A 57,671-nucleotide genomic window follows, 5' to 3' on the forward strand; every position below is an offset into this window, starting at 1 on the left:
TTCATTAATTTATGAATCCATGAGAAAATTAGGAAAATTAAAGCTGAACAATTTCAGTGAAATGAGTGAACAGGAAATGAAGTTTGTGGTAGGTGGACAATTCGATCCAAGTGCTAAAAAAAAGTGTGAGGAGAGTTTATATGCATGTGATGGAGTGTGTCCTCCTAAATATGGAACTTCATATGGAACATCAACGTTGATCTCTCAAACTTGTACACCCCAAAAAGATTTTATGACAAAAAAAATTGTAGCGTGCTTCTGCTCTTAATGTAGTAGCATTTTGCATATTCTCATTTAAATTAGAGCCGTATTTCTTTTAGAAAAGAAAGATACGGCTTTGTAAAACATAATTGCATGTATAAAATGAAATCAATTTTTGTCATATTACTGTTTGCCGTATTTTCGGTGAAATGTTATGCAGATAACTCTGAAAATGTTGTTGATACTACTAAATATATATTTATTCTGGACGATAAAGTTATTACTGCAAAATATATGTTTGACCATTGGAATGAAATAGAATGGGTTACTACTGCTGATACAGTGCGTGAAGCTGTATTTACAACAGCGGGAGAATATAGAACCCCATTTTACATGTTTCGCACTCGTAAAGAGGAGGGAGGAAACGAATGAAAAGAATAATAATTTTAACGATGTTTCTTTTCCCTTTTATCTTGGTATGCTCACAGGGAAAATACCATATAAACGGAATCCTAAATAATGACTATAATGGAAAATATGTCAAATTGTTCCAATTTCAAGGAGATACTTTGATCACTTCTATTGACTCTGCAAAAGTTCAAAAGGGTAAATTCACTTTTAAGGGTAAAGCTAATGTTGACGAGTTTGCCATTGTTACTATAGGGAAATATCCATACATAAAATCAGTGGAAGTTGTTCTGGAAGAGGGAGATATACGTGTATATATGGATACTGCTTTTGTTGCATCCGGAACACCTCTTAATGATTTGCGCAATTCATTGAATAGTGAAGTAACACGGCTTTGTAGAGTATGGTATGACTTAATGATAAAAAGTGATACGATAGACATTGAAAGAGATAAAGCGCACGACGATTATCAGAAATTCATATATAATGCGACGGTAGAAAATAGATTGAATTTAGTGGGGCGAAGATTTATTGCAGATAATAAATCAGCGATTTGGCCACTTGAAAACCTAGTTAAACTCTATGAACAATTAGAAGCCTTACAAAAAAATAATTCTTTGGTAACACAAGCTGATATCAAGAAGTTTAAGGAACTTTTGGATAAACAGACTGCATCTACGAAGAAACAAGGGAATATGGTTAATACTCAATATCTTGATTTTATATTACAAGACACGCTTGCTGTGAAAAGGTCAATATCTGAATATGTAGGAAAATCACGTTTGCTTTTTATTGATTTCTGGGCATCTTGGTGTGGTCCCTGCCGTGCAGATATACCTCATCTTAAAAAGGTGTACGAAAAGTATAAGGATAAGTTAAATGTTTTGGCAATTTCATTTGATGGTAATAAAACGGCATGGAAAAGTGCGTTGAAGAAACTGAAAATGCCTTGGGAACAGCTTATAGAAGTGAATGGCACCAATTCGGATTTAGCGAAAGCTTATCAAATATATGGTATACCTTATGGTATACTATTAGATTCAGAAGGAACGATTATAGCAGTTGGACTCCATGCTCAAAGTTTAGAGGAATTTTTGTTAAAAGAAGGCTTGAAATAAATATGAAGTCTAATATATTTACTGTCTTTTTAGATAATGCCAAACTTAAATATACAGGCTTTTCTTATAAATATTACGAAGAACATCCCTATAAATATAGTATGTTGGGATTATCCATGATGTTGAATGATTATGGAATTGCTAATAAAGGTGTTCGTACCCAGACAAAGGATGAGGCTGTTAAAGAATTAGTGCCTCCTTATATCGCTCATATAAATCATGATTTTGTAAATGTTTACGGAAAGACAGACGAGAAAATATTCTATATATGGCGAGGAGTGGATATAAAATCAACCTATAATGAATTTGTCAAAGTATGGGATGGTATTGCATTGATTGCAGAACCTGACGAGACTTCCGGAGAACCTAATTATGGAGAGAATAAGAGGAAAGATTTATGGCATACAGGGGTACAAATAGTGTTGGGATATTCTGTCATGATGCTATGTTTATTGTTTTATTGGCAGAATGTATCCTATAGTGTAGGCGCTAATTTACTTTTTTTGCTGAATATTGTTGGAATATATATAGGACATTTGCTTGCAAAGAAACAATTGGACTTTAATAGCAGGTATGCTGATAAATTATGTTCTCTGTTTAGTAAGAGTGACTGTAATAATGTTTTGGATTCTAAGGCTGCAAGGCTATGGGGACTAATTAGTTGGAGTGAAATTGGCTTAGGCTATTTTATCTCGAATATGTTTATATTGCTTTTTACTCCTCAATATGTAGTACATGTAGCTTTGTTGAATTTGTGTACTATACCTTATGCCTTTTGGAGTATCTGGTTTCAAAAAATGAAAGTAAAGCAATGGTGTCCTCTTTGTTTGTTAGTTCAGGCATTGTTTTTAGGGATACTAATTGTGGATGTTGTCTGTGGATATATATTCATACCGGTAATCCGCTTGAATGAAATAGTATATGTTGCGGCTATTTATGTGATACCTTTTATGTGCATCCATCTGGCTATGTCTGCTATTTCTGATTTTAATAAAAAAAGAGGTGCTAAATATGAACTGGAAAGTTTGAAAATGCAAGAAGAGGTTTTTGCTACTTTGTTAAAAAAGCAAGCGAAGTTTCCGGTAAGTAAATCTACATCGCAAATTATATTTGGTAATCCTAATGCAGATTTACTTATTAGTGTATTTAGTAATCCTCATTGTGAACCTTGTGGGAGAATGCACAAACGATTACGAGAATTACAAAAAAAATGAAGGACAAGGTTTGCATTCAATATATTTTCAGTTCGTTTGGTGAGGATTTGAATCCAAGTAATAAATTTCTGATAAGTGCTTACCAAAATAATACAATAGAAAATTCGGAAGAAATTTATGACTTATGGTTTAATGGCGGGAAGTATAATACAACTGATTTTTTTAATAAATATCAATATGATATTAATGCGCCTGCTGTAGATCGAGAGTTTAGGTTGCACGAGGAATGGAAAAAAGAGACAAAACTTATGGCAACCCCAACCATCCTAATCAGTGGTTACGAATTACCTGATGTGTATAAAATAGAAGATTTGATCTTCTTTAAAGATTTGCGTATTGAAATGTAATTTATAATTGTTGATTTTAAAAAGAGAAGTTATGAAAAAGTTAGGAAAACTAAAGCTGAATAATTTCAGTGAAATGAGTGAACAAGAGATGAAGTAGAAAACGGATATAGCTTATGAGAACATTCTTTTTTATCGCATTGTGTTGCCTTTCAAGTCTCTGCTATGCCGCTATTCCTACTGATTCAACTGAAACTAAGAAGATTGAAAATCCTGATGGATATACTTATATTGTAGATAATAAAATAGTCAGTAGGCAATATGTGATAGACCATCTTGAAGATATTGAAGCTGTTGCAAGGTATGAATCAGTAAGGGATGCTATTCTTCGCTCCGGTGGAAAATATAGAGTTCCGACAGTCGTTTGTCGTACAAGAAAGGCGGAGGATAAATGAAACAGTTGTTAGTCTTATTTCTTTCCTTTATAAGCGCGTTTGCTTCTTCGCAAGAATCTCCGGAAAAAGGAATGTATTGTATAGAAGGAAATATAACTGATAGATATAATAATGAATATATTAAATTATTTCATTTGCAAGGTGATACTTTACTTCTTTCCGTAGATTCGGTGAAGGTAGAAAATGGCAAGTTTCATTTTGATGGTGCTGAGAACCTTAAAGACTTTGCGGTACTTACAATCGGTAATGATAGTTTGGATATTCTGTCCCTTGAATTAGTTTTAGAGCGTGGTACTATTGAAGTCGTTATGGATACCACTTCAGTTGCTCATAGTACTTATAATGATTTATATAATTCCTTGGTGCAGGCGTATAGGAAAGTGGCACATTTGGCTTGGACTACTCAAGATGAGGGGAATTATGTTTTGTCAACACGGTATTTTGAACAAGCAGATTCTCTTTTGTATGAGATGATGAAAGATAATTGTTTGAATGTTGCCGGACAGAAGCTTATTCTTGAATATAAATCAGAAATTTCTAACTATGATTTAATTGTAAGTGTCCATGATTATATTGAGAAGCGGTATAAACACAACCCATGGTTGACTGATCAGGATTTGTTCCGGGCAAAAAGAGCGAAAGACGAAGATGAGCGAAGAAGACACATGCAGCAGGAAAAATTCATAGATATCGAATTAATAACCCCTGAGGGAGAACGAAAGTGGTTATCTGAATATGTCGGACATTCCAAATTTCTTTTTATTGATTTCTGGGCTTCATGGTGCGGTCCGTGCATAGCGGATATTCCTAAGATAAAGCGGACATACGAGAAATATAAAGATAAGGGCTTGGAGATATTGAGTATATCTATGGATACAAGTAATGAGAGTTGGAATCTTGCAATGGATAAGGCGGATATGCCATGGAAGCAATTTGTATTACCGGCTAATTCTAAAGCCACAGAATTGTATGCCTTTAAAGGAATTCCCCATGGTATTCTAATAGATCAGGATGGGAAGATAGTGCAAAGTTCAGTGATGGGATTCCTCTTGGATGTAATTCTGGAAGCATTGCTAAAAGTGAAGTAAAATTAGTATGTAAGAATGAGAAAAGCTTTTCCACATTACTCCCAATTGGATGCAATGGATTGTGGTCCCTCTTGTTTGCGGATGATAGCTCAGTATTATGGCCGTAAATATTCATTGCAGACCTTACGTGAAAGATGTTATATTACGCGTATGGGTGTTTCTATGTTGGGAATTAGTGATGCGGCGGAAAGTATAGGCTTTCGTACTTTAGGTGTAAAGACTGATTTTGAACAATTAAGCAGGGAGACTCCCCTTCCCTGCATTTTACATTGGAATCAGAATCATTTTGTGGTTTGTTATGGCATAAAAAGAACTCAGAAGGGCGAATATAAAATTAAAATCTCTGATCCGGCCAGAGATAAGATGGTAATCAGTGAAGATGTTTTTTTAAAACATTGGCTTAGTACTAAAGTGGATGGAAAAAATATCGGAACTGTACTTTTGTTGACTCCTTCGCCGGAATTCTATCAGCATGAAGATGACTATCAACAGGGTAAAAAGAATCTCTATTATTATGTGAAATATCTAATACCTTATAAATCACAGATTGCACAATTGATAATTGGAATGTTACTTGGAAGCCTCTTTCAACTGATATTTCCTTTTCTTACTCAGGCAATGGTAGATCAAGGTATTGGAAATGCTAATTTGAGCTTTGTAACCCTGACGCTCATAGCGCAACTTATACTGTCTGTAACTCAACTTGGCGTAAATTTTATTCGAAGTTGGATAACTCTCCATGTAAATACTCGTATTAATATAACGCTTATCTCCGATTTTTTGTCGAAATTAATGAAGCTACCCATACGCTATTTCGATACAAAAAACATCGGCGATATAATGCAACGTATTGGCGACCACGGAAGGATTGAATCTTTTCTGACTGGTTCAACTTTGTCTACTCTATTCTCATTTGCAAACTTTTTTATCTTTGCATTTATTTTGGCATATTATAACTTACCTATATTAGGTGTATTTATTTTAGGTAATTCACTTTATATTGCGTGGATTATGCTCTTCCTTCGTTATCGTAGGATTCTGGATAGTAATCGTTTTGCACAAGCTGCTGCAGAACAGGGGAATCTGTATCATATGATAACGGGTATGCAAGATATAAAACTGAATAATTGTGAAAGGCAACAGCGTTGGAAATGGGAAAGGATACAGGTTAAATTGTTTAGAATCAGCATGAAGGGGGTAGCATTAGGGCAGTATCAACAAGTAGGCTCGCTTTTTTTTAACCAAATAACTTCTTTGCTTATTTCTTTTTTAGCGGCGAAAGCTGTTATTGATGGGGATATCACATTAGGAATGATGATGTCAATCAGTTATATTATTGGTCAGCTTTCTGCTCCTATTGGCGAAGTCATAGGTTTTACCCAATCTCTGCAAGATGCCAAAATAAGTCTTGAACGTTTAAATGAGGTGCATAATAAGGAAGACGAGGAGTTCAATATCACCGAAAAAATAAACCAATTACCGGATAATAAGAGTATAAAACTGGAAAATGTCAGTTTCACATATGATGGAGCAGATAGAGATTATGTGTTGGATAATGTGACTCTTGAAATTCCTCAAAACAAAGTTACGGCAATTGTTGGTGCTAGTGGTAGTGGAAAAACAACCATTATAAAACTTTTGTTAGGTTTCTATTCGCCACTGAAAGGAAATATAAAAATACAGGATATTTCCCTTGATGACATAAATCCGCATCTTTGGCGTGCACGTTTGGGAGCCGTTCTGCAAGATAGTTTTATCTTTTCAGATACTATTGCCAATAATATAGCAATTGGAGAAGAAAGTATTGACAAGAAGAGGCTGCTACAAGCTGTGGAAATTGCTAATATTAGAGAATTTATAGAATCACTTCCGCTTAAATATAATACTAAAATAGGTATGGAAGGAAATGGAATTAGTCAGGGGCAAAAGCAACGTTTGTTAATTGCCCGTGCGGTTTATAAGAATCCGGAATATCTTTTCTTTGATGAGGCTACTAATTCTTTGGACGCCAATAATGAACGTGTGATTCTTGATAATTTAATGAATTTCTATGTCGGAAAGACGGTGGTTGTAGTTGCACATAGACTTAGTACTGTGCAAAATGCAGATCATATAATAGTTCTTAACAAAGGAAAAATAGTAGAACAAGGTACACACAAACAACTCATCAGTTTGAAGGGGAGCTACTATACTTTGATAAAAAATCAATTAGAATTAGGTGTGTAATGTCTGAAGATACTGATAATATAGAATTAAGAAGTGAAGAAGTACAGGATATTCTTGGAGAGGTGCCTGCCTGGATTTTGCGTCGCGGCATTATTTTAACCGCTATAATTGTGGTTGTTATCCTATCAGGCAGTGCATTTTTTAAATATCCAGATGTTATTACATCTTCAGTAGTTTTAACGAGCACAAATCCTGCAATAAGTATAGTTGCGAAATCCTCTGGAAGAATACAACATTTATATATTAATGATAATCAGCATATCGATGAGGGAAGCTATTTGGCTGTTATTGAAAATAGTGCAAAACCTCATGACGTATTGTATTTGAAAAAGTATCTTTTGTCAATCAATTCATTGGATACTATTAATTTTTTGCCTACTAAAGGGTTGGAAGTTGGTAACTTACAGGCTCTTTATTCCTCGTTTTATCTTACTCTTTCAGAATATATACGATTTAAAAGGGAACAATATTATTTTCTAAAAATTAAATGGGTGCAAGAAAAAATAGAGCAATATAAAGTATCATATCAAGATATACTACGTCAGAAGATACTTGTCGAAGAGCAATTTGAAATAGGACAAAAACAATATAGAAGGGATTCCACTTTGTTTGTACAGAGATTGTTGTCAGAAGAAAATTTAGAGAATAGTTATAATAATTATCTACAAAGAAAACTGTCTTTAGAAAATATATATGCAACTTTAAACAATATGCAATTGCAAACAATGCAGATGTGTGAGTCTTTGTCAGATATGGAATTTCAATATTCAGAAAAGAAAAATAATTTAGAGACCCAAGTGAATAACTACATCACACAGTTAATCACTGAAATTCAAAATTGGGAATTAAGTTATGTTATAATGGCACCCATATCTGGAAAAATCACTTTTACACAATATTGGAGTATAAATCAGAACATTACTTCCGGAGAGCCAATCTTCAATATTGTACCAGATGAAAAAGGCTTTTTAATGGGGAAGGCGCTACTGCCTGCAGAACGTTCCGGTAAAGTGAAAATAGGACAAACTGTAAATATTGGTTTTGATAATTTTCCTAACACTGAATTTGGAATTGTTAAAGGGATGGTGAAAAATATTTCTTTAGTACCGTCAGAAATAGAAAAGAAAAAAATATATATAGTTGAGATTCTATTACCCAAAGGACTTATTACATCTTATAATAAGGAATTACCATATTTATTGGAAATGGAAGGAAAAGCAGAAATAATAACGGATGATTTGTCTCTTTTAGAGAGATTTCTCTTACCGATAAAAAAAGTATTAAAAGAAAATTTATGAGCCAAAAACCGGAAATATTGAATCGAATTATTTATCATTTAATATTGAATGCTAGTTTTACTAGAAATTTAGGACTGTTAGATGGAAAAATGGGAATCTGTATCTTTTTCTATCTTTATGCGAGACAGACGGGTAGCAAGTTATATGAAGAATTGGGAGGATATCTTCTGGATGAGATTTATAAAGAGATTGCTCAATCGGCTTCAATCGGTTTTGCTAGGGGACTGTGTGGAATTGCCTGGGGAATTGAATATCTGATACAAAATGATTTTGTGAAGGCTGATAGGGATGAAGTTTTGGGGGAACTTGATTTAAAAATTTTAGAGAAGGATGTTACTCGTATTAAGGATTTTTCATTGGAAGATGGACTGAAAGGAATTGCTTATTATGTAATGAGTAGATATTATAAAAGAATAAATTCCCATGAACTCATAAGCAAAGAATATATCAATAGTTTGATTTGCGCATTGAAGCAGAATAAAGGAGATGAAGAAGCAGGGATGCTGGTAAATAAGTTGTCTAAAATATGGGATGGAGAAGTTATAGATGATCGGGACACAATATTAGAGATAATAGTAGATAAAACGACTTATACTTCAAAAACATTGTTCAATACTCATAGAGAAATAGGTATTCGCAAAAATGGATATACAGGCATTGCACTCAAATTGATATTAGAGAATCATGAAAAGTAAAATATATATATTAGAGAAGGCCAGTAGAGCAATGGCTTATGGAATCGGAACTTATGTGAAGCAGCTGGTGGATTGCTTGTTGTCTTTTAAAATGGACTTTTGTGTGATACATCTTTATGCTGATTGTTTGGAAACGACGATTATAGAGAAAGGTGGATATCAACAAATATCAATACCTACACCTTATAGTAATATTGCTGCATGCTTACAATATTATTCGCGTAATGTAGCTTACTTACTCAAAACACTTATAACAGAGGACAGCGATACCAGAATTATTTTCCATTTGAATTTTCTGCCTGATAATAATCTTGTAAAATATTTGAAGCACCTTTTTAAATGCCATATTGTATTGACTGTACACTATACTAACTGGAGTTTCAGTCTGTTAGGCGATTTTGTTTTATTGAAGCGCATAATGGATAAAAAGAGAAGTAAACTTACTCAGTTGGAGAAACAAATAGTAGATGAAATAAAGGAGTATAAGATGATGATGAAGCGGTGTGATCTGATTATTTGTGTTGCGCAACATACATTAAAAGCATTACAGGAGTTAAATTGTATTGGTACTTCTAAGGCTTGTGTAATCAACAATGGAATAGCGGATTGTTATCTTAAAAGAGGGAAAGAGAAGACTTTACGGCAAAAATATCATATAGAGGATGATGAGCAAGTCATTATATTTGCTGGGAGGCTTGATGAAATAAAAGGAGTTCCTTTTCTTATTAAAGCTTTTGAACGTGTATTGGTTGATTATCCTAAAAGTCGGTTGATTATTGCAGGGGATGGTGATTTTAATGAATGCCTCAGGGGAACAAAAAAATGTTGGTCAAGAATCACATTCACGGGGAGAATTGATAAAAAGCAGTTATATGGACTTTATACAATTGCTAATGTTGGCGTAGTTTGTTCTATTCATGAGGAATTCGGATTGGTGGCTATTGAAATGATGATGCATGCTTTACCATTGGTTGTTACTGATACCAGTGGACTTAGCGAACTTGTTATTGATGGTGTTTCCGGTCTAAAGTCTCCGATAAGGCGTATTAAAAGAAAACGTAGTCCGGATGTTAAAGTGCTTTCAGAGCAAATTATAAAGCTACTGGATTCTAAGACGCTTGCACTACAATTAGGGAGAAAGGCCAGAAAACGTTTTTTAGAAAATTATGCTCTTGAAGTGTTTAAAAAGAAAATGATGTCAGTATATGAAGCATTACTGAACTAAATTCTCTGAAATAAGATTGTAATAATTGCTTTATGATGATATTCAAGGAAAGTCCTTCAGAAAGATCGCTTGCATTGCCGCTTTGGATTTGAGTATCTGAGGTAACAATAAGAAGATTCCGTTCTTTCAGCCTCTTCCGAAATTCCCTGTTCATCGGTATTCCGGCTGAAACAACTTTTTCCTTTTCACCACTTCACTTCTACGTGTCGCGTGGTATGGGTGGTAGATAGAGTCCGCATGCAGCCTTACGCTCATCCTATTACTTAATGTGTTTAATATCCTTGGTTATTGTGTCAAAGGTGCTTATTTGTAAGTGAACTACTCCAGTTGTTTAATCGAACTACTCCAGTTGTTCACATGAACTACTAGAGTCATTCAATCGAACAACTCCATTCGTTCACTTATGAGGTTGCGCTTCGGACAAATACTGATTGTACTTCCCTGATACTGGTTGACTTGTTTGTTTCTAATGACTGCTACAGGTTGACTTGAAAGTTTACTAACCCTAGCAGCGTTTGACCTTCTTCTTCATTATTCCTATCTCGGGTTGACTAAGTTTTCTCTTTTCCCTGTCACCGGTTGACTATACCTTTTGAAAGAAGAAAAAATAGAGGGATTGGGCAGGACTGAAAAGGAAACATACGGAATACGGAAATGTGTATGAAGTGGCGAAAAGAGAAAAGTAGTTTCAGCCGGAAACCCGATGAATAACGGGATTCGGAGAGGCTGAAAGAACTGCAAGCTGAAAAGCCGGTTTGTTAATTCTCTATATTGTAAAGTTTCAGCTTATTGTATAATGTTTTACGATCTATGCCCAGCAGTTGTGCCGCCCGGCTTTTATTATTTCCCGTTTGCCGCAGTGCTTCGATAATCTGATGCTTTTCTGTCTCTTCATTACGCAATGGCAAACCTACATGGGGATGAGCGACTTGCTGCAATTCGGTTAGTTCTTTCAGCGTGATAAGTTGGTCTTGTGCCAATAGGGTGGCGCGTCGTACCACATTCTTCATCTGTCGCAGATTTCCCGGCCAGTGATATTCCAGCAATGCTCTGGATGCTGCATCATCGAATCCGATTAACTGTTTGTCCAGTTCCCGGTTGGCTTGGTCGAGGAAGAAGTTGGCAAAGAGAAGGATGTCTTCCCTCCGGTCCTTGAGTTCGGGCATGCGCAGGGTGAATTCATTGATACGGTGGAACAGATCCTGACGGAAAGTTCCTTTCTCAATGGCTTGTTCCAAATCTTCATTTGTTGCGGAAACCAAACGAACATCTACAGTGATTTCTTTATTGGAACCTACCGGACGTATTTTTCGTTCCTGCAAGGCACGTAGTAGTTGTATCTGGACTTCGTAGCTGAGATTACCTATTTCATCGAGGAAGATGGTTCCTCCGTTGGCTGCAACAAAGGCTCCTGTTTTGTCTGTCAATGCTCCGGTGAATGAACCTTTCACGTGTCCGAAGAACTCCGATGCGGCAAGTTCTTTAGGGATGGAGCCACAGTCGATGGCGACGAAGGGCTGTCCGGCACGCTTGCTGAGTTGATGGATACGGTGGGCTACATACTCTTTACCCGTTCCGCTGGCACCATTGATCAATACCGACATTGTGGTGGGGGCAACCAGTCTTACATAATTATAAAGTTGCTTGGCAGCATCACTTTCTCCTTCCAGATAGTCGGAAGACGGAGCGCCGCCTGCATTTTTCTGATGGGTACTTTCTCCTTTTCCGGAACTGATGGTTTGTTTGGGGGAAGCAGCGGGTTGTTTCACAGCCTCACTGATTTTCTTCAGAAGCTCGTCCGGATTTACAGGCTTGGCAACGTAGTCGCTGGCACCTAATTTCATGGCTTGCACCGCCGATTGTATATCAGCATAGCTTGTCATCATGATGAGCGGAACGGACAGGCCTTGTTCTCCCAACCACTTCAACAGATCGATGCCGTCCTTGTCGGGCAGACGCAGGTCGGACAAAATCAAGTCGGCACCCTCTGTTTCCAAATGTTTCTGGGCGCGGGCGATACTGCTGACGGAAGCTACCTGAAAGCCTTTTTTGCCTAACCAGGTCTTCAGCATCATACCGTAAGTAATGTCGTCTTCAACGATGAGTATAGATTTCATTGCCTTATCTTTTGTCTCTTTTAAGACACAAAGGTAAACCGATTTGTCTGAAAATCGTATATTTGCAAACTTAATTTAAATAAAAAGCGTTATGAAGAGAAATTTCATCGTATTATTAACCATACTGATTTGCAGCGTTACAGCCTGCCAATCGGGACAAAAGAAAGATAGAAACATGGATCAGGAAACTAAATTGAAGATTGAAACAACTGCGGGTGACATTATCGTGAAACTGTATAATGAGACACCGCAACATCGTGATAACTTCATCAAACTGGTGGAAGAGGGTACATACGAAGGTACATTGTTCCACCGTGTCATCAAGGATTTTATGATACAGGCAGGCGACCCTGAGTCAAAGAATGCTCCGAAAGGAAAGATGCTGGGTGCAGGTGATGTAGGTTATACTATTCCGGCTGAGTTTGTTTATCCGAAGTATTTCCATAAGAAAGGTGCATTGTCGGCTGCGCGTCAGGGTGACAATGTGAATCCGAAGAAGGAATCATCGGGTTGCCAGTTCTACATTGTGACGGGTAAAGTGTATAATGATACTACGTTGCTGGGGATGGAGAACCAGATGAACCAGAATCGTCTGACTACTGTGTTCAATGCTTTGGCACAGAAGCACATGAAGGAAATCTATAAGATGCGTAAGGAAAATGACCAGGATGGTCTGATGAACTTGCAGGATAGCTTGTTTGCACAGGCTGAGGCGGAAGTTGCCAAGCAACCGGAATTCCACTTCACACCGGAGCAGGTGAAGGCTTATACTACGGTAGGTGGTACTCCGCACTTGGATGGTGAATATACTGTGTTCGGCGAAGTGATCGAAGGCATGGATATAGTAGATAAAATACAGCAGGTAAAAACGGATCGTAGCGACCGCCCGGAAGAGGATGTGAAGATTAAAAAGGTGGTAGTATTGGACTAACTGTTGGTGAAATTAGTTCAAAGCGGAAAAGAAATGAGCCAAATGGTCAAGTAATACTACCTCAATTCTCCTCCTCTTGGGAGGAGGAGTACCCGAAGGGGGAGGTGGTAGGTGAGCAAAGAATTCCTTAGGTATATGGTTCATAGGTATTTCTTGCTTTACCTACCACCCCGCCCTTCGGGCACCCCTCCTCCAACTGGAGGAGGGGAATTGAGATACTCTATTTACTCAATATCGAGATACTCTATTTACTTAAATATTGGAATGATCATTCAGCTCATAACCCTACAGAAAGAAATTCCTTTCTCCGATAAGTTACAATCTCTATTTTATGAAAATCAATAAACATATTCTCCCTAATGGTCTGCGACTGGTGCATTACCAGGATCTCAGTACTCAGATGGTAGCACTGAACATCGTCTATGATGTAGGTGCCCGGGACGAAGATCCCGAACATACCGGCTTTGCCCATCTGTTTGAACATCTGATGTTTGGCGGTTCTGTGAATATACCCGACTATGATGCTCCTTTGCAGTCGGCAGGTGGCGAAAACAATGCCTGGACGAACAATGACATTACGAACTATTACCTCGCCGTTCCCAAGTCGAATGTAGAGATTGGCTTCTGGCTGGAGTCCGACCGTATGATGGAACTGGCATTCAGTGAACAAAGCCTTGAAGTGCAGCGCGGTGTGGTCATGGAGGAGTTCAAACAGCGTTGTCTGAACCAGCCTTACGGAGATGTGGGGCATCTTATCCGTCCGTTGGCTTACGAGGTGCATCCGTATCGCTGGCCTACCATCGGGAAGGATTTATCGCACATCGAACACGCTACACTGGAGGAAGTGAAATCATTCTTCTACCGTTTTTATGCACCTAATAATGCCGTGCTTGCCGTTACCGGAAATATATCGTGGGAAGAAGCTGTTCGATTGACAGAAAAATGGTTCGGTCCGATTCCCCGCAGGAATGTGCCTGTGCGACAATTGCCGCAGGAACCCGTACAAACAGCGGAACGCAGGCAGGTGGTGAAACGTCCTGTTCCCCTGGATGCGCTGTTTATGGCTTATCACATGTGTAGTCGCGAGCATCCTGACTATTATGCTTTTGACATCCTTTCAGATATCCTTAGTAACGGACGTTCCAGTCGCTTGAACCGTCGGTTGGTGCAGGAACAGAAATTGTTCTCCGGCATAGATGCTTATATTTCGGGAACGCGTGATGCGGGATTGCTGCATATTAGCGGAAAACCGTCAGCCGGAGTGTCACTGGAACAGGCTGAGGCCGCTGTACGCAAAGAGTTGCAGGAGTTGCAGCAAGTGGCGATAGAAGAACAGGAACTGGAGAAAGTAAAGAATAAGTTTGAATCCACCCAGATATTCGGGAATATCAATTACCTGAATGTAGCTACAAATCTGGCATGGTTCGAATTGACCGGACAGGCGGAGGATATAGACCATGAGGTAGAACGGTATCGTACAGTGACGGCAGAGCAGTTGAAGGCAGTTGCACAAGAGACTTTCCGTGAGGAAAACTCGGTGGTGTTATATTATGAGAAAGATAAATGAATAGATTAATCGCTACATACAAGGGGCACTATAAAGCCCTCTTTTACTTAGGACTTCCCATTGTTATCGGCCAGATGGGGGTCATTGTTCTCGGATTTGCCGATACTCTGATGGTGGGACATCACAGTACGGTCGAGTTGGCTGCAGCTTCTTTCACCAACAATCTTTTTACACTTTGCATTATTTTCAGTACCGGATTCTCTTATGGGCTGACGCCTGTGGTGGGCGAGTTCTATGGTAACCGTCGTTTCATGGAGGCCGGACAAGCTTTGCGTTCAAGTCTGCTTGCCAATGTGTTGGTAGCACTGTTGCTGACGCTTATCATGACTGTCGTCTATTTCTGTGTGGAATACATGGGACAACCCGAGGAACTGATTCCCTTGATAAAACCTTATTTTCTGGTTCTACTTGCATCCCTGGTATTTGTCATGCTGTTCAATGGCTTTAAGCAATTTACGGATGGCATTACTCAAACGCAGACTGCCATGTGGGTGCTTCTTGGTGGAAATGCGCTGAATATTGTCGGCAATTATGTGCTGATTTACGGAAAGTTCGGTTTCCCGGAATGGGGATTGCTCGGTGCGGGTATCAGTACCCTGTTCTCACGCATCGTCATGGTTATTGCTTTTGCATGGATTGTTTTTCGTAGTCGGAGGTTCCTGAGATATAAAGTAGGGTTCTTCCGCTTGGGATGGTCGAAACAGATGTTCAGGAAATTGAATGGACTTGGGTGGCCTGTCGGTTTGCAGATGGGCATGGAGACGGCTTCATTCAGCCTCAGCACGATTATGGTCGGTTGGCTGGGAACCATTGCTTTGGCATCGCATCAGATTATGCTTACTATTTCTCAGTTTACCTTTATGATGTTCTATGGAATGGGGGCGGCGATTGCCGTTCGTGTCAGTAACTTCAAGGGCCAGAACGATATGGTGAATGTCCGCCGTTCGGCATATGCCGGTTATCACCTGATCATGGCAATGGCGGTGGTGCTTCTGAGTATTGTGTTTCTGTTGCGCAATCAGGTCGGGGGCTGGTTTACGGATAGCGTGGAGGTTTCTGCCATGGTATCTTCTCTGTTCCTGCCATTCCTGGTTTATCAGTTTGGTGACGGACTGCAAATCAGCTTTGCCAATGCCCTGCGTGGTATTGCAGACGTAAAACCGATGATGTTCATTGCATTTATTTCTTATTTTGTTATATCTTTGCCTGTAGGATACTTATGCGGTTTCGTGCTGGGCTGGGGTACGGTCGGTGTATGGATGGCCTTCCCGTTCGGACTGACTAGTGCGGGTATTATGCTTTGGTTGCGTTTCCGCTATAAAACGAAAGATAAATGAATAATGTCTCCAAGAAGAAGATAGCTGCCGGTTATGCTGTCCTGCTGGCAGTCCTGCTTTATTCCCTGTTCTTCGTGCACCGGGAAATGGAGAATCTTATGAGTTCGGATAATAGTGATATTCTGCGTACGGACAGTCTGATAGGGCTTTTGAGGGAAAAGGATGCTAATACCGTCCGCCTGCTGCGCACACTGAGCGAAGCCAATGACAGCATGATTTCCGCCCGCGAGGTGGAACAGATTATTGCCGAACAGGATACTATTATTACCCAGCAACGTGTACAACGCCGGGTTATTGCCCGCCGCGATACGGTTGTGACACAACCTAAGAAGAAAGGCTTCTTCCGCCGTTTGGGAGAAGTCTTCGTCCCACCACGCAAAGATTCTGCTGTGCAGGTGCAAACAACCCTTGAAGTTGCTACGGATACTGTACTCGATGCTTATAATCCGGTTGATTCCCTGCATGCGAAGCTGCGCACTGTTGCCCGACAGAAGAAGGCTACCAATAGTGTGATGCAGCGTCGTAAGCGAACTTTGCAACGTCTTGATCATGCACTGAGTGCTCGTATTGATAGTCTTTTGAAAGGATATGAACAGGAAACCCTGATGCGTGCCCGCGAAGAAGCTGAGTATCAGAAAGCTGTCCGGCATCGTTCTGCAACGATTATTTCGGGTATTGCTGCCGGGGCTGTTGTGCTGTCCGTTATCTTTCTTGTCATGATCTGGAGGGATGTCACCCGTAGTAACCGTTATCGGCATCAATTGGAAGAAGCCAATCGTTTTGCCGAAGAGTTGCTTGCCTCCCGCGAAAAGTTGATGCTTGCTATTACCCACGATTTCAAGGCTCCCTTGGGTTCCATCATGGGATATGCCGACTTGCTTTCCCGGCTCACCGTTGACGGGAGGCAACGCTTCTATCTCGACAACATGAAAACTTCTTCGGAACACCTGCTGAAGCTCGTTACCGATTTGCTCGACTTTCATCGCCTCGACTTGAATAAAGCTGAGATAAATCGTGTTACTTTCCATCCTGCACGCTTGCTGGAAGAAATCTATGTCAGCTTCGAACCACTGACTTCTGCCAAAGGATTGTCTTTGAAGTGTGAGATAGATCCGGAACTGAAAGGAGCTTTTATCAGTGATCCATTGCGCTTACGCCAGATTGTCAATAACCTGCTCTCTAATGCAGTGAAGTTTACTTCGGAGGGTGGCATTACGCTGACTGCCTCTTTTGTGCCGAAAGGCGATTCCGTTTTTCCCGGTAACCATTTGAAACTCTCTGTTATCGATACGGGAAAGGGTATGGAGCCTGGTGACCGTGAGCGTATTTTCCAGGAATTCACCCGTCTGCCCGGAGCACAGGGAGAGGAGGGCTTCGGACTGGGACTGTCCATTGTTCGTATGCTGGTACAACTGCTGGAGGGACGTATTGAGGTGGACAGCGTGCTCGGAAAGGGGAGCACATTCACGTTACGGGTACCTTTGTATCCGGTGGCATTGGATAATGATACTTCCGCCTTGAATGAACAATCAAGTGAGGACTCACAAACTCAGATACCCGCATTGCATATTCTCTTGATTGATGATGACCGCATTCAGCTTACTCTCACTGCCGCCATGCTTGCACAGAGTGGTATTACTTCCGTAACCTGCCTGCAACTGGATGAACTTTTGGAAGCCCTCCGTACTGATACTTTCGATGTGCTGCTGACCGATGTGCAAATGCCTGCCATGAATGGTTTCGATTTGCTGAGACTGCTGCGTGCTTCGAATATCCCGCAAGCCAAGACTATTCCGGTGATTGCCGTTACCGCCCGTAGTGATATGAAGCGTGAGGAGTTTCTGCAACATGGTTTTGCCGGAAGTCTGCATAAGCCGTTTACGGTGAATGAATTGCTTGCAGAGATTGGTGTGCTGCAAGCGGATATTGCTACTGTTGATGCCGCCCCTTCTTCTACCTTGAATTTTTCCGCCCTTACCGCTTTTTCCGGTGATGATCCGGACGCGGCAAAATCCATACTGGAAAGTTTCGTCACAGAAACACGCCTGAATGTTGATCGCTTGCGACAGGCATTGGAAACAGAAGACACAGATGGCATTGCCGCTATGGGCCACAAGATGCTTCCTTTGTTTACTTTGTTGGGAGCCAATGATCTTGTTACTTTATTGAAAGAGCTTGAAGCCTCACGTGGAGTACCTTTTGATGAAAATATAAAAGAGAAATCGCTTGCTGCCCTAAGATTGATAGGAGATATACTTGAACAAGCCTTCCTTTTTATTTCGTCTGCTTAAACATCCCTTTCCTCTGCTTGGCCGGTAGCTTAAAGTACTGCCTCAGAAAAAGTTTATGTTTATATATGGTTGTTGCCACTTCCATTATCTGATCCCGTAACTTCAGGATGGGTTCCCTATATCTTTCCGGTGCGGTGTGGATACTATTGATTGCGCTATCTGCCCGGTTTATCAATTCCTCGGGGACATCTACCATCGCCTGAATTTCCGCATCCGGTTTCAGGGGCTCAAACGCCTTATTCCGGTAACGGACGAATTCATTGATGGCATCCGTAGCTTTTCCCTGTAAATCCATTGCCATATTGTAAGCATTCAGAATCTTCTGGTAGCCGGCGATGCGGATGTTGTTACTCGTAAGTTCCAGCATATAATAGACCAAATCATTGCTTCGTCCGTTCGATAACATGCGCTGTCTGACACTTACCAGCCTTTCCAGTGTATCCTGCCGTGCATATAGCGCCAATGTATCCGCCCAATAGAACACCGGTACGGAGTGTTGTTCATCTACAACTCCTGTATCAAACTCTTCATAGCTCAGTGGACGTTCGCGGAACTGGAACATCGGATCGAAAGGCATGTGTGTTTTCAGCAATGTATCCGGCAACAGCTTGCAGAAACGATGATTCGGGGAAGGAATGAACTGGTAGTTTTCCACAAATCCCGCGCCCCATGTAGGGTCGAACATATACCATTTCCCGCTTACTTTGGCTGCGCACCATTCATGTGGGTCGGGCAATAAGGCACCGTCTCTGCGGTTATAGCCATCAATAGCATAAGCGTCCATTCCCGCTTCCTTCACCAGTGCTTTAAAAAGCAATGCGTAATCCTGACAGATACCTTTGCGTTCGGATAGTATCTTTTGTATTTCTTTCGTTTCGTTTGCTTCCTCGCTGCGCGAGGTATAAGTTATGTACACATTGTATTTAATATTGCTTGAAACCCAGGTATAGATGGCGCGTGCCAGTTGGTCGTCTGTGCTGAGATACTGTTTCAGGTAAGCCACAAGAGAAGAAACGCTCCTTCCGGCAGCTTCGGGTGCTGCAAGTGCCACGGAATCGGGAAACGTAAGGCGTTCAGGCATTATGCTGTCAGGAGATGCTTTTGATACAGCTGAAGTTGAAAAAGCCTTATCCTGCGTGGCGGCATTACGCCATGCGGAAGACAATTTGCAGAAAGGAAAAAGGAGGCAGAGGACGAATAGCCATACCGTGAGCCTGTTTGTTGATTGCCGGAACATACTTGTCATATCTATTTGATAGAAGCAAAGGTAAGGGATTTATTGATAAACGGCAAGGGTAAATGTTGAAAAATATATGCAAAGGGGTATTTTGTGCTCTATTTATAACGGTATAGAAATGAGGTAAATGATAATTTAATGAAGAATGATGAATGATGAATGAAGAATTTGGCTGCGCTATGCAAGCATGCCGCAAGGTAATTCTTCATTCTTCATTCTTAGTTCTTCATTTCGCTAAATTATCATTTAGTTCATAACCATACAAAAATGAATAAATGTCTGAAAAGGATCAATCTATTAAAAACAGCTTTATTTCTTAATGATTAAATAGTACAAAAGAGAGTGCTTCACTTGCTTTGAAACCTTCCGAAAACCTGTGTTAGGGAAAGTCGTTACCTTTGCCAGCCTCAGTCGTTACCTTTGGGTGCCTCAGTCGTTACCTTTCCTACCCCAAAGTCGTTACCTTTCCTTACCCCCCCTCTCAGAAGGTGCTGTAGAGGTGATTTGGGGCGTTGATGCTCCGGCTTTGGGTAAAAGGATGCAGAGATGAAAAAATGCGACATTTACATGTCGATTAGGGTAACCGCAATAAAAGTTTCATATCTGCTCAGTAATGAATCAATAGATACGCGGACGATGCGTACCCATTTGATTCAAACCCGCTTCTTTTCCCTCATGAATCTATTCCAACTACTGATTCGCATAGCGAACCCCCACTGTATAGAGTGCCGGATAGTGGAATAAATAGCCTTTTTATCTTTTGCATCAACTAAATGTCGTTAGAATTTGTTTACTTTGTAACGATTTAAACACTGACTATCGATTGACGTCCTAATGAGAAGAAAATGGTTAAAATGGGTAGTGTGGATACTACTGACCCCTATCCTATTATTTGCAATACTGATGGTATTGCTTTATATCCCTCCCGTACAGAACCTGATACGGAAGCAAGCTACTGCCATCGCATCTGAGGCAACAGGTATGGATATATCTGTGGAACGCATCGACCTCCGCTTTCCGCTGAACCTTTTGGTACGTGGTGTGCAGGTCATTCAAACTCCTGATACTCTGCTGGCCCTGGAAAGCCTGAACGTGCGCGTGCAGGCATGGCCGTTGATACGCGGACAAGTAGAAGTGGACGAGGTAACCGTGAACGGAGTTTTCCTGAACTCTGCCGATCTGATAGAGGGTATCCGCATACGTGGTGTACTGGGACGTTTCTTCCTTGAAAGCCATGGCATGGACCTGAAGAAAGAGGATGCCGTCATCAATCGTGTGGAATTGAGTGATACCCACATGCTCGTTGTGATGAACGATACTACCACTGCCGAACCGGACACCGCGACTACCGCCCTTAATTGGAAAGTAGCCCTGCACAAGTTGGCACTGAAAAACGTTTCCGTTGATTTGCAAATGCCGCTGGATTCCATGCGTCTTGCTGCCCGTCTGGACGATGCGGAGGTAGATGATGCGGTTGCTGACCTGGGCGGACAGATGTACGGTCTGAAGAAATTTGAATTGAGCGGTACTACGGTGAACTATGACACGGGCAGCCAATTGCTCAGTGCCATTAATAGCCTGATAGATACCGGTAGTCTTGCAGTTACTGATAGCACCGGTGTGAAACCTGCTTCCGGATTTGATGCTTCGCACATCGCCTTGCGGGATATTCGTATTGGGGTGGACTCCGTGCTTTATCATGGACGGAATATCAATGCCGTTATCCGGGAATTCTCCATGAACGAGCGTTCCGGTCTGAGCGTCACTTCACTGACGGGACGGGTATATGCTGATTCCACAGTCATTCAGGTGCCTTCCTTAAAATTGCTTACCCCACACAGTGAAATGGATTTCACGGCCCAGACTTATTGGGAACTGGTGGAAATTCCCACTTCCGGACGACTCTCCGCCCGTTTCAATGCCCGCATCGGCAAGCAGGATGTGATGCTCTTTGCAGGTGATTTGCCTGATACATTCAAGGATGCATATCCTTTCCGCCCCCTTACTATCCGTGCCGGTACGGAAGGTAACTTCAAGCAGATGCAGATTTCCCGCTTCAACATCGATCTGCCGGGTGCTTTCACCTTAAATGGAGGAGGCGAGATTTGGAATCTTACCGACAGTCTGACGCGCAACGGAAGCATTGACTTCGATATCCGGACACAAAATCTGAATTTCCTTACCGGACTGACAGGCGTCACCCCGGATGGCTCCATAGTAGTGCCGGATAGTATGCATTTGGCAGCACGTCTTGGCATGGATGGACCTAAGTATGACGCTACGCTTAAGCTGAAAGAACGTGAAGGGCTATTGAGCTTGTTGGCGCACTATAACACTGCCACTGAAGCCTATCAGGCAGACCTTCATGTGGATGCCCTGCAAGTACACCACTTCCTACCTAAAGATTCTATCTATACCCTTTCGGCTAAGGTTGCCGCTAAAGGAAAAGGATTCGATCCCGCCAACCACCGTACCGTGGCGGCTGTACAAGCTTCTCTCGGCGAATTACAATACGGGCACAGGAATATTTCCGGTATTGACCTGACAGCCGGATTGAAATCCGCTCTTGCCACTGTACGCATGACGAGCGACAATGCCCTGCTGAAGATGCGGGCGGATGCCGATATGCGTCTTGACCGTAAATACCTGGATGGCAAGGTGGCTATGAATGTGGAGAATGTCGGTTTACATGAGTTAGGAATCTCTCCCAAGCCATTGAAGCATCCTTTCGCTTTCACTCTCGGTGCCGAAGCACGCCATGACTCTATCAAGATGAGCATGAATGCAGGCGATCTCGACTTCCAGTTCCGTGCCCGCAGCACATTGAAGAAATTGCTGGAACAAGGTACTGCCTTTTCTACGCTTCTTACCAGGCAGATAGAATTGAGGCAACTCGATCATGCAGAATTACGGAAAGCGCTGCCCTCAGCCGGTATGCAACTGAAAGCCGGCAAACAGAACCCTGTCGGCTATTTCCTGGCAACTAAGGATATTTCTTTTGATGATTTTGTGTTGCGTTTCGGCACTACCCCCCGGCGAGGTATCAATGGGCGTACTGCTATACATGGTTTGCGTATGGACTCCCTGCAACTGGATACTATTTTCTTCGCTATCAGCCAGGATACTGCACGTATGAAGTTGCAGGGTGGTGTCATTAATGGTCCGAAGAACCCGCAGTTTGTCTTCCGCAGTACGCTGACGGGTGAAATCCGTAATGAAGATGCCGAACTGACTTTGAATTATGTGGATGCGAAGGGAGATACCGGACTCGATCTGGGTATCAATGCCCGTCCTTTGATAGAGGGCCGGGGTAGGGGTAATGGTATTGCTTTCCGCTTGACACCTGCCGAGCCTATTATCGCTTTCCAGAAGTTCCGCTTTGTGGATAACAGCGACTGGATTTACTTGCATAAGAATATGCGCGTTTATGCCAATGTGGATATGGACAGCGACGATGGACTTTGCTTCCGCATGCAGTCCGACCGTTCCGACACCGTTTCCTTGCAGAATATCAATTTGGAACTCATACGTTTCCGCCTGGATAAACTGAGCGGTATTCTGCCATATATGCCCCGCATCACGGGACTTTTCTCGGCAGAAGCCAACTATATACAGACCGCAACCTCATTGCAAGTTTCCGCTGAGGCCGGCGTGGAAAAACTGACTTACGAACGCCAGCCGGTAGGTAACATCGGATTGGGTGCCACCTGGCTTCCGGGTGATAAAGGTACGCACTATCTGAATGCCTACTTCCGTTCGGGAGATCAGGAGGTAATGACCGCTGATGCCGTCTTGACCCAGAAGAACGGGCGCGATTCGGTTGAAGTCAACACTACTTTTGAGCATTTCCCACTCTCGCTTGCCAATGCTTTCATGCCCGATCAGGTAGTTGCCTTTACCGGTGACATCGACGGCGGACTCTATATCAGCGGTGCCATGGAGAAGCCTAAACTGAGCGGTGACCTCTCACTGGACAGTGTATCCGTCTATGCCCGTCAGGCAGGTGCACGTTACTGGTTTGACAATCGTCCGTTGAAGATAGAGAATAATCAACTTATCTTTAATAAGTTTGCCATATACACCACCAGCCGGAATCCCTTTACGATAGACGGGAACGTAGACTTCCGCAATATGGAAAACCCGACGGCGAAGTTGAACCTGCGTGCACAGAACTACACTTTGCTTGATGCTCCCCGTACCAAGGAAAGTATGATTTACGGCAAAATCTTCGTAGATTTGAATGCCACTGTACGTGGTCCGCTGGATGGACTGACCATGCGTGGAAACATGAATCTGCTGGGTAACACAGATGTGACCTATGTGTTGACTGACTCTCCTCTGACTGTAGAAGACCGTTTGGGTGAACTTGTCACGTTCACTTCCTTTACGGATACTACTTCGGTACAGGCAGCTGAGGTCCCCACCATGTCGCTCGGCGGTATGGACATGTTGATGTCTGTGCACATCGATGATGCCGTACGTTTGCGTGCTGATCTTAGCCCCGACCGCAGTAGCCGTGTGGAGCTGGAAGGTGGAGGTGACCTGAATTTGCAATATACTCCGCAAGGCGATCTCACATTGTCCGGTCGCTATACGTTGATAGGTGGTATGATGAAATATGCCCTGCCCGTTATCCCGTTGAAAGAGTTCCAGTTTGTCAATGGAAGTTATGTGGACTGGACGGGTAATCCGATGAACCCTTCACTCAACCTGACTGCTACGGAACGTGTCCGCGCTTCTGTATCCGATGGCGATGACGGCGGTTCGCGCATGGTGAACTTCGACGTTTCCATCAGCATCAAGAACCGTTTGGAGAACCCTGATTTGTGCTTTAATCTGAGTGCTCCCGATGATGCCACCGTACAGGGTGAACTGGCAGGAATGAGTGCCGATGAACGAAGCAAACAAGCCATTACCATGCTTGCCACAGGTATGTATCTTTATAACAGCGGAAAAGGTGGTGGTTTAACTATGGGGTCCGCACTGAACAGCGTGCTGCAAAGTCAGATTAATGCGCTGACTGGAAATCTGAAGAACGCTTCTCTCAGTGTCGGCATTGAAGACCGTACCGCTGCTGAAACGGGTGATAAACAGACGGACTATAGTTTCCGCTACTCTCAGCGTTTCTTCAATGATCGTATACAGATTGTAATCGGTGGAAAAGTATCCAGTGGCGCTAATGCAACGAATGACGTAGAATCATTCATCGATAATATTTCTTTGGAATATCGTTTGGATAATAGTGGTACACGCTATGTCCGCGTGTTCCATAACAAAAACTATGAAAGTGTGCTCGATGGTGAGATAACCGAGACAGGTGTCGGCCTTGTGCTTCGCCGTAAGATGGACCGCCTGAGTGAGCTGTTCATATTCAAGAGAAAGAAGAAAGTAGAACCTGTGAGCGAATAGTGTAAAAGAAATAAGAATTAAAATGAAGAAACTCGTATACATCCTCCTTGCAACCCTGCTTCTGGCAGCCTGCTCCACTACTAAGCACCTGCCCGAAGGCGAAGTGCTCTATATCGGTCAGAAGCCTATGCTTGTAGAGAACCGCTCTGATACCAAGGTAGGCGAGACTGCTATGGAAGAAGTGGAAGCCGCCCTTGCCAAAGCTCCCAATAACTCCCTGCTCGGTAGTTCCGAATACCGCATCCCTTTCCCATTCGGACTGTGGGTGTACAATGGTTTTGCGAAGTACAAAAAAGGTTTTGGTAAGTGGATATTCAATCGCTTTGCCGCTACTCCCGTGCTCATATCTTCCGTTAATCCGGACATCCGGCAGAAAGTAGCGACGAATATCCTGCACGATTATGGGTACTTCAATGGCACGGTAAGTTATCAAACTTTTGTTAATCCTAGGGACAGTCTGAAAGCTAAATTGCAATACACGGTCGATATGCGTAACCCGTACTTCATTGATACCGTATATTATCGGGGATTCAATAGTACGACGATGCAGATTATCAACCTTGGCCGCCGTCGCTCCCTGATCAGTCCGGGTGAACAGTTCAATGTTACTGATCTTGATGGTGAGCGTACCCGCATCAGCGGTTTGCTGCGTAATATGGGGTATTACTATTTTCGCCCTGACTACCTGACTTACCAAGCCGATACAACTCTCGTTCCCGGTGGGCACGTCAGCCTGCGCATGATCCCTGTTCCCGGTATGCCGAAGGACGCCGAACGCCCTTTCTTTGTAGGTAAAACTAATTTCTACCTCCACGGCCCGCAAGGACAAACGCCCAATGACAGTCTTTACTACAAGACTTTCTGGATACACTATTACGATAAACTGAAGATACGTCCCAATATGCTCCACCGTTGGCTGAACTACCAAGGTTACCAACGGAAACGCCAGGAACTGGACAAGGGAGGTATGCGCCGTCGTCCGGAAAAGCTATATAGCCAATACCGGCAAACCCGTATCCAGGAGCGTCTGGCAAGTGTGGGCATCTTCCGTTATCTGGAGATGCAGTACACACCCCGCGATACGGCACTCGTTTCCGATACGCTGGATGTGAATATCCGTGCCATGTTGGATAAACCGTATGATGCCGAATTGGACTTTAATGTCACCATGAAGAGCAATAACCAGACCGGTCCCGGTGCCGCCTTCACCGTAACGAAGAACAACGTCTTCGGTGGTGGTGAAACCTGGAATGTGAAAGTGAACGGCTCTTATGAATGGCAGACGGGTAAGAACAGCAGCTCACTGATGAATAGCTACGAGTTAGGCTTATCTTCTGCACTTACCTTCCCACGTATCGTCTTCCCCCGGATGGGTACCAAGGAATATGACTTCCCGGCTTCCACCACCTTCCGTGTCTACATAGACCAGATGAACCGTGCCAAGTACTACAAACTGCTTGCTTTCGGTGGAAACGTCACGTATGACTTTCAGCCTGTGCCTACCCGGAAACATAGTATCACGCCCTTCCAACTGACATTTAATGTGCTGCGCAATCCGACTGCGGCTTTTGAGGAAATACAGGCTCAGAACCCGGCCCTTTATATCAGCCTCCGTAATCAGTTTATTCCCAAGATGGAATATACCTACACCTATGATAACGCTTCTCTTCGCAATGTACGTAATCCCATCTGGTGGCAAACGACGGTCGGCTCTGCCGGTAATCTGACCTCTTTGATTTACAAGGCATTCGGACAGTCTTTCAGCAAGGAAGACAAGAAATTGCTGGGAGTGCCTTTCGCACAATTCCTGAAGCTGAATTCGGAGTTCCGCTATCACTACAGGATAGACAAGAACCAGATGATTGCTTCCCGTATTGCAGGAGGAGTAATCTGGTCCTACGGAAATGCAACGACTGCGCCTTATACCGAACAGTTCTATATTGGTGGTGCCAACAGTATCCGTGCCTATTCTGCCCGCAGCATCGGTCCCGGTGGCTATCCACCCGATAAAGAGAAAAAATATTCCTATATCAACCACGTGGGCGATATCCGTATGGAAGCAAACGTGGAATACCGCTTCCGTATTCTCGGCGACCTGCACGGAGCTATCTTCCTCGATGCAGGTAATGTCTGGCTGATGCGTAAGGATGAAACCCGTCCCGATGGACAGCTGACGTTGAAGAATTTCCCGAAACAGGTTGCTTTGGGTACAGGTGCCGGTCTGCGTTACGACCTGGACTTCCTTGTATTCCGTTTCGACTGGGGAGTGGCACTGCATGATCCGTATGATACAGGTAAGAAGGGATATTATAATATTCCGAAGTTTAAAGATGGCATGGCATGGCATTTTGCTATCGGTTATCCGTTCTAATGGCGGGTTTTGTACGATAGAGCTAAAATATGAACCAATTGTCTACCTTTCTTGACTTTATTTTTTGTAATTTTGCCCCGTAATCAAAACAAGGATACACTAACCTTTTTAAATAATAACTAAGTATGAAACCAACTTTATTCTTATTGGCAGCCGGAATGGGCAGCCGTTACGGTGGCTTAAAGCAATTGGACGGACTGGGTCCGAATGGCGAAACTATTATGGACTATTCAATTTATGACGCCATTAACGCCGGATTTGGTAAGCTCGTTTTCGTAATCCGTAAGGATTTTGAGAAAGACTTCCGTGATAAAATTATTTCCAAATACGAAGGTCATATCCCGTGCGAATTGGTGTTCCAGTCTATCGACGATCTGCCCGAAGGCTTCACTTGCCCCGAAGGTCGTACGAAACCCTGGGGAACCAACCACGCCGTAATGATGGGCGCTGATGTAATTCAGGAACCGTTTGCCGTTATCAACTGCGACGACTTCTATGGTCGCGATTCTTTCCAGGTAATGGGTAAATTCCTTTCTGCACTGCCCGAAGATTCAAAGAATGTATATTCAATGGTAGGTTTCCGCATTGGTAATACACTGAGCGATAGCGGTACTGTATCTCGCGGTCTTTGCGGTACGGATGCCAACAATCTGCTGACTTCTGTTGTAGAACGCACTAAGATACAACGTATGGACGGAGAAGTGAAATACATTGACGATAATGGCGAATGGACGGCTACTCCCGAAACTACTCCGGTAAGTATGAATTTCTGGGGCTTTACTCCCGATTACTTCGCATACAGCTGCGATTTCTTCAAGAGCTTCCTGAGCGATCCGAAGAATATGGAGAACCTGAAGAGTGAATTCTTCATTCCGTTGATGGTAGATAAATTGATTCAGGACGGTGTCGCTACATGCGAGGTCCTCGATACTACAAGCAAATGGTTTGGCGTGACTTATCCTGAGGATCGTCAAAGTGTTGTAGATAAAATCCAGGCTTTAGTGGATGCGGGTGAATATCCTGCCAAACTATTTTAAGTCTGGAGAACTTTGCGAAAGCAAATTTAAAATTAGGAATGAAAGGGAGTCATCGTGAGATGGTTCCCTTTTTTAATTTCATGGCAATGCGTCTTTCTGACCGAAGATAGAGACCGGACGGCTGAAGCATATAGTCTTATCACCTGTTTGATGCTTTGATATGATCCGGTTCATTACGAGGGGTGATGCAAAAGGTGGCATCTTTTACATGAGGGGTATAAGTGATGAAGGCGAGATGAATGCAAGATGGATGCTTAAAGTTGTATAGTTGCTTCGCAAGCCTCGGCTACTGCCTGATGGTGTGTGATGAAGATGAATGTTTTTGTGCCAATGGAACGGCTTACCTTTTTTCCTATTTCATCAATGACAGCAGAGACGGATTGCATCTGGCTTATAGTTACGATGGCCTGAACTGGACTGCCCTGAACGGTGGCAAGTCTTACCTGCCCCCTGCCGTGGGGAAAGATAAACTGATGCGTGATCCGAGTATCTGCCAGGCACCCATTATTTCCGATTGCATATCCTGCGGGGAGATGCGGGGTTGTGGGAATGGAAAATATATGAGTAAGGCAATGGTGATGCCTCTCCATCAATATTTATAAGTTAACATAATGCGCCCTTCCGAAGTATTGGAAAATACATTGGCGTGATACCTGTATTTAGTATCGCGGGTGTAGTTCATAAACGTGCCGGTGAGGTATAGTTGCTTCCGCAATTTCAGGTCCAGCCGGAGGCCGACTGCATGGAGAATGGCCCTCGAACGGTCGCCCTGTGCATTGAGCGTCTTCGGTTCCACTTCATCCCAGTTGATGTCTTGGGGATACCCTTTCCAGGTGAACATGTGGTAGACTTCGTAGATGGTGGATATAGCAAGACGGTCCTTGTAGGTAAAGTTAAAGTTGAGCTTGCTACTGTAGCCGCTGGCCAGGTTGTAGATGCGTTCGTCCACTTGATAATAGTCGCTGAGGGCACCTCCCAGAAGGATGGCGTTGAGGTAGGCGTAACCATCTATTCCCCAGTTCCGTTTGAGGTTTCTTTTGTAGATGAGGCCGCCGCCCACGGAAGCGGGTGTACAGAATTTATAAGGTACTTTTGCCGATACTGCCGATATCGTGTCCGAATCGTAGTAATCGAAGTGCTGGTACAGCCCAAGGCTGAGGTAGTGCTTTTCATTGTTCACCAACTCTTTGGCTACCAGTCGGCCAACGATGTTTATCTGTCCCAGGACTGGTTGATCTTTCTGCCAGTTCAGGTTCGCCTGGATGGAGAAATAGTCGTAGGGTCTGGTATCTTCCGCATCGAAGCGGTCACCGTATTCGACGTTGATTTCGGAGGCCAGGCCCACACCTTTGTCCAGAATCTCGTCTTTCAGTTCCAGGGTACGTATGCCCAGAGACACATCCACGCTTACATCGGGTACACCGAATTGCTTGCCCGAAGTGGAACGCCGCTTCCAGGCATCTCCGTTGATAATACGGGTCAAGCCGCGCATGGGGGACACCAGGAATCCGGCAAACTCCAGTCCGAAGCGTGACCAACCGGTTTTCCGGTCGTCGAGGATGAGGTCGGAAACCCTGTAAGTCACTTCACCCAGGGCCATACCGCCAATGGGGGTGGCAATGATGTCGTTGGTAGAGGGATATTCGTTCTCCATAAACATCTCCCACATGAAGCTGCCGCCGAAAGCGAAGAGCCCGGACTGCCAGAAATTGTATCCGTTGGATCGGGCTGAGTTGAAGTACAGACTGCCGTGGTAGGGGTGCATGAACATATTGGTGCCCATGGCGTCATTGTCCCACACGAAGCCATGCTTGAGGTTGTCCTTGATAGTACGCCCGTTGATGTAGGCAAAGTCAGCCTTACGGATATAGCGGTCGAAGGCCCAGACTCCCATATTGATGCAGAAGACCATGGTGCCCGCCTGAAGCCCTCTTTTGTGGGAGTAATAGTCTATATCGAGCGAGTCGGCAGGTCGGGGAGTGGCTAAACGGTGGCGAATGGCGAGTTGCGGATAAGCCACATTAACGGCTATCAGGAAAGTGAGCAGAGTCAGCAGTAACTTTTTCATGACGCAAACTTAGGGATTTTTATTAAATGCACGTAGTTGTATTTTTCGTAAAAAGTCTCTATAACTTCTTAATTAACTCGTTTGCAGCATAAAAGGTTCACAAAAGGGAGGGGTTTGGTATGCGTTCGTCCGTTCCATCCGCGTTGTCCGCGTACCAATTATTCTCCGGATGAATCGAAAATTATGGCTTGTGCTGCATGGATTTGGGGGAGTTTCTTTATCTTTGTCGCAACTGTTACAGTGAAAATGCTAGCAACTCTAAATTCTTACTAAGAATATGCTGAAGGAGAAACAGCTTTATATTATCAGTGGTTGTAATGGTGCCGGCAAAACAACGGCATCTTATACTGTTTTGCCCGAGGTGTTGCAATGTAAGGAATTTGTGAACGCTGATGAGATTGCCCGTGGCTTGTCTCCCTTCAATCCTGAGGGAGTGGCGATTGATGCGGGGCGTCTGATGCTGAGGCGTATTGAAGAACTGATGCGGGAAGGAGAGAATTTCTCGATTGAAACAACGCTTGCTACACGTTCTTATGCCCGGCTTGTGCGGCAGGCGCAGAAGAAAGGGTATCGGGTTAGCCTTATTTACTTTTGGCTGAATTCACCGGAACTGGCAATCAATCGTGTACGTCAGCGTGTCAGTGAAGGCGGCCATGGTATACCGGAAGAAGTTATACGCCGGCGCTATCAGGCTGGGATAAATAATCTGTTCGACATCTATATGTCCTGTGTAGACTATTGGCTGTTGGCGGATAATAGTCGGGAGAACCGCGTTATTGTTGCTGAAGGTGGTCCTACTCTTTCGACACGGATGTATGAGGTAGAACTCTTTAAAACCATAGAAAGTTATGTCAAACGATGAGTGGAAGGAATTAAGCGAGAAATTGCACTATGGGTTGGCACTGGCCGAGCAACGCATGCTTGAGAAAAAGGCACAGCGGAACGAAACTGTGATAGTGGGTACACCTGATGGTGAAATAAAAGCCATTCCTGCCCGCCGTCTGCTTCGTAAGGCAAAGCAGCGTAAGATGAAATAAATATCTTCACTTGCTGGGAATGCAGAAACAATCGTTCTTCTTCTGTAACCCCGTTACTTTGAACACTTGGGTATCCCCACCCGCGACTATACCCTCACCTCCGAAGAATTTGCCTATCTGATACATCCTGATGACCGCCAATCTGTGATTGAAGTCCAGTCCACCTACGTAGGTCAGTTGAAAGATACTCCTTTTCGGATTGTTGGCATCTGCATGAGTACTCAGAAGTATAAGGATACCGAGGACCGTCTGAACGAAGCTCTGCGTAAAGCCCGGCACAGTGATAAACTGAAAAGTATCTTCCTTGCCAATATGAGCCACGAAATACGCACCTCGCTCAATGCTATCGTAGGTTTTTCCTCCTTGCTAGCCTATGGGGAATCAGAGCTGACCAAAGATGATATCATCGAATTTACCTCTCTGATTGAAAAGAACAGCCAGCTGTTGATGGTTCTGATCTCCGACATCCTGGACCTCTCCAAAATAGAGTCGAACACCATGGAGTTTAGTTTTTGCAGTGTTTCCCTCCATCGGGTATTGAATGAGATAGGCAGTCCGTCCGTTTTATCCGCGTACCTATTTTACTCATAACCCATCAGAAAGTAATGAATTCCGCCAGCGAGTTACAATAATATAGGCTTACGATGTCATATCCCGCTGGAAATCGTTACCTTTGCAGTCCTGAACGATAAATTCATTGACACTATGATATCAGTAGAAGGACTGAAGGTAGAATTTAATGCAACCCCTCTGTTCGAAGACGTCTCTTACGTAATCAACAAAAAAGACCGCATCGCCCTGGTGGGCAAGAATGGTGCGGGTAAGTCTACCATGCTCAAGATATTGGCCGGACTACAGCAGCCCACTTCCGGTGTCGTTGCCATTCCCCGCGAATGTACTATCGGTTACCTGCCACAGGTGATGATTCTCAGTGATAAGCGTACCGTGATGCAAGAGGCGGAACTGGCTTTCGAACACATCTTCGAGATGCAAGCGGACATCGAACGCATGAACCAGCAACTTGCCGAACGCACCGATTATGACAGCGAAGAATACCATAAACTCATCGACCGTTTCACTCACGAGAACGAACGTTTCCTGATGATGGGCGGCACCAACTTCCGTGCTGAAATAGAACGAACCTTGCAAGGTTTGGGTTTCAGCCGCGAAGACTTCGACCGCTCCACCAGTGAGTTTTCCGGTGGTTGGCGTATGCGTATCGAGCTTGCCAAACTCCTGCTTCGACGTCCCGATGTGCTGTTGCTCGACGAGCCTACCAACCACCTGGATATTGAGAGTATCCAATGGCTTGAAAACTTCCTTTCCACACGTGCCAATGCCGTGGTATTGGTGAGTCACGACCGTGCATTTCTCAATAACGTCACCACACGTACCATTGAAATTACTTGTGGACAGATTTACGACTACAAAGTGAAGTATGACGAATTCGTCGTACTGCGGAAGGAACGTCGTGAACAGCAACTCCGTGCCTATGAGAATCAGCAGAAACAGATAGAAGATACCGAAGCCTTCATCGAGCGCTTCCGCTATAAAGCCACGAAGGCTGTGCAGGTACAGAGCCGCATCAAACAACTGGAAAAGATAGAACGCATCGAAGTAGACGAGGAAGACAACTCGGCATTGCGCCTGAAGTTTGCTTGCAGCAGCCGTAGCGGAAGTTACCCTGTCGTCTGTGAGGATGTCCGGAAGGCCTATGGCGACCATGTCATCTTCCACGATGTCAACCTGACCATAAACCGTGGTGAGAAAGTGGCGTTCGTAGGTAAGAACGGTGAAGGTAAATCCACTCTGGTAAAGTGTATCATGGGAGAAATCACCGACTATACCGGTAAACTCACCCTCGGTCATAATGTACAGATCGGTTACTTCGCCCAGAACCAGGCACAACTTCTGGATGAAAGTTTGACGGTATTCGATACCATCGACCGTGTAGCCGTAGGCGATATCCGCCTGAAGATACGCGATATTCTCGGTGCCTTCATGTTCGGCGGCGAAGCTTCTGATAAGAAGGTGAAAGTGCTGTCCGGTGGAGAGCGTACTCGCCTCGCAATGATCAAGCTCTTGCTGGAACCCGTGAACTTCTTGATACTGGACGAACCGACTAACCACCTCGATATGCGTTCGAAGGATGTACTGAAAGATGCCATCCGCGAATTTGACGGTACAGTCATTTTAGTAAGCCACGACCGTGATTTCCTGGACGGACTTGCGACTAAAGTATATGAGTTCGGTGGTGGAATTGTGAAAGAACACCTCGGTGGCATCTACGACTTCCTGCAAAAGAAGCAGATAGAAAGCCTGAACGAATTACAGAAAGCACCCGCACTTTCTACCTCACCCTCCGGTGGAAAAGAGAATACGGATACCGCCACTCAATCTTCCGGTGCTAAGCTTTCTTATGAAGAGCAGAAGGAACTGAACAAGAAGCTCAAAAAACTGGAACGTCGCGTTGCCGACTGTGAATCGGAGATAGAGCAGACCGAGTCTGCCATCGCCATTCTCGAAGCCCGGATGGCAACTCCTGAGGGAGCTTCGGATATGGCCCTTTACGAGCAGCACCAGAAACTGAAGCAACAACTCGACTCTGTGATGGAAGAGTGGGATGCCGTCTCTACCGAACTGGAAGAAGTACGGAAAGAACAATAAAACTTAAGTACTGTATCATAATTAAATGATAATTTAGCGGTGAGAATGAATAGGCAGAACTATCTCAATTCTCCTCCTCCCGGGAGGAGGAGTACCCGTAGGGGGAGGTGGTAGGTAAAATAATAAATACCTATTAATAAGAATATTAAGGTATTCTTTCCTACCTACCACCCCGCCCTTTGGGCACCCCTCCTCCGAGGAGGAGGGGAATTTAGATAGTCCGAGTATTTCACCGATAAATTCCCATTTATAGTACGAAACAATTTTGAATATCTACTTATAACATTATTTTATATCTTATGAAAGTAACTCATTATTTACCTTTAGCCGCAGCTTGCCTTATGATGGTGGGATGTGGTACGGGCAAGCAGAAAGCTGAAATGACAGCCGGTATCCAGCTTGCCAATCTTGACACAACTGCCCTTCCGGGGAGTAGTTTCTATCAGTACGCCTGTGGCGGTTGGATTGAAAGCCATCCACTTTCACCTGAGTATTCACAGTACGGTTCTTTTACAGAACTTGCCGAGAATAATCGTAAGCAGATACAAGGTCTGATTGAAGAACTGGCTGCCACTCAGCACGAAGCAGGTAGTGTAGCGCAAAAGGTAGGCGACCTCTACAAGATTGTTATGGACAGCGTGAAGCTGAACAAGGAAGGGGTTGCTCCTATCAAAGCCGATCTGGAACAGATTGCTTCCCTGAAAGATAAAGAAGCTGTTTATGCTTTGCTCGCCGATCTGCGCAAACAGGGCATCGGTGCTTACCTCGGCCTCTATGTGGCTGCCGATGAAATGAACAGTAACGAGAATGCCGTGCAGCTTTATCAAAGCGGCTTGAGCATGGGCGAACGCGATTACTATCTGGCTACTGATCCTTCTACTACCGCTATCCGTGATGCCTTCCGTACTCATGTACAGAAAATGTATCAGTTGGCCGGCTTCGATGAAGCTACAGCCAAGAAAGGTATGGAAGTGGTTATGGACGTGGAAACCCGTCTTGCTAAAGCTTTCCGTTCTCGTACCGAACTGCGTGACCCGCATGCCAACTACAATAAGATGAGCATGGAAGAGGTGAAGAAGAATTATCCTACTTTCAACTGGGACGCTTACCTTTCAGGTCTTGGACTGACAGATGTGAAGGAAATCATTGTCGGCCAGCCTGCTTCGGTAGCTGAAGCTGCCAATATCCTGAACACCTTACCTGTTGATCAGCAAGCTCTTTACCTGCAATGGAAACTGATTGATTCTGCTGCCGGTTATTTGAATGACGAGATGGCTCAACAGAACTTCGACTTCTACGAACGTACCATGTCCGGAACGCAGGAAATGCAACCCCGCTGGAAGACTGCCGTTTCTGTAGTAAGCTCCGCACTGGGTGAAGCCGTAGGACAGATGTATGTAGAGAAATACTTCCCTGCCGCTGCCAAGGAACGTATGGTATCTTTGGTGAAGAACCTTCAGACCAGCTTGGGCGAACGCATCAACAACCTTGCCTGGATGAGCGACGAAACCAAGCTGAAAGCACAGGAGAAACTGGCTACTTTCCACGTGAAGATCGGTTATCCTGATAAGTGGAAAGACTACTCTACGTTGGAAATCAAAGACGACTCTTACTGGAACAACTTCAAGCGTGCCAGCCTGTGGAACTATGCTGAAATGATTGCCAAAGCCGGCAAACCGGTAGACAAGGATGAGTGGTTGATGACTCCGCAGACCGTAAACGCTTATTACAACCCGACAACGAACGAAATCTGTTTTCCTGCCGGTATCCTGCAATATCCGTTCTTCGATATGAATGCTGACGATGCCTTCAATTACGGTGCAATCGGTGTTGTAATCGGTCATGAGATGACACACGGCTTCGACGACCAAGGTCGCCAGTACGACAAAGACGGTAATCTGAAAGACTGGTGGACGGAAGAAGATGCTAGGAACTTCGAGAAACGTGCCGATGTAATGGTTGCTTTCTTTGACAGCATAGAAGTTGCACCGGGGGTACATGCCAACGGTCGTATGACACTGGGTGAGAACATTGCCGACCACGGAGGTTTGCAAGTATCTTACCAGGCATTCAAGAAGGCTACCGCTGCCGCTCCGCTGGAAGTAAAAGACGGTTTCACTCCCGAACAACGCTTCTTCTTGGCTTATGCCAATGTTTGGGCTAACAATACCCGTCCCGAAGCCATCCTGCAATTGACGAAGATCGATGTACACTCTCTGGGTAAATGGCGTGTAGACGCTGCATTGCCACACATTGCTGCATGGTATGAGGCATTCGGCATTACAGAAAAAGATCCGATGTTCGTACCGGTGGCAGAACGCATCTCTATCTGGTAAGTCTTGCCATCGTTTTGGCACAGTTGTGCCAAGGCGATGGCATAGCCTTGCCAAGGCGATGGCAAAACTGTGCCACAGCTGTGGCACAGCTCTGGCATAATGGGGCGGTATTCTCTCCGTTTAGCAAAAAAGAAAGATAAAGGCAGTAAATCCTAAACAGGATTGCTGCCTTTTTTAATTATACCTAATTTATTGTGTTTGAGTATGTGTGCAAATAAACATTTTTAGTACCTTTGCGCATCAAATACTTATATACGCAATTCCATGTCTGAAACAAAAAGAATTAAAACCGCTTTAGTATCGGTTTATCATAAGGAAGGTTTGGACGAAATCATCACCAAACTGCATGAAGAAGGAGTTGAGTTTCTGTCAACAGGCGGAACTCGTCAGTTTATAGAATCACTGGGTTATCCCTGTAAAGCAGTGGAAGACTTGACCACGTATCCCTCTATCCTGGGTGGACGTGTGAAGACCCTGCATCCGAAAGTGTTCGGTGGTATTCTCTGCCGTCGCGGACTGGAACAGGATATGCAACAGATAGAAAAATATGAAATTCCCGAAATAGACCTCGTTATCGTCGATTTGTATCCGTTTGAAGCTACCGTAGCTTCCGGTGCCGACGAGCCGACTATCATCGAGAAAATAGATATAGGCGGTATCTCACTGATCCGTGCTGCTGCCAAGAATTACAATGACGTGGTTATCATTGCTTCTCAGGCACAATACCAGCCGTTCCGCGATATGCTGATGGAACATGGAGCTACCACTTCGCTGGAAGAACGCCGTTGGTTTGCCAAAGAGGCGTTTTCCGTTTCTTCCCATTACGATTCAGCCATCTTCAACTACTTCGATGGCGAAGAAGGTTCCGCATTCCGTTGCTCTGCCAATAATCAGAAGACTTTGCGCTATGGCGAGAACCCGCATCAGAAGGGTTACTTCTACGGAAATCTGGAAGCTATGTTCGACCAGATTCACGGAAAGGAAATCTCTTACAACAACCTGCTCGATATCAATGCAGCTGTTGACCTGATCGATGAATTTGAGGAGACTACGTTTGCCGTATTGAAGCATAACAATGCTTGCGGCCTGGCTTCACGCCCCACGGTGCTCGAAGCATGGAACGATGCATTGGCCGGTGACCCGGTTTCCGCTTTCGGTGGTGTGCTCATCACAAACGGAGTGATCGATAAGGACGCTGCTGAGGAAATCAATAAAATCTTTTTCGAGGTAATTATCGCTCCTGATTACGATGTAGACGCATTGGAAATCCTGGGACAGAAGAAAAACCGTATTATTCTGGTTCGCAAGCCTGCCGCACTGCCTAAGAAGCAGTTCCGTTCTCTCTTGAATGGTGTGTTGGTACAGGACCGCGACCTGAATACCGAGAAGCCTGAAGATTTGAAAACTGCAACCACGAAAGCACCTACCGCACAGGAAATAGAAGACATGCTCTTTGCTAACAAGATTGTGAAGAATAGTAAGTCCAACGCTATCGTACTGGCTAAAGGCAAGCAATTGCTGGCAAGCGGTGTGGGACAGACTTCACGTGTGGATGCTTTGAAGCAGGCCATCGAAAAAGCCAAGAATTTCGGCTTCGACCTGAAAGGTGCCGTGATGGCATCCGACGCTTTCTTCCCCTTCCCCGACTGTGTGGAGATTGCCGGAAATGAAGGTGTGACCGCAGTTATTCAGCCGGGTGGTTCCATCAAGGATCAGCTTTCGTTCGACTATTGCAACGAACATGGTATCGCGATGGTGACCACAGGAATTCGTCATTTCAAACACTAAGGATATTTACGATTTGGTGATTTACTATTTACGATTTGCCATGCGGCATCGTCATGATAAATCGTCAGATCAATAGTAAATAGTGAATTCTTAAATAGTAAATAGTAAATAGTAAAATAGTAAATACACAGATGGGATTATTCTCTTTTACGCAAGAAATAGCGATGGACCTTGGTACCGCCAATACCATTATTACAACCAATGGTAAGATTGTGGTGGATGAGCCTTCGGTGGTAGCTCTCGACCGTCGCACCGATAAGATGATTGCCGTGGGTGATAAGGCGAAGATGATGCACGAAAAGACCCACGAAAATATACGTACCATCCGTCCGCTTCGCGACGGTGTAATTGCCGATTTCTATGCTTGTGAGCAGATGATACGCGGTTTGATAAAGATGGTGAATAATCGCAACCGTCTGTTCTCTCCTTCGCTCCGTATGGTTATCGGTGTCCCCTCGGGTAGTACTGAAGTGGAGCTGCGTGCCGTGCGCGACTCTGCGGAGCATGCCGGCGGACGTGACGTCTACCTGATTTTCGAACCTATGGCTGCCGCTATTGGTATCGGTATCGATGTGGAAGCTCCGGAAGGAAACATGATTGTAGATATAGGTGGTGGTTCTACGGAAATTGCCGTTATCTCTTTGGGTGGTATCGTAGCCAACAATTCCATACGCATAGCGGGCGATGACTTTACTGCAGACATTCAGGAGTATATGAGCCGCCAGCACAATGTGAAAGTCAGCGAGCGTATGGCCGAACGTATTAAGATCAATGCGGGTGCCGCCCTGACCGAACTTGGTGAAGACGCCCCCGAAGATTATATCGTTCACGGACCGAACCGTATCACGGCTCTGCCTATGGAAGTGCCTGTATGCTATCAGGAAGTGGCGCACTGTTTGGAGAAATCAATCTCGAAGATTGAAACCGCTATCTTGAATGCGCTGGAAAATACACCTCCCGAACTGTATGCCGATATTGTGCACAATGGTATTTATCTGGCAGGTGGTGGTGCATTGCTCCGCGGACTCGATAAGCGTTTGACTGATAAGATTAATATTCCGTTCCATATTGCTGAGGATCCCCTGCATGCTGTTGCCAAAGGTACGGGTGTGGCGCTGAAGAATGTGGATCGTTTCTCATTCCTGATGAGATGATAAAGCCATATGCGAAATTTACTGAACTTTCTTATTAAATACAACTACTGGTTCCTCTTTCTACTGTTAGAGGCAGCCAGTTTTGTTTTATTGTTTCGTTTCAACTACTATCAGCAGAGTGTGTTCTTCACATCTGCCAACAGTGTGGCGGGGAAAGTTTACGATGTTTCGGGAACTATTACTTCTTATTTCCATCTGAAATCTGTCAATGAAGACTTGCTCGACCGTAATATGTGGTTGGAGCAGCGGGTGGCTTTCCTGGAGAAAACGCTGAAAAATAAAGGAATGGACTCTGTTCGGTTGTATAGCCTGGAACGGCTCGAACCGGACGAATACCATATTTTCAAAGCGAATGTCATCAAGAATAGTCTGAACCGGGTGGATAATTATATCACCCTTGATGAAGGAACCTCTGCGGGTATCCGTCCGGAAATGGGAGTGGTAGATGCCAACGGAGTAGTGGGCATTGTCTATAAGACTTCTCCACATTACTCTACCGTTATCCCATTGCTGAACAGTAAATCGAGCATCAGTTGCAAGATTGTGGGCAGTGAATATTTCGGTTACTTGAAGTGGGAATATGGAGACTCTCGTTATGCTTATCTGAAAGATTTACCTCGCCACGCAGAGTTTAACCTGGGTGATACGGTGGTGACAAGTGGATATTCTACAGTATTTCCTGCAGGCATCATGGTGGGAACGGTGGATGATATGTCTGATTCTCACGACGGTCTCTCTTATCTGTTGAAGATAAAACTGGCTACGGACTTCGGAAAGGTGAGCAACGTGCGGGTAATTGCCCGTACCGGACAAGAAGAGCAGAAAGCGCTGGAGAAGGAAGAGGAGAAGTGATGGGAGTGATAAGGTGATAGAGTGATAGGAGTGATAAATGATAGGGGGGGGACCTCAATCGTAAATCGTAAATTATAAAATCGTAAATCAAATTGGTCATCAATTATCTGCATAAAATAGGTTGGTTTATCGGTTTGGTACTATTGCAGGTACTGATACTGAATAATGTGCATATTGCCGGATATGCCACTCCTTTTCTATATATTTATCTCATACTGAAATTCGAGTCGGAAACGCCACGGAATACTTTGATGCTGTGGGCGTTTTTTCTGGGACTGACGGTGGATATCTTTTCGGATACGCCGGGTATGAATGCTGCGGCTACGGTGGCACTGGCTTTTCTGCGTCCTACATTCCTACGCCTGTTTGTGCCGAGGGATGCGTTTGAGAATATAGTTCCTTCGATCAAGTCGATGGGAATTGTACCTTTCCTGAAGTATTTGGTTGTTAGCGTTTTTATTCATCATGCAATATTACTTACCATAGAATTCTTTTCGTTCGCCCATATCGGAACGTTGCTGCTGAGAATTGTGGCAAGTGCGTTGCTGACTATAACCTGTATCATGGCTATAGAAGGAGTGAAGAAGAAGTAAGATGGCAAAAGATTATACACTCGAAAAGCGGAAATTAGTGATAGGTGGGGTAGCAATTGTGATTGTTATCATTTATATCATGCGTCTTTTTGTGTTGCAGATCATGACTGATACTTACAAGAAGAACGCGGACAGTAACGCTTTCCTCAATAAAATCCAGTATCCTTCGCGCGGTGCGATTTATGACCGCAATGGAAAATTACTGGTGTTCAATCAACCTGCGTATGATATCACATTCGTGCCGCGAGAGGTGACGGAACTGGATACTCTCGATTTTTGCCGCACACTGAATATTACGAAAGAACAGCTGCTGAAGCGAATGAAAGATGTGAAGAACCGCTGGATGAATCCCGGTTATTCCAGATATACGCATCAGGTGTTTATGACGCAGCTCTCGGCGGAAGAGTGCGGTGTATTCCAGGAAAAACTCTTTAAATTCCCGGGCTTTTATATTCAGAGACGTACTATCCGGCAATACACTTATAATTCTGCCGGACATGCTTTGGGGGATATCGGTGAGGTTTCAATGAGAGATATTGAGGCTGACGATTACTACATTCGCGGTGATTATGTGGGTAAGCAAGGTATAGAAAAGTCATACGAGAAATACCTGCGTGGCGAAAAAGGAGTGGAGGTTTTGCTTCGTGATGCGCACGGACGTATTCAGGGCCACTATATGGATGGGAAACTGGATCGACCATCCGTACCGGGTAAGAATCTGAAATTAGGGTTGGATATTGATTTGCAGATGTTGGGTGAGCGTCTGATGAAGAATAAAATCGGTGCAATTGTGGCTATTGAGCCGGAAACGGGGGAGATCCTTTGTTTGGTATCTGCTCCGAACTTTGATCCGCACTTGATGATTGGCCGCCAACGTGGTAAAAATCATAATATGTTGCAGAGAGATAAGCAGAAACCTTTGCTGAATCGTGCTATTATGGGTGTTTATCCTCCGGGGTCTACTTTCAAAACAGCGCAGGCGCTGACATTCTTACAGGAAGGTATTATACAGCCATCCACATCGTTTCCTTGTTCTCACGGATTCATTTATGGAGGTCTGCGTGTGGGATGTCACGGGCATGGATCACCTCTTCCGCTGATACCTGCTATTGCCACTTCGTGTAATGCTTATTTCTGTTGGGGGCTTTATCGCATGTTTGGTGATAAGAAATACGGTTCACCACAGAATGCGCTTACTGTATGGAAAGATCACATGGTTTCTCAAGGATTTGGTTATAAGCTGGGAACGGACTTGCCGGGTGAGAAACGCGGATTTATTCCCAATGCGGGTGTTTATGATAAGGCCTATCGTGGATCATGGAATGGATTGACGGTAATCAGTATTTCTATCGGTCAGGGTGAAGTTTTAAGTACACCTTTGCAAATGGCAAATTTAGCGGCTACCATTGCCAATCGTGGTTATTTTGTGACTCCGCATATCGTGAAGGATATTCAGGATGCAGAATTGGATAGTACCTACCGGGAACGTCGTTACACTTCTATCGACCGCTCTTATTATGAAGAAATTGTAGAAGGTATGCGGGCTGCCGTTACGGGAGTTACCGGAAGTGCTACTTGCCGTATAGCCGGAACCATACTGCCGGGTGTAGAAGTCTGTGGAAAGACGGGTACGGCACAGAATCGCGGACATGACCACTCTGCATTTATAGGTTTTGCCCCAATGGATAAGCCGAAGATTGCAATTGCTGTTTATGTGGAGAATGGTGGTTGGGGTGCAACCTACGGAGTACCTTATGGTGCTTTAATGATGGAACAGTATTTGAATGGAAAACTTTCGCCTGCCAGCGAAGAAAGAGCGGAAGAAATGAGTAATCGTGTGATAATGTATGGTGACGAGGAGAGATAGTATATGGAAATCACTGGATTGGGTAACGATCTGTGTTTACTTGATTCTGATTGTATTCGGTTGGTTTAGCGTTTGCGGGGCAAGCTATGATTATGGCGACCGTGACTTCTGGGATTTCTCCACTCGTGCAGGTAAGCAACTGGTTTGGATTATCTGCTCTTTCGGATTAGGGTTTGTGCTGTTGATGCTTGAAGATGATATTTATGATATGTTTGCCTATCTGATTTATATAGCACTTGCCATCTTACTTGTGGTCACTATCTTTATAGCCCCTGATACGAAGGGGTCGAGGTCGTGGCTGGTCATGGGGCCGGTAAGTTTGCAGCCGGCTGAGTTTGCCAAGTTTGCTACGGCGCTGGCTCTTGCCAAGTATATGAATTCCTATTCGTTCACCATGAAGAACTGGAAGAATATCTTGATGATGGTCTTTCTTATTCTGTTCCCGATGATGCTTATTATTTTGCAGCGGGAGACTGGCTCAGCGTTGGTATATATTGCTTTCTTTTTGGTTCTGTATCGGGAGGGGATGCCGGGTGTGGTACTGTTTTCCGGAGTGTGCGCGGTCGTTTATTTTGTGGTAGGTATTCGTTTTGACCAGGTGTTTATTGCCGATACGCCGACGCCGATAGGGGAGTTTGCTGTACTTTCGATGGTCTTGCTGTCTGCGGCAGGAATGGTGTGGGTTTATAAGAAGAAATGGGAACCGGTACGCAATATATTGTTAGTTACCATTGGAGTGTTGTTAATCGCTTATTTTATATCGGAATATGTGATTCCGTTTAATTTGGTTTGGGTGCAATGGGGACTGTGTGTGCTGGTAGTTGGGTACCTTATTTTCCTTTCGTTAAGTGAACGCCATCTTAGTTATTTCCTGATAGGTATGTTTGCTATCGGTTCTATCGGTTTCTTATATTCCAGTGATTACTTCTTTAATAAAGTATTGGAGCCTCACCAGCAGATACGTATCAAGGTGGTATTAGGTATGGAAGAAGATTTGGCTGGTGCCGGATACAATGTCAACCAGTCGAAGATAGCTATCGGTTCCGGTGGTCTGACAGGAAAGGGTTTCCTGAACGGTACTCAGACTAAGTTGAAATATGTACCCGAACAAGATACGGACTTTATTTTCTGTACGGTAGGTGAAGAAGAAGGATTTATAGGTTCTACTGCCGTGCTACTCTTATTCCTTATATTAATACTCCGTCTGATTGCTGTGGCGGAGCGGCAACCGTCTACTTTTGGTCGAGTCTATGGGTACTCAGTCGTTAGTATATTCCTGTTCCACCTATTTATTAATGTAGGTATGGTGCTGGGATTAACACCTGTGATTGGTATTCCGCTGCCATTCTTTAGTTATGGCGGTTCTTCGCTTTGGGGATTCACCATCCTGCTGTTCATCTTCCTGCGGATTGATGCAGGACGCAAAAAGAGACTGTCAGCGTTTTAATTTGATTCCTACATCATTGATACCTGGAAGAACTTCGTCTGGTAGAAGGTGTATAATTTTGAAGCGGTATTCCCCGGCTTTTCCAATACGGATGAAACCTGCTGGAAGAGTTGATTGATATAACCCACCCCAGCCATCTCCTAACCAAATACCTGCATTGTCAGCAAGTCGCAGTTCCAATGTATCCCGCTTGATATTTGGGACTTCCGGACTGTCGTAGTAGATGAGTAAGGGCAGATTCTGATACGGATAATTGTTCCGGTTTCTCACTTCTACGGATACATTGTAGAGTGTAGCGGAGTCTGCAACCGAAACATTGAAGAATAGTGTGTCATTCCGCTGCCAGCCTTCCGTTGGCAGGGATTGAAAAGAATGATATACAGTCTGTTCATCGCAGGCTGTATAGAAGCTTGCGATGAACAGCAGTATTAAACTCTTCAGGAGAGATGTTTTATTCTTGAGCTGGTTTTTCATTTCCGGCTGGTTTCTCTCCTTGTGGTCTGGGTGGATTGTTGGGTCTGGGACCTCTATCAACACGTTGTCCATCTCCTCGTTCACGGTTTTTTTGCTTGTTGCGTCTGACCTGATCGCCTTGTTGTCTGGGTTGGTTCCCCTGTTGCCTTGGCTGCTCGCCTTGTGGTCTGGGGGCACCTTGTGGGCGTGGTTCACCTTGTGGGCGTGGTCTGGATTGTTGATCTCCAGGTTGATTCGGATTTCCTTTTTTCTTTTTCTTGCGGTTGTTATTACCGCCGTTTCCATTTCCGCCACCGTTATTTTCTCCGCCATTTTTACCTTTACGACTACGGTCGAAGCGGGTTAAGCTTTCCTGTTCCAACAAATCTATCGGCTTCTTGGGTTCCACTTGGCGTGCTTCTTCTACAAGACTTTCTGGCTTAGTGCCCCGTTTGTTCATACCGATGATTTCAAATGCACGCTTACCACTGATTGTTACCAGATTGGCAGGAATGTTTTTGTCGGTAGAGTAGGTTATCTGATTGCTTAGAATATCTGCCTTAAAGAAATAGAAAGTACCGTCTTTGGTTTCCAACTCGATCTCCCTGGAAGGAAGACGTTTCTGAGCTTCCACATAGCAGTCCACTTCATAGTTGAGACAGCATTTCAGTTTGGCACATTGTCCAGCCAGTTTTTGCGGATTGAGAGAAATATCCTGATAACGGGCGGCACTTGTGGATACTGACACGAAGGAAGTCATCCAAGTGGCACAGCAGAGCTCGCGTCCGCAAGGGCCGATACCGCCGATTCGTCCGGCTTCCTGACGTGCGCCAATTTGCTTCATTTCAATGCGGACATGGAAAGTATCTGCCAATACTTTGATCAGCTGGCGGAAGTCCACACGCTCATCGGCAATATAATAGAAAATAGCTTTGTTGCCGTCTCCCTGATATTCCACATCACCGATTTTCATGTTGAGATTCAGGTTGAGGGCAATCTGCCGGGCACGTATCATGGTGTCATGCTCGCGTCCCTTGGCTTCATTATATTTGTCCATATCTACCTGCTTGGCTTTGCGATAGATGCGCTTGATATCAGCCTCAGACTTGATGTTAGCTTTTCGCATTTGTAGCGGAACAAGGCGTCCGGTTAGGGTCACTACACCGATGTCATGTCCCGGCGTTGCTTCTACGGCCACGATGTCGCCCTTTTCAAGAGGTATATGGTTACTATTGCGGAAATATCCTTTGCGGGTATTCTTGAACTGAACTTCTACCAGGTCGCTTTCTTCCCCGTTTCCGGGAATGTCGGCCAGCCAGTCGTAGGTATTCAGTTGCTTGTCTTGCTTGCCGCAACTTTTGCAGCGGAGACCTCCGCTTCCGTTATGTAGTTTAAAATCCATTTTTTTATTTATGATTGAGATTACTACTATATATCTGATTTCTACTGTTTCAGTAGAACTATCATTTTCAATGAAAAATCAAAAAAGACCATCCTTGCATTTACATTTTGCTCAATATGTATTTGCGCTTCGCTCAATTCATCCATCATTCCCATTACATTCCGTTCGTTGATAAAAGGGGAAAAACGGGTGGCAAAATTTTGTTCGGGCAAAGTCATGTAATTCATTTCTTTGCAATGCAGGTTATAGATGAAATTCTCACGTATCATACGCTGGGCGTATGTCAGGAAGTTCTTCTGTCGTTCGCGTCCCATGCCTGCCAGTTGCTCACTCCATTGCTTCATTTCACGTATCTTCCGTTGATAGGAAAGACGCATGAGACTGACAAAGAGTTCAAAGAACAGTTCGTTTTCTTCGTTCAGGTGGATGGTTTCCAATGCTTTGATAAAGTCACCGTTGGCAAGATGCGCCAAGGTGAAACTATCATTAGGGCGTACACCGTATTTCTGTTGCAAGGCGTTGGCAATATCCGCTTCTTCTATTTTACGGATGTTGAAACGTTGCGTACGGCTCAGGATTGTCGGCAGTATCATGTCTGGAGTTTCGGATATCAATAAGAATACTGTCTTTTCGGGAGGCTCTTCCAGAAGCTTCAATAACTTGTTGGCGCAAACTACGTGCATTTTCTCCGGTAGCCAGACGATAGTAACCTTGTAGCCACCTTCGCTCGATTTCAGGCTGAGCTTGCGCACTATCTCGTCACTCTCCTTTGCATAGATGATGGCTTGCCCGTTTTCAGCATCCATCTCGTTTAGCCAGTGGTTGAGACTGAAATAAGGGCTGTTCAGCGCCAGATGGCGCCAGTCAGCTATGTAATCGTCGCACACTTCTTTCTTTCCTTTTTTTACGATGGGAAAGACGAAATGTACATCCGGATGTACCAGCTTATTCCATTTTATGCAGGAGGGACAAGTGCCACAGGCGTCTGTATCTGTACGGTTCGGGCAACAGATGTAACGGGCATAAGCCATTGCCAACGGAAGTTTTCCCACTCCCGATGGACCGCAGAAGAGCTGAGCATGAGGAATACGCCCCTCTTGCACTTCCTGCCGGAGCCGCTGTTTGGCTGCTTCTTGTCCTATTACCTCTTTGAAAAACACGATATTATATATGGTTTTATAATTTACAACTAATGTTACTTGATTTCGGCCTTAGTATACCAGCTTTGCAACTTCTTTTATACTGTCCACTGCACCGATGGAGTAGAAGTGAATACTGGGTACTCCATGTTCCACTAATTCCTTACATTGCTTAACACACCATTCGATGCCTACTTGTTTGGCTTCTTCATCCATTTTGCATTTCATTGCTTCGCATGTCAGTTCTTCGGGCAAGTCCACTTTGAATGTCTTGGGTATCATACTGATTTGAGATATCTTCTTGAACGGTTTGATACCTGGAATGATGGGAATGGTGACTCCGGCTTTCCGGGCACGTTCTACGAAGTCGAAGTATTTCCGGTTATCATAGAAAAGTTGTGTAACGGCATATTCTGCACCGGCTTCCATTTTCTTTTTCAGCCAGTAGATATCAGTGTCAATATTGGGAGCTTCTTCGTGTTTTTCGGGATAACACGCCACACCATAGGAAAATGGTGTATTGGTCACTTTCATTTCCGAGCCATCTACGAAGATGCCTTTATTGAAGTTATTGATTTGTTCTTGCAATTCAGTAGCATGGTGGTAGCCATCGCCTTCGGGAGTGAAGACGGACTCATGTTTTGCTTTATCCCCACGTAACACCAGTAAGTCGGTAATACCCAGGAATTGCAGATCGAGCAGTACATATTCCGTCTCTTCGCGGGTGAAACCACTGCAAAGAAGATGCGGAACTACAGTAATATTATATCTGTTTTGGATAGCGGCAGCTACTGCAACAGTCCCTGGGCGGCGGCGCAAGCGATTGCGCTGAAACAAACCGTTTCCCAGATCTTTGTACACATATTCGCTGCGATGTGTAGTGATATTGATGTATTTCGGGTCAAATTCCCGCAAAGTATCTATGGTTTCGTACAGCTTTTCGATGCCTGTGCCTTTCAGCGGTGGCAGTATTTCAAAAGAGAAAGCTGTCTTTTCGTTGCTGTGTATCAGGTCGATAATTCTCATTTCTTTTTCGTTGTCTTTGTTCGGTGAACAAAACTTATTTGTACATTGGGAACAAAAATACGAAAAAGAAATGAGATATGCTTTTATTTATCCGGCTATTCTTTTATACAACGTATGGAAAGGGCTTTATAGAATGTCTTATTGGTTACTAAAGTTCCATTTGAAATAAAATGTTCATCACTTCCTGTGAGGAATATGGTTTGCTCGGGTATGGTCTTGCCGTTATCTTCAAGAGTCCAATATCCGGTCATTTTATAGACTTGTGCATGTGCCTGTTCGTACCACATGCCTATCGGATATGCACCGAAATCGGTCAGGTTGGAGGCGGGATATACATGGTCATTCTCTTTTAATCCTTGCCATTCTCCTGCCTTAATCAGTGATGCTTCATTACCTGTATAATTCTTCAAGCCTTCCCAGTCTTTGCTGTTGGGTATTTTCCATCCTTCCGGTGCTAAGTCACCGGCCAGTATGGCTTCTCCGTTGTAGAAGTATATTTCAAATTTGTCTGGTTTGAAGTAGCCTGCCCCGATGCCCAATTCAACTCGTTTTGTAAGGGGAGTTCCAGTTCTGTATGTAGTTTCGCACAGATCTTTCCGCATCCAATATTGTGTCCCTATCTTTATTATCGGGTGTTCTTTCAGTGCTCCGTTTCTGATATCTCGAATCGTGTGTCGGATTACATTAACATCCGATGATTTTTCGGGCTTTGCCAGTGTTACTTTTCCTGTTTCATCCAAATAGAATTTATCGATTGCTCCTGAGGTTCCCTGAGTGTACGTGAAAGAATTATTCTCTGTGTTCCAACTTATTTGTCCTCCATTGATGTCTCTGTCATCATCCAACAGTTGAAGTACTGTCCCGTTGTTCAAATCACTTTGTTCATCTACGCCGATAGGATAAATCGTGATTGCTTGTGAATCGATATCATCTGATTTAAGATACTCTTTGCAGATTTCCACGATAGGTTTTCCGCTGTTGTATACTCTATAAACATTTGATTGGGTGAAAGACAGGGCGGCAATGTGTATGGCTGTCGTCTTGCCGCTATTGTCCGTATCCTTACCTTCTACGGTTGTCCAGTCTTCTATACTGCTGGCTATCCCTGTCAGCACATGACTGGTGGTCTGCATGGCAGCGATGTCCAGGTTGCATTGTGTGCTTCCGGTCATTGTTAATTCCGGCATTGGGCATGTGTATAGTTGTCCATTCCAATCCATAACGAATGATTGCGTATCGGGATTAATTTCTTGCGGGATAATAATAATCTCTTTTCCTATTAATTTCCCCTCTTTTATACTCCATGTTCCGTAAGGAATGATATCCGCGTCTTCTTCTTTATGAATTGTAAATTCTTCTGTGCTTAGATCGTAGTCGGCTTTATTGTAGAATCCTGTGGCAATGATGCGTGGATTGGCTTTTAATAAAGCTTCAACGTTTTCATCTCCTTTCGGTGTGAGTGTGATGTTGAATTTCACCAATTTATGATGGAACTTCAGTTCAACGGCCTTTTCGCTGCTTGCTATCTTTGCTTGTGTGGCAATTAGAAAGTCAGATAGAGATCGCTTTTTGGCATTGCTTTGATCGGACTGTACGGAAACTGGGATGATGGAAGAGTTGGCCGCTATCTCTGCCGACTGATATGGAGAATAGCTGATGAAGTCTAGCATTGCATCTCCCACTGGGTAGAAAACAGTTTTTTCGGGGATAAGTTTAGCGTCTTCTCCGCATTCTAACAGCAAATTGTTAATGTATCGTTCTTTTGCAATGGAAGTAGAAGACAGCATTGCGTACAATCCCACTTTATCTCCTTTTTCAAAGGCCGTATTGGTTACTCGCGTATTGGTTTTACTGACTTTTGTGGTAAATGTGATCGGTACTGTTCCAGAAGGTGTTTCTGAGTCAATTTTATTGACGCAAGCGGTAAATAAGTGGATGAGGCAGAGTGATAATAGGATCAGTCTGTTTTTCTTGATAGTTGTTTTGTTCATATAATGTTGTTGTTTTGTGGAATACGATGATCGAATTCCCAATTAATAGTTGTTAATCAAAACATTGGAGTATCTGGGGTGGTCGGGACCATAATTGGTATAGAAAAGACTGTTGCTTTGGAATGCTAATTAGTTGAATTCGCGCTTGAATTCCGGTTCTGTTCCATCTTTATGTTTTTCAACGTTTATTAACCTAATGGATGTCAAAGGTAAAATAAACTTTTAAAAAACAGAAAGAAAAGAATAACTTTATACCAATTATTTACTTATTATGCTTTGTATGAACAGGATAAATAACTTGAAATGTCCCTACATTTTCATTCTTTCGCGGGAGATTTCAAAATTATCAGTACCTTTGTACTCTAAATTAAAGATAATCTGATAACTTATGCCATTAAATTTACCTGATAAGCTGCCGGCGATAGAGTTGCTGAAAGAAGAGAACATATTTGTTATTGACAACTCCCGCGCCACGCAACAGGACATCCGTCCGTTGCGCATCGTTATCCTGAACTTGATGCCTTTGAAGATTACCACGGAGACAGATCTTGTGCGTTTGCTCTCCAATACACCGCTTCAAGTGGAAATCTCGTTCATGAAAATCAAGAGTCATACATCAAAGAATACGCCTGTAGAACACATGCAGACATTCTATACTGACTTTGAAAAGATGCGTGGCGAGAAGTACGACGGTATGATTATCACCGGTGCACCTGTAGAACAATTAGATTTCGAAGAGGTGACTTACTGGGATGAAATAATGGAAATATTCGATTGGGCGCGTACGCATGTCACATCTACCCTTTATATATGCTGGGCTGCACAGGCCGGACTTTATCATCATTATGGAGTACCCAAGTATGCGTTGGATAAGAAAATGTTCGGCATATTCGAGCATCGTCCTTTAGATCCGCTGCACGCTATTTTCCGTGGTTTCGATGATATGTTCTATGTACCCCATAGCCGCCATACGGAAGTACGGAAAGAAGATATCTTGAAAGTGCCGGAGCTTACTTTACTTTCGGAATCGGAAGATGCAGGCGTGCATCTTGTTGTGGCACGTGGCGGACGTGAGTTCTTTGTTACCGGACATTCGGAATACTCTCCACTGACGCTGGATACGGAATATCGCAGGGATGTGGATAAAGGTCTACCTATTGAAATACCTCGTAATTATTATGTGGATAATGATCCGGACAAAGGTGTGATGGTACGTTGGCGTGCCCATGCCAATCTGCTGTTCTCTAATTGGTTGAACTATTTCGTTTATCAGGAAACTCCGTACAATATTAATGATATAAAATAGCTACAAGCTACGAGCTGCGAGTGACAAGACCTTGCGGTATATAGTGTAGCACTCGTAGCTTGTAGCCTGTAACTTGTAACTAAAACGATATGATAAAGCAACGGAAGATAGAGTTACTGGCCCCTGCCAAGAACATGGAATGTGGCATTGAAGCTATTAACCACGGTGCGGATGCAGTGTATATCGGTGCACCTAAGTTTGGCGCACGTGCAGCAGCCGGCAATTCGTTGGAAGATATAGCTGCTTTGGTGGCTCATGCCCATTTATATAATGCCCGGATTTATGTGACTGTCAATACCATCTTAAAGGAAGAAGAACTGGCAGAGACGGAGAAAATGATTTGGGATTTGTATCGTGCGGGAGTAGATGCCCTCATTGTGCAAGACATGGGAATCACTCGCTTAAACCTACCACCTATTCCCTTGCACGCCAGTACCCAAATGGATAACCGTACACCGGAGAAAGTACGTTTCCTTGCAGAAGCCGGTTTCCGGCAAGTAGTATTGGCACGTGAGCTTTCCCTTCAGGAAATCAGCCATATTCATAAAGCTTGTCCGGAAGTGCCGTTGGAAGTATTTGTACATGGGGCGCTTTGCGTTAGTTATAGCGGGCAATGTTATGTCAGCCAGGCTTGTTTCGGACGTAGTGCCAACCGGGGAGAATGTGCACAATTCTGTCGTTTGCCTTTCAGTCTGGTGGATGCCGACGGAAAAGTAATTGTACGTGATAAGCATTTGCTATCTCTCAAAGATTTGAATCAGAGTGATATTCTGGAAGAGTTACTTGATGCAGGTGCTACTTCGCTCAAGATAGAAGGTCGTCTGAAAGATGTTTCTTACGTAAAGAATGTTACGGCTGCTTACCGCCAAAAGCTGGATGCCATCTTTACACGCCGTAAAGAATACGCCCGAGCCTCTTCCGGTACTTGCAATTATACATTCCGTCCCCAGTTAGATAAAAGTTTTAGTCGTGGATTTACGCATTACTTCCTGCACGGACGCAGTGAAGAAATTTTCTCTTTCGATACTCCGAAATCCCTCGGTGAAGAGATGGGAACCATGAAGGAACAACGTGGAAACTACCTCACAGTAGCTGGATTGAAATCATTCAACAACGGTGACGGTGTTTGTTATATCGATGAGCAAGGACGCCTGCAAGGCTTCCGTATCAACCGTGTAGATGGAAATAAACTCTATCCGGCAGGTGAGATGCCTCGTATTCGTCTGCGTACTGTGCTTTACCGTAACTATGACCAGGAGTTTGAGAAGTTGCTGGCACGTAAGTCTTCCGAACGAAAGATTTCCGTTTCCTTGCTTTTGGCAGATACTGCCTTCGGCTTTGCTCTGACTGTCACGGATGAGGATGATAATAGCGTTACACTTTCTTTCCCTTATCAGAAAGAACCTGCCCGTACCCCTCAGGCAGATAATCTGCGTACTCAACTCAGTAAATTGGGAAATACTCCTTTTGAAGCCGGAATATTAGCGGATAATCGTTCGCCTGAAACAAATTCCGCCATAGAAATCCGCTTTTCAGATAACTGGTTTCTTCCCGCTTCCGTAGTAGCCGATTGGCGTCGTCAAGCCGTAGACAAGCTGGTTACCGTTCGCCGTATTAATTATCGGCAGGAAGTGGCAGTCTGGAAACCTACAACTCATGCTTTCCCTTTGCCGGGAACTTCTTCTAAGACAACAGCTTCCGCTACTTCATTAACGTACCTCGGGAATGTAATGAATACCCGTGCCGCCTCTTTCTATACCGATCACGGCATTGCTACCGTAGCTCCGGCTTATGAGAAACAATCTGTACCGGGTGCTGTTTTAATGTTCTGCAAGCATTGTTTGCGTTATAGTATGGGTTGGTGCCCTACTTATCAGAAGGGACGTTCACCTTATCGGGAGCCTTATTGTTTGCAAGGAACTGATGGTAAGCGCTTCCGCTTGGAATTTGATTGTAAGAATTGTCAGATGAAAGTATATGCAGAATAAGAGAGAACATATTCGTTATCACCACAGAGTAGCACAGAGTAACACAGAGTTTCTTAAATATCAGAAAAGACTCCGTGCAACTCTGTGCTACTCTGTGGTGATAGCGATTATTATCAGTCTGGTTTCCTGCCGTTACTCCCGTCCCAATCTGGATGATGAAGGTATCAGTGATAAAACCCGGGACTCTCTGACCTACCTTTACGACCGGCATTATACGTTGAATACGAATCTGGAAGTGGTGCAGGATTCCGTGGTGCTTGCCTGTCTGCCGGTGAAGGATTGCTACAATACTTTGTATAGAGGAGACCGTGTAGTAGTGGCCGAATTTGCCATTCATTCTGCTGATAGCGTGGACAGTGTTTGGGTAAAACTTGCTCATTCCCAGGAGATACAAGGCTGGATCGGGGAGCGGGAAATGATGCAAGCTTTTGTACCTACGGACAGTATCTCACAATTCATTTACTTGTTCAGTGATACGCATGCTTCTTACTTCGTGATTATTTTCGCCTTGTTTATCGGTGCCTGGGTGTTCCGTCTGTTCCGTCAGAAGCAGTTGAAGATTGTTTATTTCAATGATATTGATAGCGTATATCCACTTTTGCTCTGCCTGTTGATGGCATTCAGTGCTACGGTGTATGAGACGATGCAAGTCTTTGTGCCCGAAACGTGGGAACATTTCTATTTTAACCCTACGCTTTCACCTTTCAAGGTGCCGTTTATTCTCTCAGTCTTTTTGCTGAGCATCTGGTTGTTTATCATTGTACTGCTGGCAGTACTCGATGACTTGTTCCGTCAGTTGACTCCTGCCGCTGCCGTATTCTATCTGTTGGGATTGGCATCTTGTTGTATCTTCTGTTATTTCTTCTTTATACTGACTACGCAAATCTATATCGGCTATATTTTCCTTGTTGTTTTCTTTGGGCTTTTCCTAAAGCGAATGTGTGCTACACTTGTCATTTACCGCTATCGTTGCGGGCGCTGCGGACAGAAATTAAAAGAAAAGGGGCCTTGCCCAAGCTGTGGTGCTATCAATGAATAATAGGGTGTAGCAAGTTCTCTTAACCCTTTCATGCTTATGATACTTACTTTTCCCCTCTTTCCTGCTTAGATGTAATGTAAAAGATGGCATCTTTTGCTGCGAAAGATGCCATCTTTTGATGTTAGAGATGCCACCTTTTGCGACAAAAGATGCCATCTTTTGCATAACGGGTCAGGGAGATGTATGGGGACGGAAGTAATGATCTCTATCAGAACCTGCAACGTAGTTCGACTCCCGCCTGTATGGGGCGGCCTTTCTGCATGAATCCGTTGCCCATGCTTTCAAAGTAGAAAGCAGCGTAGTCTTTATCCAGCGCATTGCGAACCCAGAAGTCAATCTGTCCGTTACCTTTTTGCAGGCTGAGGCGTCCGTTCAATGTGCCGTAGAAGGCTTGGCTGACATCATTCTGCTCGGTCCAATAGATGCGTCCTGCACCGGTGTAGTTGGCATTAAGTTGAATACGGTCCAACCAATGTCCCGGGTTGATGCGGAAAATGTATTGTCCGCCCAGGCTCAGAGTGTGCTTGGGGACGAAGGGGACGTAATTGCCATTGTTACTTATTTCAATCACTTTATTATCTGCGCTTTTCGCATTCGTCACGTACTCTTTGAATGTGGCGTATGTGTAGCCATAATTTGCAGTCAGCGTGAAGTTGGTGGTAACTGCGCCCGCCAGAGATATTTCAGCTCCGAGGCTGCGACTCTTTCCTGCATTTACCGTTTCACGTCCGAGGCCGCTTTGGGCAAAGCGTGATATTTGTTGGTCGCGCGTTTCGAGCCAGAAGAGGGCGGCATCGGCACGCAGACGGTTCTGGAAAAGATTCAGGTGGGTGCCTGCTTCATAGTTCCACGTCTGTTCAGGTTTGTAGACGGTGGCAGCCCGGGCATCCGGATTCTTACCGCCATCGGGTAGAAAACCATCTACCAAATCTTTGAAGTTGTCCGGAACATTGGGCATGATTGCTTCTTTAGATTGCTTCATCATATCGTTGCGCAAACTGGATTGTAGAAGGTCGGAGAACATCTGAATGTTATATCCTCCCGAGCGATAACCTTTGCTGACGGTAGCATATACATTTCCGGCATTATCCCGGAAGTCATATTGCAAGGCGAACTTCGGAAGTAGTTGCAGATAATCTTTGCTGATGGAACCTTCGTAGCAGGATTCTACAGTCAGGGCTGTTTCCGGCATCATTATTATAGGATCACGAACAGGCTGTCCGTTCTGCATCATCTGACCTGTAATGCCTACGGTGTAATCCATTGCTGTGCCGGAGTTGTAATCCATCTTCATCTTCTCATAATCCAGGCGAAGTCCGGCAGTGAATGATAATCCGTCGATACTAAATAAATCTCTGAATGTGGATTGGTGAAACAGAGCTCCATTCAGAAGCGGTGTTTTGAAATCTCCGTTGATAGGTAAACGTGTGCTGGTTACTTTTAATGATGGCATGATATTCATATTCATCACCGGGCTCATCGGTACTTCTATTAGTGGAGGAATTACGCTACCCAGCATCTGGTTCATCATCGCCATACCATCTTCCTTAAATGTGACCGGTGCAGTCGTATTCAGCCATTGATAGAAGCCGAAGATGCCCGTTGCCCATTGCCAGCGGCGGTTTTCCTTGCTCTTCATCACAATTTCTTCACTGATGGTATTGATGCGTTGTTTCTGTTCCAGTGTATACGTATCTGAGGCTGTGAAATCCTGATCCAGAAACATACGATCCTTTAGATGCTGATATCCGGTTACGGCACTGAGTGTGAAATTCTGTGCCTGGTACTCTACATTAAGTCCGGCATTCAGCAGGTTGCGGTAATAGCTACTTTCATCATTGTAAGCCGTTTTGGCTACATCTCCGGTTTCTTTATTGTAGAGTCCATACGGGTAACCGCCCTGGTCACCATATTCATAACTTACATTAAAGTCGAGCTTCCAATTATCGCTGGGCAAGTAGATGGCACGGATACGTCCACCGGCAGACTGCCCTTTATCTACTTTTTTATTGTTGAGCGCTGCATTGCGGAAGAAACCGCCTTCGTATTCATAAAATCCTCCAGCCGAGAATGCAAAGCGATCATTCATCCGGTGATAGTGAGTGACGGAAGTATTGTATTGATTGTGTGTACCTGCCCCTATCCGGAAGTCAGTACCTTGATAAGAGAAAGGAGATTTGGTATGTACTTTAATAAGTCCACCCATCGCATTTCGTCCGTACAGTGTACCCTGCGGACCGCGCAGCACATCAATACGCTCGATGTCGGAATAATTGAAATCGAATGCGGATTTATCTATATAAGGTATATTGTCAACATAGAGCCCTACGGAGGGAGTATTGATGCGAGAACCGATACCACGAATGTAGACGGCAGATGTCAGTCGCGAACCGTAGTCGGGAATAAATATATTGGGGACCAGTGCTGTCAGGTTTTTGATTGAGTTCACTTGTGCAGCCTGCATGTCTTGTTGCGAAAGCAGGGTGACGGCATTGGGCAGCTCGCGCAACTTACGGTTTTCTTTAGGTGCTGCAATGATCAGGACTTCTTCAACGTCCACTATTTTCAGGGTATCCACTTCCTCTGCACATACGTTCCCTATCGACAGGAGTGCCAGGGCAAAGGCTAACAATTTACTCTTCTCCATTTTTTGCTTCTATTATTTCGCTTGCAAAGAAAGAGGATTTCTCTTATACCCGCAATCCTCATTTATTAGGATTTAGATACGGTCTGCTTCGACGTATCCGTGCATTACAGCATAAATCGTTAGTCCGGCCACTGATTTAATGCCCAGCTTCTCCGTAATATTCTTTCGGTGGGAGATGACGGTAGTCAGGCTGATATTCAGTTTATCGGCTATTTCTTTATTGATAAGTCCTTTGGTTATCAGTACCAGTACTTCTATTTCGCGGGGAGAGAGATCATGTTCGCTGTCGGCATGAGGATTACCGCACGGATGCGCTGTTGCACCGTGGGGATGTCCGTGGGGGTGGCTATGAGGATGTCCGC

At 44.1% G+C, this 57,671-nt stretch carries 42 protein-coding genes and 2 pseudogenes (1 of these 44 running past the window's edge); 34 read left to right on the top strand and 10 right to left on the bottom strand.

Features of this window, described 5'->3' with window-relative positions; translation table 11 throughout:
- From BN161_RS10310 to BN161_RS10360, 12 genes are all read left to right on the top strand, one after another.
- Positions 1–268, top strand: a 268-nt coding sequence (locus BN161_RS10310) for a TIGR04149 family rSAM-modified RiPP (protein WP_244436467.1), incomplete at its 5' end; no start/stop codon positions are given.
- A gap of 86 nt (positions 269–354) precedes the next feature.
- Positions 355–633: a hypothetical protein gene (locus BN161_RS10315; RefSeq protein WP_044265653.1), complete on the top strand. Its 279-nt coding sequence runs from the start codon at positions 355–357 to the stop codon at positions 631–633.
- Entirely contained in the window at positions 630–1,727 is a 1,098-nt protein-coding gene (locus BN161_RS10320; RefSeq protein ID WP_044265655.1) for a TlpA disulfide reductase family protein, read from the top strand. The genes BN161_RS10315 and BN161_RS10320 overlap by 4 nt, the downstream gene beginning before the upstream one ends.
- A gap of 2 nt (positions 1,728–1,729) precedes the next feature.
- Positions 1,730–2,941 carry a vitamin K epoxide reductase family protein gene (locus BN161_RS10325; RefSeq protein ID WP_044265658.1) on the top strand — a complete coding sequence of 404 codons (1,212 nt, stop codon included), beginning with the start codon at positions 1,730–1,732 and terminating at the stop codon, positions 2,939–2,941.
- Positions 2,938–3,288, top strand: a complete 351-nt coding sequence (locus BN161_RS10330) for a hypothetical protein (RefSeq protein WP_044265661.1) — start codon at positions 2,938–2,940, stop codon at positions 3,286–3,288. The genes BN161_RS10325 and BN161_RS10330 overlap by 4 nt, the downstream gene beginning before the upstream one ends.
- Before the next feature lie 31 nt (positions 3,289–3,319).
- Positions 3,320–3,385, top strand: coding sequence for a TIGR04149 family rSAM-modified RiPP (locus BN161_RS29415; protein ID WP_074435120.1), 66 nt, complete (start codon positions 3,320–3,322; stop codon positions 3,383–3,385).
- 16 nt (positions 3,386–3,401) lie between these two features.
- Positions 3,402–3,680: a hypothetical protein gene (locus BN161_RS10335; protein WP_044265663.1), complete on the top strand. Its 279-nt coding sequence runs from the start codon at positions 3,402–3,404 to the stop codon at positions 3,678–3,680.
- Positions 3,677–4,768: a TlpA disulfide reductase family protein gene (locus BN161_RS29130; protein WP_081743673.1), complete on the top strand. Its 1,092-nt coding sequence runs from the start codon at positions 3,677–3,679 to the stop codon at positions 4,766–4,768. The genes BN161_RS10335 and BN161_RS29130 overlap by 4 nt, the downstream gene beginning before the upstream one ends.
- Before the next feature lie 15 nt (positions 4,769–4,783).
- The gene (locus tag BN161_RS10345; protein ID WP_044265665.1) at positions 4,784–6,994 is read left to right on the top strand and encodes a peptidase domain-containing ABC transporter; all 2,211 of its coding nucleotides are present in this window, start codon (positions 4,784–4,786) and stop codon (positions 6,992–6,994) included.
- On the top strand, positions 6,994–8,292 hold the full coding sequence (locus BN161_RS10350) for an HlyD family secretion protein (RefSeq protein WP_044265667.1): 1,299 nt from the start codon (positions 6,994–6,996) through the stop codon (positions 8,290–8,292). Before BN161_RS10345 ends, BN161_RS10350 begins: the two co-directional genes overlap by 1 nt.
- On the top strand, positions 8,289–8,987 hold the full coding sequence (locus BN161_RS10355; protein WP_044265670.1) for a lanthionine synthetase LanC family protein: 699 nt from the start codon (positions 8,289–8,291) through the stop codon (positions 8,985–8,987). Before BN161_RS10350 ends, BN161_RS10355 begins: the two co-directional genes overlap by 4 nt.
- Positions 8,977–10,212, top strand: a complete 1,236-nt coding sequence (locus tag BN161_RS10360; protein ID WP_044265672.1) for a TIGR04157 family glycosyltransferase — start codon at positions 8,977–8,979, stop codon at positions 10,210–10,212. Before BN161_RS10355 ends, BN161_RS10360 begins: the two co-directional genes overlap by 11 nt.
- Positions 10,213–10,970: 758 nt before the next feature.
- Here the strand turns inward: BN161_RS10360 and BN161_RS10365 are convergent.
- Positions 10,971–12,329: a sigma-54-dependent transcriptional regulator gene (locus tag BN161_RS10365; protein WP_044265674.1), complete on the bottom strand. Its 1,359-nt coding sequence runs from the start codon at positions 12,327–12,329 to the stop codon at positions 10,971–10,973.
- Positions 12,330–12,420: 91 nt separating this feature from the next.
- Between BN161_RS10365 and BN161_RS10370 the strand changes: the two genes are divergently transcribed.
- The 4 genes from BN161_RS10370 to BN161_RS10385 all read left to right on the top strand — a co-directional run bounded on the left by BN161_RS10370 (position 12,421) and on the right by BN161_RS10385 (position 18,455).
- On the top strand, positions 12,421–13,260 hold the full coding sequence (locus BN161_RS10370; protein ID WP_044265676.1) for a peptidylprolyl isomerase: 840 nt from the start codon (positions 12,421–12,423) through the stop codon (positions 13,258–13,260).
- Positions 13,261–13,591: 331 nt separating this feature from the next.
- The gene (locus tag BN161_RS10375; protein ID WP_044265679.1) at positions 13,592–14,827 is read left to right on the top strand and encodes a M16 family metallopeptidase; all 1,236 of its coding nucleotides are present in this window, start codon (positions 13,592–13,594) and stop codon (positions 14,825–14,827) included.
- Positions 14,824–16,164: an MATE family efflux transporter gene (locus tag BN161_RS10380; protein ID WP_044265682.1), complete on the top strand. Its 1,341-nt coding sequence runs from the start codon at positions 14,824–14,826 to the stop codon at positions 16,162–16,164. Before BN161_RS10375 ends, BN161_RS10380 begins: the two co-directional genes overlap by 4 nt.
- A complete protein-coding gene (locus BN161_RS10385) occupies positions 16,161–18,455 on the top strand; it encodes an ATP-binding response regulator (protein ID WP_044265685.1) in 2,295 nt (764 codons plus the stop codon). Before BN161_RS10380 ends, BN161_RS10385 begins: the two co-directional genes overlap by 4 nt.
- On the opposite strand, the gene BN161_RS10390 is transcribed toward BN161_RS10385, so the two are convergent.
- Positions 18,439–19,701: a transglutaminase domain-containing protein gene (locus BN161_RS10390; protein ID WP_244436468.1), complete on the bottom strand. Its 1,263-nt coding sequence runs from the start codon at positions 19,699–19,701 to the stop codon at positions 18,439–18,441. The two genes, BN161_RS10385 and BN161_RS10390, sit on opposite strands and share 17 nt — an antisense overlap.
- 825 nt (positions 19,702–20,526) lie before the next feature.
- Between BN161_RS10390 and BN161_RS10395 the strand changes: the two genes are divergently transcribed.
- The 4 genes and pseudogenes from BN161_RS10395 to BN161_RS10410 all read left to right on the top strand — a co-directional run.
- Positions 20,527–25,101, top strand: coding sequence for a translocation/assembly module TamB domain-containing protein (locus BN161_RS10395; protein ID WP_044265688.1), 4,575 nt, complete (start codon positions 20,527–20,529; stop codon positions 25,099–25,101).
- Positions 25,102–25,123: 22 nt separating this feature from the next.
- Positions 25,124–27,472 carry a translocation and assembly module lipoprotein TamL gene (gene tamL / locus BN161_RS10400; protein WP_044265691.1) on the top strand — a complete coding sequence of 783 codons (2,349 nt, stop codon included), beginning with the start codon at positions 25,124–25,126 and terminating at the stop codon, positions 27,470–27,472.
- Between the two features lie 125 nt (positions 27,473–27,597).
- Positions 27,598–28,509 carry a glycosyltransferase family protein gene (locus BN161_RS10405; protein ID WP_007219823.1) on the top strand — a complete coding sequence of 304 codons (912 nt, stop codon included), beginning with the start codon at positions 27,598–27,600 and terminating at the stop codon, positions 28,507–28,509.
- Positions 28,510–28,805: 296 nt separating this feature from the next.
- Positions 28,806–29,012: pseudogene (locus BN161_RS10410) on the top strand (hypothetical protein); the annotation flags it as partial.
- Positions 29,013–29,098: 86 nt separating this feature from the next.
- On the opposite strand, the gene BN161_RS10415 reads toward BN161_RS10410, so the two are convergent.
- Entirely contained in the window at positions 29,099–30,577 is a 1,479-nt protein-coding gene (locus tag BN161_RS10415) for a DUF3943 domain-containing protein (protein ID WP_044265697.1), read from the bottom strand.
- A 277-nt stretch (positions 30,578–30,854) separates the two neighbouring features.
- Here BN161_RS10415 and BN161_RS10420 point away from each other — a divergent pair, with 277 nt between their 5' ends.
- The 11 genes and pseudogenes from BN161_RS10420 (at position 30,855) to rodA (ending at position 44,318) form a co-directional block, all read left to right on the top strand.
- The gene (locus BN161_RS10420) at positions 30,855–31,439 is read left to right on the top strand and encodes a zeta toxin family protein (protein WP_044265700.1); all 585 of its coding nucleotides are present in this window, start codon (positions 30,855–30,857) and stop codon (positions 31,437–31,439) included.
- Positions 31,426–31,614, top strand: a complete 189-nt coding sequence (locus BN161_RS10425) for a hypothetical protein (RefSeq protein ID WP_007667596.1) — start codon at positions 31,426–31,428, stop codon at positions 31,612–31,614. Before BN161_RS10420 ends, BN161_RS10425 begins: the two co-directional genes overlap by 14 nt.
- A 48-nt stretch (positions 31,615–31,662) precedes the next feature.
- Positions 31,663–32,169: pseudogene (locus BN161_RS10430) on the top strand (sensor histidine kinase); the annotation flags it as partial.
- A gap of 150 nt (positions 32,170–32,319) precedes the next feature.
- On the top strand, positions 32,320–34,281 hold the full coding sequence (locus BN161_RS10435) for an ABC-F family ATP-binding cassette domain-containing protein (RefSeq protein WP_044265703.1): 1,962 nt from the start codon (positions 32,320–32,322) through the stop codon (positions 34,279–34,281).
- Between the two features lie 299 nt (positions 34,282–34,580).
- Positions 34,581–36,617: a M13 family metallopeptidase gene (locus tag BN161_RS10440; protein WP_044265706.1), complete on the top strand. Its 2,037-nt coding sequence runs from the start codon at positions 34,581–34,583 to the stop codon at positions 36,615–36,617.
- A 264-nt stretch (positions 36,618–36,881) separates the two neighbouring features.
- Positions 36,882–38,405: a bifunctional phosphoribosylaminoimidazolecarboxamide formyltransferase/IMP cyclohydrolase gene (gene purH / locus BN161_RS10445; protein WP_044265709.1), complete on the top strand. Its 1,524-nt coding sequence runs from the start codon at positions 36,882–36,884 to the stop codon at positions 38,403–38,405.
- Between the two features lie 131 nt (positions 38,406–38,536).
- Positions 38,537–39,559 (top strand): rod shape-determining protein, encoded by a 1,023-nt coding sequence (locus BN161_RS10450; protein WP_007209637.1) that lies wholly within the window; start codon positions 38,537–38,539, stop codon positions 39,557–39,559.
- Between the two features lie 9 nt (positions 39,560–39,568).
- Positions 39,569–40,411 carry a rod shape-determining protein MreC gene (gene mreC, locus BN161_RS10455; RefSeq protein ID WP_044265713.1) on the top strand — a complete coding sequence of 281 codons (843 nt, stop codon included), beginning with the start codon at positions 39,569–39,571 and terminating at the stop codon, positions 40,409–40,411.
- A gap of 92 nt (positions 40,412–40,503) precedes the next feature.
- A complete protein-coding gene (mreD, locus tag BN161_RS10460) occupies positions 40,504–41,004 on the top strand; it encodes a rod shape-determining protein MreD (RefSeq protein WP_007219709.1) in 501 nt (166 codons plus the stop codon).
- Position 41,005: 1 nt separating this feature from the next.
- On the top strand, positions 41,006–42,871 hold the full coding sequence (mrdA, locus tag BN161_RS10465) for a penicillin-binding protein 2 (RefSeq protein WP_044265715.1): 1,866 nt from the start codon (positions 41,006–41,008) through the stop codon (positions 42,869–42,871).
- Positions 42,852–44,318, top strand: coding sequence for a rod shape-determining protein RodA (rodA, locus tag BN161_RS10470; protein ID WP_044265718.1), 1,467 nt, complete (start codon positions 42,852–42,854; stop codon positions 44,316–44,318). Before mrdA ends, rodA begins: the two co-directional genes overlap by 20 nt.
- Here the strand turns inward: rodA and BN161_RS10475 are convergent.
- The 5 genes from BN161_RS10475 to BN161_RS10495 all read right to left on the bottom strand — a co-directional run bounded on the left by BN161_RS10475 (position 44,307) and on the right by BN161_RS10495 (position 50,329).
- Positions 44,307–44,792: a gliding motility lipoprotein GldH gene (locus BN161_RS10475; RefSeq protein ID WP_044265720.1), complete on the bottom strand. Its 486-nt coding sequence runs from the start codon at positions 44,790–44,792 to the stop codon at positions 44,307–44,309. The genes rodA and BN161_RS10475 overlap by 12 nt on opposite strands.
- A complete protein-coding gene (ricT, locus tag BN161_RS10480) occupies positions 44,770–46,173 on the bottom strand; it encodes a regulatory iron-sulfur-containing complex subunit RicT (protein ID WP_044265723.1) in 1,404 nt (467 codons plus the stop codon). The genes BN161_RS10475 and ricT overlap by 23 nt, the downstream gene beginning before the upstream one ends.
- Positions 46,174–46,214: 41 nt before the next feature.
- A complete protein-coding gene (locus BN161_RS10485) occupies positions 46,215–47,333 on the bottom strand; it encodes a DNA polymerase III subunit (protein ID WP_044265726.1) in 1,119 nt (372 codons plus the stop codon).
- Positions 47,334–47,384: 51 nt separating this feature from the next.
- Complete coding sequence (metF, locus tag BN161_RS10490) at positions 47,385–48,338, bottom strand: methylenetetrahydrofolate reductase [NAD(P)H] (RefSeq protein WP_044265727.1); 954 nt, start codon at positions 48,336–48,338, stop codon at positions 47,385–47,387.
- A 95-nt stretch (positions 48,339–48,433) separates the two neighbouring features.
- On the bottom strand, positions 48,434–50,329 hold the full coding sequence (locus BN161_RS10495; RefSeq protein WP_044265730.1) for a fimbrillin family protein: 1,896 nt from the start codon (positions 50,327–50,329) through the stop codon (positions 48,434–48,436).
- Between the two features lie 388 nt (positions 50,330–50,717).
- Between BN161_RS10495 and metA the strand changes: the two genes are divergently transcribed.
- From metA to BN161_RS10510, 3 genes are all read left to right on the top strand, one after another.
- Positions 50,718–51,635 (top strand): homoserine O-acetyltransferase MetA, encoded by a 918-nt coding sequence (gene metA, locus BN161_RS10500; protein WP_007209648.1) that lies wholly within the window; start codon positions 50,718–50,720, stop codon positions 51,633–51,635.
- Positions 51,636–51,724: 89 nt separating this feature from the next.
- On the top strand, positions 51,725–53,623 hold the full coding sequence (locus BN161_RS10505) for a peptidase U32 family protein (protein WP_044265733.1): 1,899 nt from the start codon (positions 51,725–51,727) through the stop codon (positions 53,621–53,623).
- Positions 53,613–54,662, top strand: a complete 1,050-nt coding sequence (locus BN161_RS10510; RefSeq protein ID WP_044265736.1) for a membrane protein — start codon at positions 53,613–53,615, stop codon at positions 54,660–54,662. The genes BN161_RS10505 and BN161_RS10510 overlap by 11 nt, the downstream gene beginning before the upstream one ends.
- A 208-nt stretch (positions 54,663–54,870) precedes the next feature.
- On the opposite strand, the gene BN161_RS10515 is transcribed toward BN161_RS10510, so the two are convergent.
- Both BN161_RS10515 and BN161_RS10520 read right to left on the bottom strand, forming a co-directional pair.
- Entirely contained in the window at positions 54,871–57,309 is a 2,439-nt protein-coding gene (locus BN161_RS10515; protein WP_044265739.1) for a TonB-dependent receptor, read from the bottom strand.
- Positions 57,310–57,381: 72 nt separating this feature from the next.
- Positions 57,382–57,671, bottom strand: the 3' end of a protein-coding gene (locus BN161_RS10520; protein ID WP_007209403.1) for a helix-turn-helix transcriptional regulator. It continues 340 nt past the right edge of the window; the window shows 290 of its 630 coding nt (coding positions 341–630); the start codon falls outside the window, past its right edge — the gene reads right to left on this strand; it ends in the stop codon at positions 57,382–57,384.

This window comes from Bacteroides timonensis (assembly GCF_000513195.1).
In the GTDB taxonomy this organism is placed as follows: Bacteria; Bacteroidota; Bacteroidia; order Bacteroidales; family Bacteroidaceae; genus Bacteroides; species Bacteroides timonensis.

Coding starts and splice junctions, on each gene's coding strand:
- BN161_RS29130 (WP_081743673.1), top strand. CDS start 3,677: ATGAAACAGTTGTTAGTCTTATTTCTTTCCTTTATAAGCGCGTTTGCT.
- BN161_RS10475 (WP_044265720.1), bottom strand. CDS start 44,792: ATGAAAAACCAGCTCAAGAATAAAACATCTCTCCTGAAGAGTTTAATA.
- BN161_RS10385 (WP_044265685.1), top strand. CDS start 16,161: ATGAATAATGTCTCCAAGAAGAAGATAGCTGCCGGTTATGCTGTCCTG.
- BN161_RS10335 (WP_044265663.1), top strand. CDS start 3,402: ATGAGAACATTCTTTTTTATCGCATTGTGTTGCCTTTCAAGTCTCTGC.
- mreC (WP_044265713.1), top strand. CDS start 39,569: ATGCGAAATTTACTGAACTTTCTTATTAAATACAACTACTGGTTCCTC.
- BN161_RS10450 (WP_007209637.1), top strand. CDS start 38,537: ATGGGATTATTCTCTTTTACGCAAGAAATAGCGATGGACCTTGGTACC.
- tamL (WP_044265691.1), top strand. CDS start 25,124: ATGAAGAAACTCGTATACATCCTCCTTGCAACCCTGCTTCTGGCAGCC.
- BN161_RS10440 (WP_044265706.1), top strand. CDS start 34,581: ATGAAAGTAACTCATTATTTACCTTTAGCCGCAGCTTGCCTTATGATG.
- purH (WP_044265709.1), top strand. CDS start 36,882: ATGTCTGAAACAAAAAGAATTAAAACCGCTTTAGTATCGGTTTATCAT.
- BN161_RS10505 (WP_044265733.1), top strand. CDS start 51,725: ATGATAAAGCAACGGAAGATAGAGTTACTGGCCCCTGCCAAGAACATG.
- ricT (WP_044265723.1), bottom strand. CDS start 46,173: ATGGATTTTAAACTACATAACGGAAGCGGAGGTCTCCGCTGCAAAAGT.
- BN161_RS10330 (WP_044265661.1), top strand. CDS start 2,938: ATGAAGGACAAGGTTTGCATTCAATATATTTTCAGTTCGTTTGGTGAG.
- BN161_RS10345 (WP_044265665.1), top strand. CDS start 4,784: ATGAGAAAAGCTTTTCCACATTACTCCCAATTGGATGCAATGGATTGT.
- BN161_RS10325 (WP_044265658.1), top strand. CDS start 1,730: ATGAAGTCTAATATATTTACTGTCTTTTTAGATAATGCCAAACTTAAA.
- mrdA (WP_044265715.1), top strand. CDS start 41,006: ATGGCAAAAGATTATACACTCGAAAAGCGGAAATTAGTGATAGGTGGG.
- rodA (WP_044265718.1), top strand. CDS start 42,852: ATGGTGACGAGGAGAGATAGTATATGGAAATCACTGGATTGGGTAACG.
- BN161_RS10415 (WP_044265697.1), bottom strand. CDS start 30,577: ATGAAAAAGTTACTGCTGACTCTGCTCACTTTCCTGATAGCCGTTAAT.
- BN161_RS10395 (WP_044265688.1), top strand. CDS start 20,527: ATGAGAAGAAAATGGTTAAAATGGGTAGTGTGGATACTACTGACCCCT.
- BN161_RS10510 (WP_044265736.1), top strand. CDS start 53,613: ATGCAGAATAAGAGAGAACATATTCGTTATCACCACAGAGTAGCACAG.
- BN161_RS10425 (WP_007667596.1), top strand. CDS start 31,426: ATGTCAAACGATGAGTGGAAGGAATTAAGCGAGAAATTGCACTATGGG.
- BN161_RS10360 (WP_044265672.1), top strand. CDS start 8,977: ATGAAAAGTAAAATATATATATTAGAGAAGGCCAGTAGAGCAATGGCT.
- BN161_RS10435 (WP_044265703.1), top strand. CDS start 32,320: ATGATATCAGTAGAAGGACTGAAGGTAGAATTTAATGCAACCCCTCTG.
- BN161_RS10370 (WP_044265676.1), top strand. CDS start 12,421: ATGAAGAGAAATTTCATCGTATTATTAACCATACTGATTTGCAGCGTT.
- BN161_RS10375 (WP_044265679.1), top strand. CDS start 13,592: ATGAAAATCAATAAACATATTCTCCCTAATGGTCTGCGACTGGTGCAT.
- BN161_RS10420 (WP_044265700.1), top strand. CDS start 30,855: ATGCTGAAGGAGAAACAGCTTTATATTATCAGTGGTTGTAATGGTGCC.
- BN161_RS10365 (WP_044265674.1), bottom strand. CDS start 12,329: ATGAAATCTATACTCATCGTTGAAGACGACATTACTTACGGTATGATG.
- BN161_RS10405 (WP_007219823.1), top strand. CDS start 27,598: ATGAAACCAACTTTATTCTTATTGGCAGCCGGAATGGGCAGCCGTTAC.
- BN161_RS10390 (WP_244436468.1), bottom strand. CDS start 19,701: ATGACAAGTATGTTCCGGCAATCAACAAACAGGCTCACGGTATGGCTA.
- BN161_RS10380 (WP_044265682.1), top strand. CDS start 14,824: ATGAATAGATTAATCGCTACATACAAGGGGCACTATAAAGCCCTCTTT.
- metA (WP_007209648.1), top strand. CDS start 50,718: ATGCCATTAAATTTACCTGATAAGCTGCCGGCGATAGAGTTGCTGAAA.
- BN161_RS10320 (WP_044265655.1), top strand. CDS start 630: ATGAAAAGAATAATAATTTTAACGATGTTTCTTTTCCCTTTTATCTTG.
- metF (WP_044265727.1), bottom strand. CDS start 48,338: ATGAGAATTATCGACCTGATACACAGCAACGAAAAGACAGCTTTCTCT.
- BN161_RS10495 (WP_044265730.1), bottom strand. CDS start 50,329: ATGAACAAAACAACTATCAAGAAAAACAGACTGATCCTATTATCACTC.
- BN161_RS10355 (WP_044265670.1), top strand. CDS start 8,289: ATGAGCCAAAAACCGGAAATATTGAATCGAATTATTTATCATTTAATA.
- BN161_RS10315 (WP_044265653.1), top strand. CDS start 355: ATGTATAAAATGAAATCAATTTTTGTCATATTACTGTTTGCCGTATTT.
- BN161_RS10350 (WP_044265667.1), top strand. CDS start 6,994: ATGTCTGAAGATACTGATAATATAGAATTAAGAAGTGAAGAAGTACAG.
- BN161_RS10515 (WP_044265739.1), bottom strand. CDS start 57,309: ATGGAGAAGAGTAAATTGTTAGCCTTTGCCCTGGCACTCCTGTCGATA.